This is a genomic window from Allobosea caraganae (assembly GCF_003351345.1).
In the GTDB taxonomy this organism is placed as follows: Bacteria; Pseudomonadota; Alphaproteobacteria; order Rhizobiales; family Beijerinckiaceae; genus Allobosea; species Allobosea caraganae.
Window position 1 is genome coordinate 54,673 of the sequence record NZ_QQTO01000010.1, and the last position, 45,114, is coordinate 99,786.

Genomic DNA, 45,114 nt, shown 5'->3' on the forward strand with positions numbered 1-45,114 from the left:
CGAGAAATCGCCGGATGTCCGGGCCTGGGAGGAGGTGAATCGGCGCTTCCACCGCCTGATTCTCACGCCCTGCGCCATGCCGCGCCTGCTCGCCTCGATCGACGATCTGCACGCCGCCAGCGCCCGCTTCCTGTTCTCGGCTTGGCGGGCGGAATGGGAGGCGCCGACCGAGCATGACCACCACGCGATTCTGGCCGCCCTGCGCGGAGGCCAGACCGAGGCGGCCGTGACGATCCTCGCGCGCCATGTCCAGTGGATCGGCCGTCGCCCGGTGACGACCGCTTCCGGCGCCACGCGCGAGGCCTTCGCCATCGTCGGCTGAGACGCCAGCCGCGACAAGCGGCTTGCAATCTCCCGCATTCTGTGGACTCGATCATAGATCGCAGATGAAAATTATCTATAATTTATGACGGAGATCGACATGAACGATATCAGCTACGCCCCGGTGCGCCCGGGCTTCAGCCCGCTCGCCCTCGCCAACCGCTCTTTGCCGATGCAGGTGGCGGCCGTGCTGCTCGGAACGCTTGTCCTGGCTCTGGCATCGCGGCTCAGCGTGCCGATGGTGCCGGTGCCGATGACCATGCAGACGCTGGCGGTGACGCTCATCGGCGCCTTCTATGGCTGGCGGCTGGGCGTTCTCACCATCGTCGCCTGGCTGCTCGAAGGTGCGGCCGGATTGCCGGTGCTGTCGAACGGGGCGTCGGGACTGGCCTATATGATGGGGCCGACCGGCGGCTATCTCGTCGCCTTCCCGTTCGCCGCTGCGCTGGTCGGCTGGCTGGCCGAGCGCGGCTGGAACGGCAGCAGCTTGCCGCGCGCCTTTGCCGCGATGCTGCTCGGCAACCTCGTCTGCCTCGCATTCGGTGCGGCGTGGCTGGCAACGCTCATCGGTGTCGAGCGGGCGCTGCTTGCCGGCGTCGTGCCCTTCATCCTGGGAGCCATCGTGAAATCGGCGCTCGGCGCGGCGGTCCTCAGGGCCTTCAGCCGGCCGCTTCCCGGCGCCGATCGGGCGTGACGTCGATCCCGGTCTCGGGCTGTCCGTCGCACGTCGCCTGGCATCGGCGCAGCGACCGCGATGCGGCGGTCCGGCATGTCGCGCGACTGATCGAGGCAATGTTGGGAGGGCCGGCCGAGCTCGGTTAGCCGCGCCGGGAGATTACTTGTCGACGTCGAGCGGCGCTGTCCCCGTCGGCCTGCCGTCGGCACTGAGGGTGATCTTCTCGATGCGCGCCTCGGCCTGCTTCAGCAGGGCGTCGCAACGCGCCTTCAGCGCCTCGCCGCGGGTGTAGATGTCGATCGATTCCTCGAGCGGCACGTCGCCGCGCTCGAGCCGGGCGACGATCGCCTCAAGCTGCTTCAGCGCCTCCTCGAAGGGCAGGGCAACGATGTCGGAATTGGTCTTGGCGTCGGTCAAGGTCGGCGATTCCCGTTGGGCTATCCTTATCGGCTCTGACCCGGTTCGCCGCAACCCCGCATCACACCGGCAGCGCCGAGGTCTTCTTGATCGTGCGCAGGGTCAGCGTCGACTGCACGCGCGTCACGCCGGGCAGCTGCGTGATGATGTCGGTGTGGATGCGCTCGAAATCGGCGCTGTCGCGATAAATCACCCGCATCAGGTAGTCATGCGCGCCGGCGAGCAGGTGGCATTCGAGGATCTCGGGCAGGTTCTGCACCGCCTGCTCGAAGCTTTCCAGCGAGGCGCGGCCCTGCTGGTCGAGCGTGACGAAGACGAAGGCCGTGCCGGGGAAGCCGGCGATCTTGTCGTCGAGCATCATCGCGTAGCCGCGGATCAGCCCGCTCTCCTCCAGCTGCCTGACGCGGCGCAGGCAGGCGGAGGGCGAGAGGTGCACCTTCTCGGCCAGGTCGGAATTGGTGATGCGGCCATCGTTCTGCAGGATGCGCAGGATGGTGCGGTCGCGGGAATCGAGTTCGATGGTCATGGCAGTTCGTGCCCAGCGGAAGTTGGCGATGGATCGTCGCAAATTCCGCCAAGTGCAAGCAATATTCTGCACCGATTATGCGCGGATGCGCTGATATACACGTCAACAACCGAGCATGATGCCGAAAAGTGCGAAGCGGTTTTCGGACGACGTCATGCTCTAACTCTCTGCTGGGAGACGGATTCAGACTTCGGGTGGGACCGTAAGGCGGACCCATCCGAAGTCATCCGGCTCTTGTGAGGCTGCACAAAACTACCGCTCGGCCGCACCCATGGCGCGGCCGCCGACGCGCAGGCCCGGCGCCGGCCGTTCGGCGATGACCTCGCGGCGATAGCGGAACAGCGCGGCGGGGCGTCCGGCGGTGCGGGTCATGGTTCCGGTCGGCTCGACCAGCGCGGCGCTCTCGACCAGCCGCCGGAAATTCTGCTTGTGCACGTGCCGGCCCGAGATCGCCTCGACCGTGTTCTGCAGGGCGGTGAGGGTGAAGGCGTCCGGCATCAGCTCGAACACGACCGGGCGGTATTTCAGCTTGGCGCGGAGCCGGCCGATCGCGGTGGCGAGGATGCGGCGATGGTCGAAGCGCATCGGCTGGCCCAGCGTCGGCGCATGGTCGAGCGCGTCGGGACGCCGGTCGCGCAGCGCCTCATAGGCGAGCCCGGCATCGTAGAGCAGCTCGTAGCGCTCCAGCGTCTTCTCCTCGTCCCAGGGGGCGCCGCCGGCGCCGAAGCAGGTCGCCAGCCGCTGCTGGCGCGAGAGCGGGCGCCGGTCCTGCTCGGCCCGCTCGGCCTCGCTGTCATCCGCCCATTCCTGCAGCAGCGGCAGGATCGTCGTGTCGAGCACGGCGGGGCGCCCGGCGCGCCAGTCCTCCCAGGGGAAGAAGCCGTACCAGGGCCGGAAGGCCGCGTGCGCTGCGAGCGTCGGTGCCCGCGTCAGCGCGAGATAGCCGACCGAGACGACATGCGGCCCGGTATCGCGGATCTCGGCCTGCCGGCCGCGGTCGCCGAAGGTGTAGAGCTGCTCGACATAGCCGAGCGAGAGCGCCGTCTGCTCCGCCACCCAGTCGCGCAGGCCGATCTCGAAGGTGCGGTGCTTCAGCGGGTCGAACGGGCCGTAGGGCAGGCCGGGCGTGGCGTCGCCATCATCGGTCTCGGCCGTCAGGATATGCGGCTGCCCGCCGCTGAAGGCGACGATGGCGGCGGCGAGGCCGATTTCGATGGCAGGGGGAGTCAGATTGCGCGGCATGGCCGGCACGATGCCGCAAGCGCAGCCAGGTCTCAATCAGGATCGGCTCTCAATCAGGATCGGCTCTCAATCAGGATCGGCTCTCAATCAGGATTGGCTCTCAATCGAGATCGACCCGGAAGGGCGCGCCCTCGAACGCATCCGCGCCACGGCCGATGCCCTCGATCGCCCGGTTCATCCGCCCGCCGCGCCGCAGCATCTGGTCGGCCAGCGCCACGAGCCGCGCATTCGGCGTCGCCGAGGGCGAGGCGGCGCGCAGGGCCAGCGCGATGGCCTGCTCGTCGCGCTCCGGTCGCAGCGCGCAGGCGGCGATATAGGCTGCGGCCGTCGAGCGGCTGATCCCGGCCCAGCAATGGATCACGATCGGCGCAGCCCGGTCCCAGCCGCGCATGAAATGCAGGAAGCGCTCGACATGCTCCTCGCCGGGCAGGATGTGCCCGTCCATCGGCGCGGTGATGTCGGACATGCCGATGAACAGGTGCCGCTCGGCGCTGATGCCGGGCGGGCGCTCGACCACCGTGTTGACGTTGATCAGCGTCACGACATGGCTGGCGCCAACGGCGGCGACCGTCTCGTGCAGCTTCGACAGGGAGGAGACATGGAGCGTCGGCATGGCGAACCGCTTGGCAGATTCCGGCTCTGAGCGCGAGTCGGTGGTGATGATAGCGCCGAATGAAGCATGGCCAAGAAGTGGGGCATGGCCAAGGCCGTTGAAATGTTTACAACTAAACTGTCGCCCTTCAGGATGCCGCCATGAATCTCTGGTTCCGCCTCATCTGGCTCCTCGCGACCACGCCGTTCCGGCCGAAGCTGGTCCCGCCCTTCGGCTGCTCCGTGCTGCCGTTCCGGGTCTGGTTCCACGATCTCGACACCAGCCTGCACATGAACAATGGCCGCTACTGGACGCTGATGGATCTCGGCCGCACCGACCTGATGCTGCGCAGCGGCCTCTGGCGCGCCGTGCTGCGCGAGGGCTGGGTGCCGGTGGTCAATGCCGGGATGATCCGCTTCCGCCGCGAGCTCAGGCTGTTTCGCTCCTTCGAGATCGAGACCGCGATCATGTGCTGGACCGAGAACTGGCTGGTGATGCAGCACCGCGTCATCGCCCGCGGCCGTGACGGCTCCGAGATCGTCGCGGCGGTCGCGCTGGCGCGGGCTGCGCTCTACGACCGCAAGGCCAAGGGCTACGTGCCGGTCGCGCGCATCTGGGGCGAGATGGGCATCACGGCTGAAAGCCCGCCGCAGACGCCGGAGATCACAGCCTTCCTCGCCGCCGAGGACGCGATGCGGCAGGCGGGGGCGGCGGAGCGCTGAGAGCGGCTACTCCGCCGCCAGCCGCGTCGCGCGCCACTGTGCCAGCAGCGCCCGCAGCGCGCCGGGCTTCAGCGGCTTGTTCAGGATGTGGACGTCGAAGGCGCCAGCCGCCTCGCGCACCTGCGGCGAGCGGTCGGCGGTCAGCAGGATCGCGGGGAGCGGCAGGCGCGAGCGCTCGCGCAGCGCCGAGATCGCAGCCAGCCCGTCGCCGCGGTCGAGATGGTAGTCGGCGATCAGCACGTCCGGCTCGCCGCCCTTCTTCATCAGCGCCATCGCCTCGTCGAGGCCCGGCGCGGTTACGACGAGGCAGCCCCAGCCTTCGAGCAGCAGCCGCATGCCGTCGAGGATGGTGGGCTCGTTGTCGATCACCATCAGCTTGAGGCCGGCGAGCTGCCCGGCCGGCGCCTGGCGCGGCGAGGTGCTGGTCGCCATCGCCGGCAGCGGCGCGGCGCGCGGCACCATCACCGAGAAGCGCGTGCCGCGGCCGGGCGCCGAGTTGAGCACGAGCTTGTGGTCGAGCGTGCGCGCGATGCGCTCGACGATGGAGAGGCCGAGGCCCAGCCCCCGCGCCACCCGGGCGCCCTGGTCGAGCCGCTGGAACTCGCGGAACACGGTGCGCTGCTTGCTCTGGGGGATGCCGAGCCCGGTATCGAGCACCTCGACGGCGATCTGCCCGCCGCGCCGGCGGCAGCCGACCAGCACCTTGCCGTTCGGCGTGTACTTGATCGCGTTCGAGATCAGGTTCTGGAGCAGGCGCCTGAGCAGCCGCCGGTCCGAGCGCAGCGCGACGCCGGCCGGGACGAAGACGAGCTTCAGCCCCTTCTCCTGGGCGCTCGGCTCGAATTCGCGCTGGAGCTGGCGCATCAGCTCGTCCAGCCGGAAGCTGGTCAGCTCGGGCTTCATCGCGCCGCCATCGAGCCGCGAGATCTCGAGCAGCGCGGTCAGGATCTCCTCGACCGCATCGAGCGAGGCGTCGATGTTCTCGGCGAGCTCGGGGATGGCGGCCTGCCGGTCGCGCTCGACCAGCGCGGTGGCGTAGAGGCGGGCGGCGTTGAGCGGCTGCAGGATGTCGTGGCTGGCGGCGGCGAGGAAGCGGGTCTTCGAGGCATTGGCCTCCTCCGCCTCGCCCTTGGCGCGCTGGAGCGCGGCATTGACGCGCAAGAGCTCCTCGGTGCGCTCGACGACGCGGCGCTCCAGGCTCTCATTGGTGCGCTCCAGCTCCTCATGCGCCTCGACCGATTCGGTGATGTCGGTATAGGTCGTCACCAGGCCGCCATCGGGCAGCGGGTTGGAGCGGATCTCGATCACCTTCTTCAGGGGGTAGAGCTTGAGCCTGACCGGCTCGCGGTCGTTGACGAAGCTCTCCAGCCGCGCCGCCATCAGCTCGTCCTGCTCGCCGTCGCCATAGGCGCCGCGCGCCGCGTTGTAGCGCACGATCTCGTCCAGGCCCGTGCCGAAGCGCACCAGCGATTGCGGCAGGTCGTAGAGCTCGATGAAGGCCTGGTTCCAGGCCAGCATCCTGAGGTCGCGGTCGAGCACGGTGATGCCCTGGCCGGCATGGTCGAGCCCGTGCTGGAGGATGTCGCGGTTGTATTGCAGCGCCGCCGAGGCGTCGTCGAGCAGCTTGAAGGCGGCCTCGGTCGAGAGGTTGCGCCGCTTCAGCAAGAGCGAGAGCACCAGCCGCGACGAGGCCGCGCCGATGGCGGAGGAGAGCAGGTGCTCGCCGAAGCGCAGCATGTGGATGTCGGCCTCGCGATTGCCGTTCGGCGCCTCGCCGCGCCCATTGGTGAAGCCGTCGAAGGCGCGCTGCGTCCGCTCCTGGCCGAGATAGCGGCCGATGGTCGATTGCAGCTCGGCCTCGGTGACGCTGGAGCGCCAGAGCGAGAAGGATTGCGCCATCGTCCCGCGGTCGGATTCGACGAAGGAATTGGCCTGCAGCCGCTCCATCGCGCTGGCCGGGCGCAGCAAGGAAAAGCCGACATAGCAGAGGACGTTCAGCCCCAGGCTCCAGAGCACGCCGTGGGGCAGGGCCGGCAGGTCGAGCCCGAACAGCGCCTCCGGCCTGAGCGCCAAGATGCCGAGCGGCCCCTTCTCGACCACGTCGTTCCAGATGCTGTCGGGATGGGCAAGGCTCGGGATCAGCAGCGTGTAGGTCCAGGTCACCGTCCCGATGATCAGCCCGGCGGCGGCGCCGAGCGCGGTGCCGCGCCGCCAGAGCAGCCCGCCGAAGAAGGCGGGCGCGATCTGCGCCGTCGCCGCAAACGAGAGCAGGCCGATCGAGACCAAGGCCGCCTCGCCGGCCGCGCGGTAGTAGGCGTAGCCGAGCAGGATCACGAGCAGGATGGCGAGGCGCCGGATGATCACGACCTGCGAGCCGAGGTCGCCGCCGGTCGTGCCGTTGCTGCGCTGCTTCAGCGTCGCCAGCGCCCGGTCGGGATCGGTGAGGAGGCCGCGCAGGCGCAGCATCAGCGGCATGACGAGGTGGTTCGAGATCATGATCGCCAGCGCGACCGAGGCGACGATCACCATCGCGGTCGCGGCCGAAAGCCCGCCGATGAAGACGATCAGCGCGAGCAGCCCGGCGCCGTGCTCCAGCGGCAGCAGCAGCACGGTCATGTCGCGGTCGACGCCCGGCCCCGGCATCAGCAACTCGCCCGCCATGGCGAGCGGCAGCACGAACAGGTTGATCAGCACGAGGTAGAGCGGGAACATCCAGGCGGCGCGGCGCACGTCGCGCGCGTCGCGGTTCTCGACGATCGTCATGTGGAACTGTCGCGCCAGCAGCAGCGAGGCGCAGGCCGAGAGCAGGGTCAGCGTCAGGAAGGTCGGCCAGTTGGAGGTCCGGTCCCAGATCGGCAGCGCCCCGTCGGGCGGCTTCGAGGCCTTCGCGATCAGGTCGCCGGCGCCGTCGAACAGGCCATAGGCGACGAAGATGCCGAGCACGAGGAAGGCGATCAGCTTCACCACCGATTCGGCCGCGATCGCCAGCACGAGCCCGTCCTGGTGCTCGGTCGCGTCGATATGCCTGGTGCCGAAGGCGCAGGCGAATCCGGCCAGCACCATGGCGACGAGGAAGGCGAGGTCGCTCAGCACGGGCACGTCGGTCGTCAGCGCCCTCCCGCCGGTCGCGGTCAGGAAGACCGAGAGCGAATTGGCCACCGCCTTCAATTGCAGCGCGATATAGGGCAGGGCGCCGATGACGGCGACGAGGCAGACCAGCGCCGCGACGCGCTCGCTCTTGCCGTAGCGCGCGCCGACGAAATCGGCGATCGAGGTGATGTTCTGCGATTTCGCGATGTCGACGATGCGCGCGACGAAGCGGTGGCCGAAGCCGATCACGAGGATCGGCCCGACATAGATGCCGAGGAAGTCGAAGCCGGCGCTATTGGCGAAGCCGACCGAGCCGTAGAAGGTCCAGGAGGTGCAGTAGACGCCGAGCGCCAGCGCGTAGATCGTCGTGCGCGCCCGCCCGGCCATCAGCCGCCGGCCCGAGGTGTCGGCGGCATGCGCGATCGCAAACAGCGCGCAGAGATAGCCGAGCGCGACCAGAATGACGGACCAGGCCGGGATCATCTCGTCTCCATGGCGCAAAGCTTAGCGCATCGGCAGGCCGAGCGCGATGCGGCTTTCGGCCGGTATCTGTGGCTAACTGCCTTGGATCGCTGGCTGATTTCAGCATGGCTCCGGCCGTCGCCACGAGCTCGGGGCCGCTTCGTCTCGCATAGCGGGAACCAATTCGCCGGCCGCGGTCTTCTAACCCGCGCCACTCTCCACTAGCCTGCTTCAGCGCCTTGCCGCTTGGGCAGGCGCCTTGCGACCGTCTCGAGAAGAAGGGGCCGAGAATGCTGAAGGAATTCAAAGAATTCGCCATGAAGGGCAACGTCATGGACCTCGCCATCGGCGTGGTCATCGGCGCGGCCTTCGGCAGGATCGTCGACTCGCTGGTCGGCGACCTGATCATGCCGATCTTCGGTGCGATTGGCGGTCTCGATTTCTCCAACTACTTCGTCGGCCTGAACAGCGCCGTCACCAGCCCGGTCCTGGCCGACGCCAAGAAGCAGGGCGCCGTCTTCGCCTATGGCAGCTTCATCACCGTCGCGATCAACTTCATCATCATCGCCGTTGCGCTCTTCCTGGTGGTCAAGCTGATCAACCGGGTGAGGCGCGCCGAGAAGGCAGCCGAGCCGTCGAAGCCCGCGGCCAAGCCCGACGACGTCGTGCTGCTCGGCGAGATCCGCGACCTGCTGAAGCAGCGGCCGGTCTGATCGCACCGAACTGCGTTTGACTTTGCGGAAGTGAGATACAATGTATCTCACCTCAAAAGGAGGCGCCCATGGCAGCGACGACGATGGTCCATGTCCGGGTGGACGAGGAGGTCAAGGACCAGGCGACGGATGCGCTCGCCGCGATGGGGCTGACCCTGTCTGCCGCCGTGAAGATATTCCTGATGCGGGTCGCCACCGAGAAGGCGCTGCCGTTCGAGCTGCGCGTGCCCAACGCGGAGACGGTGGCCGCGATGCAGGAGGCCGAGGCGCTGGTGCGCAATCGTAGCCGCAGACTGACCTCCGCGCAGGACATGCTCGATGAGCTCGAAGAAGACGGCAAGCGCTAAGCGCGCGCCGTTCCCGAGGGCCTGCGATTACACCAAGCAGTTCCGCAAGGATTGGGAGGCGTTGTCGCGCTCCGGTCGCTTCGACATGAACCGCCTCAAGGAGGCGGTGCTGCTTCTCATCGCCGGTGATGCGCCGTTGCCGCCCGAATGGCTCGATCACCCGCTGACGGGACAATGGATCAATCATCGCGAGTGCCATATCGGCGGCGACTTCCTGCTGATCTACCGGCTCGACGGCAAGAACGCAGACGACCTGATCATCTTCGTGCGGACGGGAACGCACGCGCAATTGTTCGAATGAGCGGGTAGCCTATGAGGCGCCGGCTCGCCTGATTCATCACCGCGACAGATCGACCTGATCTCGGGATTTCATGCCTCCCACCCGCGGCTTCGGCTAAAGGGAAGCGTGGATCACATGAGGTTGAAGCCTATGACGACCGATACGCTGCCGGGCGCCGGCCTGATCGCCGAATTGCGGCCCGAGGCCCGCAATGCGCCCGAGAGCGGCATCGTCGAGGTGATGAACCATGGCAGGCTGCGGCCCGGCCTGATTCCGCTCTGGGTCGGCGAGGGTGACCTGCCGACGCCGGAGTTCATCATGCGCGCCGCGATGAAGTCGCTGGCTGATGGCGAGACCTTCTACACCTGGCAGCGCGGCATCCCGGAACTGCGCGAGGCGCTGGCGCGCTATCACACCAGGCTCTACGGCCAGCCCTTCTCGGCCGAGCGCTTCTTCGTCACCGGCTCGGGCATGCAGTCGGTCCAGATCGCCGTGCGCATGATCGCCGGCCCCGGCGACGAGCTGATCATCCCGACCCCGGCCTGGCCGAATTTCGTCGCAGCGATCGAGGTCGGCGGCGCCAAGGCGGTCTGCGTCCCGATGGACCTCGACCAGGGCCGCTTCACGCTCGACCTCGACAAGCTCGCCGCCGCGATCACGTCCCGGACCCGCGCGCTGATCGTCAACTCGCCCGCCAACCCGACCGGCTGGACCGCGACCAGGGACGAGATGGCGGCGCTGCTGGCGCTGGCCCGCAAGCACGGCATCTGGATCATCGCCGACGAGATCTATGGCCGCTTCGTCTATAACGGCGAGGCGCGCGCCGCCTCCTTCCACGACGTCATGGACGAGGACGACCGCGTCCTCTTCCTCCAGACCTTCTCGAAGAACTGGGCCATGACCGGCTGGCGCATGGGCTGGATCGAGGCGCCGCCCGTCTTCGGCCAGATCATCGAGAACCTGATCCAGTATTCGACCTCGGGCTCGCCGGTCTTCATCCAGCGCGCCGGCGTCGCGGCGCTGGACGAGGGCGAGGCCTTCGTCGCCGAGCAGATCGCCCGCGCAGCCGAGGGCCGCAGGATCGTCTTCGAGGGGCTCAAGGCGACCAACCGCGTCTCGCTCTCGGCGCCGGACGGGGCCTTCTACCAGTTCTTCAGCGTCGATGGCCGCACCGAGTCGCGCAAGCTCGCCGTCGAGCTCTGCGACACGGCCAATGTCGGCCTTGCGCCGGGGACCGCCTTCGGCCCGGGCGGCGAGACCGGCCTGCGCCTCTGCTTCGCCCGCAAGGCCTCGGACCTGACCGAGGCGGTGGCGCGGCTGCAGCGGGCGCTCGCGGCCTGAGCCCGGCCGCGTGAACCTTACGCAATGCCGCCCTGCGTAGCCGGGGCGCCATTGCGTTTGACCGGGGCGGGACGGGCGTTCATTGATCGCATGTCCGCTTTCAACGCTGCGCCGCTCCGGCGCGCGCCCCGCACGACATGGCCATTCCGAGTTTCATCCCCTACCGGCTGAGAACGCTTTCCGGCGAGGCCTTCGTCATCGGCTGCGCCGCCGTGGGCGGGGCGCTGTTTGCCCTGCTCGACGTGCCCGCCGCCTGGCTCTCCGGCTCGATGCTGCTGGTCTCGGTCCTCGGCGTCACCATGCGCCTGCCGGACCTGCGCAAGCCCTGGTTCGATTCGACCATGATCATGTCGGGCACGCTGATCGGCTCCTCGGCGACGCCCGAGGCGCTGGCCGCGACCGCACGTTATCCCGGCTCGCTGCTCGTGCTGCTCGTCGGCATGATAGCCATCATGCTCGCGACCGGCGCCTATCTCCGCTACGTCGCGCGCTGGTCCTGGATCGATGCGCTGCTCGCCGCCGCGCCCGGAGCGCTCTCGACGGTGATCGCCGTCGCGCAGGCGAAAGGCGCCAATATCGGCCGGATCGCGGTGATCCAGCTCTTCCGCATCCTCGTCCTCGTCGCCATCCTGCCCAGCATCATGAAGCTGACCGGGGACATGGCCGTCGTGCCGCAGGCGGCCGTGCCCATCGCGAGCATTGGCGACGCCGCGCTGGTGCTGGGCGCAGGGCTCGTCACCGGGCTGATCTTCGAGCGTATCGGCATCACCGCGCCCTTCATCCTCGGCGCCACCTTGTCGAGCTCGATCCTGCATGGCACCGGCACGGTGCATGGCACGCTGCCGCCCGAGATCGCCACGGTCATCATGGTCATGCTCGGCGCTGCCATGGGCGGACGCGTCTCGAACCTGAAGCGGGGCGAGATCGCCGGGCTGTTCCCGCTCGCCATTGGCGGCTTCGTCGTCTCGCTGGTCGTCGCCTTCGCCTTTGCCTGGCCGGCCGCCTGGCTCGCCGGCGTGCCCTATGCCAATGCGATGGCGGCCTTCGCGCCGGGCGGGCTGGAGGCGATGGCGATGCTCGCCTTCGCCATGGGGCTCGACCCGCTTTATGTCGGCGCCCACCACCTGACGCGCTTCATGATCCTCGGCCTCGCCATGCCCTTCCTGGTGGTGCGCTTCAAGAACGAGCCGCCGAAGGACTGAAGTAGATCACCGTCATCCCGGACAAGCCGCGCAGCGGCGTAGCTCCGGGATCCATCGTAGGGCTCCGGCGCTCTACGATGGATCCCGGCGCTCCGCTTCGCTACGGCCGGGATGACGCGAGGGGGGACGGCCGCGAGGATCAGTCCACGCCGAGCGTGGTCAGGTCCTGGAACCAGTGCTGGGCCAGCGTGAACTTCTTCACCTTCGGCGAAAGCGCGTGCGGGTTGGTGTCGTGCACGACCCAGACCAGGACTGCGTCGTCGACGATCTGCGCATGCGCCTTGGCGAGCAGCTCGTCCTGCTTGGCGACGTCGAAGGTCTTCATCGCCTCGTTCAGGTAGCCGTCGACGACGGGGCTCGCATAAAAGCCCCAGTTCACGCCGACCGGCGCAGCCTGGTTCGAGTGGAAGAAGCGGATGATCGCGTAGAGCGGGTCGGAGGTGACATAGGCGATGTTGTTCGAGGTGATGCCGGCATTCATCTCGTCCTTCGCGCCCTTGCGCCAATGCGTGTAGAGCACCTCAAGCTCGACGACCTTGAACTCGATCTCGATGCCGACATCCTTGAGGTTCTGCTGGATGAACTCGTTCATCGGCAGCGACAGCATCTGGCCGGTGCCGCCCTGCGCGATGACGAAGGTCGCCTTCAGCGGCTTGGCTGGCGAGTAGCCGGCCTCAGCGACGAGCTTCTTCGCCGCCTCTGGATCGTACTTGATCTGGAAGCCCGGCTTGCCGAACCACGGGCTGGCAGGATCGACCTGGCCGACAGCCGGCTTGGCGAGACCGTTCATCAGCGCGACGATGCCGTCGCGGTCGACGGCGAGGTTCATCGCCTTGCGCAGGCGCACATCTGTCCAGGGCGAGCCCGGCACGACGCTGAGATGGTAGTTCCAGACATGCGGGGTGACGTTCTCGACGATCTTCATGCCGGCCGACTTGAGCTGCGGCACGGTGTCGGGAGCCGGCGTCTCGATCAGGTCGACCTGGCCCGAGATCAGCGCGTTGGTGCGCGACAGCACCTCCGGCATCGGCACCAGCACGAGCTTGTCGACCTTGGCGAGGCGGTTCTTGTTCCAGTAATCCGGGTTCTTGCTGAGTTCGGCCAGTTCGCGCGGCACCAGCTTGGTCAGCTTGAACGGGCCTGTGCCGGAGGGCTGCTGGGCGAACTTGTCCCAGTCGCGCCCGAGCTTCTCGTATTGCGCCGGGCTTGAGACCAGGAACCAGAGCATCTGGTAGGGGAAGAAGGAATCGACCGCCTTGGTGGTGATCTCGACCGTCTTCGCATCGACCTTGCGGTAGCTCGCGACCGAGGGCAGGCGCGGCCTGACCTGGGCCGCCTGACGCCGGTCGTAATGCGGCGCCTGCTCGTTCAACACCTTCTCCAGGTTCCAGACCACGGCATCGGCGTCAAAGGCGCTGCCATCGTGGAACGTCACGCCCTCGCGCAGCGTGAACAGCCACTTCTTCTGGTCGGCGGGATCGACCTTCCATTCGGTGGCGAGGCCCGGCACGAGCTTGCCCGGCCGGTCGGCGACGTCCATTTCCCAGGCGACCAACGGGTCGTAGAGCGTATAGCCGGTGAACTTGTAGGCGCCGGCGCCGCGGTCGGGCTGGCCCGAGGTCAGCGGGATGTCGGCCAGCGAGATGCCGTAGCGGACGACCGACTCCGCCCTGGCCCAACTGGTCAAGGATAAGGCGACGAACGCCGATACTGCCAAGCGTTTGAACATGGGAGCCCCTGCATGTGGAAGGTGCTCCTGCGTCAGCAAGTGGTATGCCAGTCCGCGGGCTCAGCCGCGCGGCCAGGTTGCGCCATTGGTATGGGTCATGACGGCGTAGAGCGAGGTCGTGCCGCAGATGAAGAGGCGGTTCAGCTTCGGCCCGCCCCAGGCGACATTGGCGACGGTCTCGGGGATCAGCACCTTGCCGACCAGCGTGCCGTCCGGGTCGTAGACATGGACGCCGTCATTGGCGCTGGTCCAGAGCCGGCCGGTCGCGTCGAAGCGGAAGCCGTCGAACAGGCCGGCCGTGCAGGTCGCGAAGACCTCGGAGCGGCCGAGCGCCGTGCCCTCTTTCGTCAGCTCGAACTTGCGGATATGGCGCGGCCCGTCCGGATCATGGCTCGCGCCCGTGTCGGCGATATAGAGCGCGCTCTCGTCGGGCGCGAAGGCGAGCCCGTTCGGCTTGGCGAAATCGTCGGCGACGATGGCGAGCGCACCGCTCTGCGGGTCGATGCGGTAGACATGGCAGCGGCCGATTTCGGCCTCGCCCTTGTTGCCCTCGTAGTCGCTGCCGATGCCGTAATCGGGATCGGTGAACCAGATCGAGCCGTCCGACTTGACCACGGCGTCGTTGGGCGAGTTCAGCCGCTTGCCCTGCCAATGGCTGGCGAGCACGGTGACGGAGCCGTCATGCTCGGTGCGCGTCACCTGCCGCCCGCCATGCTCGCAGGTCACGAGCCGGCCCTGGAGATCGACGGTGTTGCCGTTGGAGTTCCGTGCCGGCTGGCGGAAGGTGCCGACATGGCCGGTCGCCTCGTCGTAGCGCAGCATCCGGTCGTTCGGGATGTCGGACCAGACCAGCGTGCGATGCGCCGGGAACCAGGCCGGCCCCTCGGCCCAGCGCGAGCCGCTCCAGAGCCGCTCGATCCGCGCCGAGCCCGGCACGATGCGGTGGAAACGCGGGTCGTAGACCTCGACCCCGGTGCCTTCGATCACGCCGAACATGGAATTGTCTCCCTGAAGCGGGCGGGACAATCGGCGATTGTTGGGCCGGCGGCAAGATGGTCAAGCGCGGGGAACCCTCTCCTGTAAGGAGAGGGCAGGGTGAGGTGTAGGCCAGAACACCAGTGAAGTGGAACGAGAGCCGCAACTCCGCCAACGGCATCAAGATTGGACGGTGCCCTCTCCGTCGTTGCGAGGAGCGTAGCGACGAAGCAACCCAGGGGGACTGCGCGAGACCCCCTGGGTTGCTTCGCTGCGCTCGCAATGACGGCAGCGGTTAGCTCACGGCAACAGCATCCAGCGGCCGACACCTCACCCAACCCTCTCCTTACAGGAGAGGGTTCCCGCGCCTGCATCTCAAAGGTCGAGCCCCGCATCCCAATACGGCGTCGCGCCATAGAGCTCAGCCAGGTAATCGACGAACACCCGCACTTTCTGCTCCATGTGCCGCCGGCTCGGATAGACCGCGTAGACCGCGACGCGCTTGCCGCCCGAATACTCCGGCAGCACGTGCACGAGCTGGCCCGATTTCAGCTCCGGCCCGACATCCCAGGTCGAGCGCAGCGCGATGCCGACGCCGCCGAGCAGCGCCTCGCGCACGACCTCGCTCGAATTCGTCCGGAGTCGGCTGGTGACGGGCACGGTGACTGCGCCCGAAGGCCCGTCGAGCCGCCACTGGTCGGCATTGTGGGCGATCAGCGCATGCTTCGAAAGCTCGTCGATGCTGCCGGGCAGGCCGTGCTCCGCGACATAGCTAGGCGTCGCGCAGAGGATGCGGTGGTTCGGCGCCAGCCGCTTCGCCACGAGGCTCGAATCCTGCAAGTCGGCGATGCGCACCGCGAGGTCGAAACCCTCGCCGATGATGTCGACGAAGGAATCGGTCAGGATCAGGTCGACCGTCACCATCGGGTTGGAATCGAGGAAGGGTTTGAGATGCGGCGCGATGTGCAGCCGCCCGAATGAGGTCGGCGCCGACACGCGCAAGGTGCCGCGCGCCTGGCCTGAGCCGCTCGCCACCCAGGCCTCGGCATCCTCGATCGAGGCCAGGATCGAGACGACGCGCTCATAGAAGCCCTGGCCCGCCTCGGTCAGCGAGAGTTGCCGCGTCGTGCGTTGGAGCAGGCGCACGCCGAGCCGCTCCTCCAGCCGCCGGATGCGCTTCGAGATCACCGCCGGCGAGAGCTTCAACTCGCGCCCGGCCGCCGACATGCTCTTGGCCGTGACCACATGCGCGAAGACGTCGAGATCGCCGAATCGGTCCATGCTTCCTCACCTTTTCTTTTTCAGAAATAATCATGGCCTTTCGCCGCGCTGCAAGCGAGTTCGAATTGCTCTAACCTGTCCGCAGCGAGCAGGGTATGAGCAACAAGACCCCGCCGCGCCTCGAGGAGTGTCACCCATGAGCGCCATCGCGTTCCCCATTCCGCGCGCCGATATCCTGGCGCGGCGCGACGAGATCATCGCGGGCCTGGCCCCGCTGGTGGCAGCGGACGCGCTGATCACCTCCGACGACGAGCGCCGCCCCTACGAGACCGACGCGCTGACCGCCTATCGCCGCATGCCGCTTGCCGTGGTGCTGCCCTCGACCACGCAGGAGGTTGCGGCCGTCCTGTCCTATTGCAGCGCGCAGGGCGTTCCTGTCGTGCCGCGGGGCGCGGGCACTTCGCTCGCCGGCGGCGCAATCCCGCAGGAGGACGCCATCGTCATCGGCGTCTCCAAGATGAATCGCATCCTCGAGATCGACTACGCTAACAGGGTCGCAAAGGTGCAGGCCGGCGTCACCAACCTCGCCGTCACCGGCGCCGTCTCGGCCGAAGGCTTCTTCTACGCGCCCGACCCGTCCTCGCAGCTCGCCTGCTCGATCGGCGGCAATATCGGCATGAATTCCGGCGGCGCCCATTGCCTGAAATACGGCGTCACCACCAATAACGTGCTCGGCGTCACGCTGGTCATGCTCGACGGCTCGATCGTCGAGATCGGCGGCGCCCATCTCGATGCGCCCGGGCTCGACGTGCTCGGCCTGATCGTCGGCTCCGAGGGGCAGCTCGGCATCGTCACCGAGGCGACGGTGCGCATCCTGCGCTCGGCCGAGGGCGCGCGCCCGGTCCTGTTCGGCTTCCCGACCAGTGAGGAGGCCGGCGCGGCCGTCGCGGCGATCATCGGCGCCGGCATCATCCCCGTCGCGATGGAGTTCATGGACAAGCCCGCCATCGAGATCTGCGAGGCCTTTGCCCATGCCGGCTATCCGATGGATGTCGAGGCGCTGCTGATCATCGAGGTCGAGGGCTCCGACGAGGAGATGGACGCCCAGCTCGCCCGCATCGTCGCCATCGCCCGACAGCACGGCGTCAAGACGGTCAAGGAAAGCAAGTCGGCGATGGAGACCGCCGCGATCTGGAAGGGCCGCAAATCCGCCTTCGGCGCCACCGGCCGCATCGCCGACTATATCTGCATGGACGGCACCATTCCGACCGGGCAATTGCCCTTCGTGCTCCGGCGCATGGACGAGATCATCAAGGGCTACGGCCTGCGCGTCGCCAACGTCTTCCATGCCGGCGACGGCAACCTGCACCCACTGATCCTCTACAACTGCAACGACCCGGTCGAGGCGCAGAAGGCCGAGGATGCCGGCAACGACATCTTGAAGCTCTGCGTCGAGGTCGGCGGCTGCCTCACCGGCGAGCATGGCGTCGGCATCGAGAAGCGCGACCTGATGAATGTCCAGTTCAACCCGGAAGACCTGCAGCAGCAGATGCGCGTGCGCGCCGTCTTCGACGGCCAATGGCTGATGAACCCCGCAAAAGTCTTCCCGCTCGAAGGCAGGGTCGCGGCGTGACCATCCATACCCCCACAACCGAAGCCCAGGCCTGCGCCGTCGTCGCCTCCGTCGTCGCGACGGGGATCCCGCTCAGCATCCGCGGCGGCGGCACGCGCTCCGGCCTCGGCCGCCCGATCCAGGTCGTCAGCACGCTCTCCAGCGCCGGCCTGACCGGCATCACGCTCTACGAGCCGGCCGAGATGGTGATCGGCGCCCGCGCCGGCACGCCGCTTGCGCTGGTGCAGGAGACACTGGCCGAACGCGGCCAGATGCTGCCCTTCGAGCCGATGGACCACCGCCCGCTGCTCGGCACCTCCGGTGAGCCGACCATCGGCGCCGTCGCTGCCGGCAACGTCTCCGGCCCGCGCCGCATCAATGCCGGCGCGGCGCGCGACTCGCTGATCGGCATCAGGCTGATCAATGGCCGCGGCGAGGCGATCAAGTCCGGCGGGCGGGTGATGAAGAACGTCACCGGGCTCGACCTCGTGAAGCTCGTCGCCGGCAGCCACGGCACGCTCGGCTTCCTCACCGAGGTCACCTTTCGCGTCCTGCCGAAGCCTGAGCGCATCGTCACGCTGGCCTGGAACGGCCTTGCCGACGAGGCCGCGGTCGCGCTGCTTTCGACGGCACTCGGCTCGCCCTTCGAGCCGATGGCGGCGGCGCATCTTCCGGCCGGCATCGGCACCGACCATGCCCGCACCCTGCTGCGGCTGGAGAATTTTTCCGCCTCGATCGACTATCGCGGAAAAGCCCTGGCCGAGCTGTTCAGCCGGCATGGCCAGCCGGAGCTGATCGAAGGCGAGGCCTCCGCCACGCTCTGGAGCGATATCCGCGACGCCGGCTTCTTCGCTGGCACGCAGGAGGCCGTCTGGCGGCTCTCGCTCGCGCCGGGCAACGGCCCGCGCGCCACGGCTGCGATCGCCAAGGCCCTGCCGCAGGCGCGCTGGTTCTACGATTGGGGCGGCGGGCTGGTCTGGCTAGCGGTATCAGCTGATGGCGATGCCGGCGCCGCCGCGATCCGCGCTGCGATCAGGCCGCTCGGCGGCCATGCCACGCTGGTGCGCGCCCCCGACGCAGTCCGCGCCGCGGTGCCGGTCTTCGAGCCCTTGGCCGAGCCGCTGCTGCGGGTCACGGCCGGCATCAAGCAGAGTTTCGATCCGGCCGGCATCTTCGAGCCCGGCCGGATGTATGCGGGGATTTGAGATGAGACGCGATGGCAAGACGGGCCGCCACCTAACCCCTCCCCCTGGTGGGGAGGGGCAGGGGTGGGGGGCGAGCGACGGGGTGAGGCACTCACCCCGTCGTTCGCCCCCCCTCTCCAGCTCTCCCCCACAAGGGGGGAGAGAGGAGCTCCGTCCGGCTGCGGCTCGTCATGCTCGTCCCGGTGTCGCGTCGCGTTTCCGAGCCTGATCATGCAGACCAATTTCACGCCCGAACTCCTCGCCTCCGATCCGCGCCTGCCGGCCTCGGAGAAGATTCTGCGCACTTGCGTGCATTGCGGCTTCTGCACGGCGACCTGCCCGACCTATCTCCTGCTCGGCGACGAGCTCGATTCCCCGCGCGGGCGCATCTACCTGATCAAGGACATGCTGGAGAACGGCAAGCCGGCGACCGAGCAGGTGGTCAAGCACGTCGACCGCTGCCTCTCCTGCCTGTCCTGCATGTCGACCTGCCCCTCGGGCGTGAACTACATGCACCTCGTCGACCATGCCCGGGCCCATATCGAGGAGACCTATGAGCGCTCCTGGCATGACAAGCTGCTGCGCCGCGTGCTGGCGGCGGTGCTGCCCTATCCCAACCGCTTCCGCACCGCGATGCTGGCGGCGGCGCTCGGCAAGCCCTTCGCGAGCGTCTTCGGTGCGTTGCCGGTCGTTGGCGGGCGGCTGAAGGCGATGCTCTCGCTGGCGCCGGCGCGTTTACCGGGCCGCTCCGCCTGGGAGGGGCCGCAGAGCTTCCCGGCCGCCGGCCCGGCCCGCGCCAAGCGCGTCGCGCTGCTCTCCGGCTGCGCCCAGCCTGTGCTCGACCCCGCCATCAACGAGGCGACGATCCGCCTGCTGACGCGCCATGGCGTCGAGGTCGTACTGCCGAAAAACGAGGGCTGCTGCGGCGCGCTTGTCCACCACATGGGCCAGGAGCATGACGCGCTTGCCTTCGCCCGCCGCAATATCGACGCCTGGATGGCCGAGATCGACGGCGAGGGGCTCGACGCCATCCTGATCACCGCCTCGGGCTGCGGCACCACGATCAAGGATTACGGCTTCATGTTCCGCAACGAGCCGGCCTATGCCGCCAAGGCGGAGAAGGTCGCCGCGCTCGCCAAGGACATCACCGAATTCGCCGAGACGCTGGAGCTCAACCACGTCCGCGATCCCGGCTTCCAGATCGCCTATCACTCCGCCTGCTCGATGCAGCACGGCCAGCAGCTCAAGGACGGGCCGAAGCGGCTGCTGAGCGCCGCCGGCTTCAAGGTCAGGGAGGTGCCCGAGGGCCATATCTGCTGCGGCTCGGCTGGTGTCTACAACATCCTCCAGCCCGAGCTCGCCGGCCAGCTGCGCGAGCGCAAAATCGGCAACATCGAGCGCACCAGGCCGCTTCTGGTCGCCACCGGTAATATCGGTTGCATGACCCAGCTCGCGAAGGGCTTTGCCGACAAGGGCGCGGTTACGCCTGTAGTTCACACCGCCGAGCTGCTCGACTGGACGACCGGCGGCCCGCTGCCGGAGAAGCTGGCGCGGGCGGGGATCGAGGATGTGCCGGTGACCGGCCCGCGGCCGCGAAAGGACATGCTCTTCGCGGCGGAATAGGCGCGTGGCGCGCGCCTAACTTGTTTTATCGCCCCAGCATCACGCTCTGCATCTTCTGCTGCGCGGCGATCAGCGCCTGCTGCTTGCCGGCCATCGCGTTCAGCGTCGCCTGCACCTGGTTGCGCAGCTGCGGGTTGGGGATCTCCATTTGCGAGCCGCTGAGCTTGATGCCGGCGCGGTTCTTGTCGATCAGGTCGGCGAAAGCGAGCACTGAGCCGAAGGCGTCGTCGAGCACCGGGAAGATGTCGCGGAAGGTCGTCGCGGGCGCCGTCACCAGCTTGGCATAGGCGGTGGCATAGAGCGGCGCGACGTCCTCGGGCTGCTTCAGCGCCGCGCGCTCCTTGTCGGCGGTGGCGACGGCGGTGTCGAGCGCCTCGCGCAGCTTGCCGAAGCCGGCGCGCACCGCGGCGATGTCGGCCTTGCGGTTGACTGCGTCCTCGATCGAGCGCGGCAGCGCATTGGCCAGGACCTGCTGCATCGGCTTGGCGACGGAGGCGTCCATGCTCTCATGGAAGCGGGTGATGATGGCGTATTGCGCGGCATAGTCGCCGAAGGGCTTCTGCTGCTCGGCATTCGGCCGCGATAGTTGCACGCCCGGCTTCGCCAGCACGTCGTTCTGCAGGAAGGTGATGAAGGCCTTGCGCTGCTCGGAATCGTCGGGGCTGCAGGCGGTCAGCACGAGCCCGACGAACAGGCCGGCAAAGAGGCGTTTGAACCAGACGGACATTGCGTCTCCGTTTTGTTGTTTGCCGCCGCACAGGTTTTTCGTGCGGCGATTCGCGGTGGCGCGACAAGCCCGATGACGGGCCGCGCTTGCCCCTCGCGCGCTGGCGGGCTAACCCACCGACGCTGTCACGCGCCACATACGCCCTGCCGGGAAGTGAATGTCCATGTCGAAAACCGACAAATTGAAGGCCCGCCAGCCGCGTGGCTTCGTCGATCGCGGCCCGGCCGACGTCGCCGCGACCGAGCGCATGCTCTCCGTCATCCGCGAGAGCTTTTCGCTCTACGGCTTCGAGCCGGTCGAGACGCCCTTCGTCGAGTACACCGACGCGCTCGGCAAATTCCTGCCGGATCAGGACCGGCCGAACGAGGGCGTCTTCTCCTTCCAGGACGATGACGAGCAATGGCTCTCGCTGCGCTACGACCTGACCGCGCCGCTCGCCCGCTACGTCGCCGAGAATTTTGACGCGCTGCCGAAGCCCTATCGCAGCTATCGCGCCGGCTACGTTTTCCGCAACGAGAAGCCGGGCCCGGGCCGCTTCCGCCAGTTCATGCAGTTCGATGCCGATATCGTCGGAGCGGGGAGCGTCGCGGCCGATGCCGAGATCTGCATGCTCGCGGCCGACACGATGGAGAAGCTCGGCATCAAGCGCGGCGACTATGTCGTCAAGGTCAACAACCGCAAGGTGCTCGATGGCGTGATGGAGGCGATCGGGCTCGGCGGCGAGGAGAATGCCGGGCGGCGGCTGACTGTGCTGCGGGCGATCGACAAGCTCGACAAGTTCGGGCCGGAGGGCGTGCGGCTGCTGCTTGGCGACGGCCGCAAGGATGAGAGCGGAGATTTCACGAAGGGAGCGGGGCTCAACGACGAGCAGGCGGATATGGTCCTGTCGCTTGCGATCTTGCAAAGCGGCGATGTTACCGAGCTCGAGAATATCGGTGATAATAGATACCGAGAGAGCAACAAAGGCGTTCTCGACGGAATGCGCGTCCACTTCGGCAACAACGAAACGGCCGCAACCGGCATTGCTGAATTAGAGCAGATCGCGGCGCTGGTGGAAGCGGCCGGGTACGATAGGAGTCGTATTCGCATTGACACCTCCGTCGTCCGCGGCCTCGAATATTACACCGGCCCGGTCTACGAGGTCGAACTCACCTTCCCGGTCACCAACGACGACGGTCAGGTCGTGCGCTTCGGCTCTGTTGCCGGCGGCGGGCGCTATGACGGGCTCGTCGGGCGCTTCCGCCCCGAGCCAGTGCCGGCGGCCGGCTTCTCGATCGGCGTCTCCCGGCTCTATTCGGCGCTGAAGGCGGTGAAGTCGCCGATCGTCGATGCGCGGAACGAGCTGCCGCTCGTCGTCGTCACCGCCATGGACAACAAGTCGCCCGAGCACATGCCGGCTTATCAGGCGATGGTCTCGGCCTTGCGTCAGGCCACGGGCGAGGATGGCAAGCCGCTGCTGCGCGCCGACCTCTATCTCGGCTCCTCCGGCTTCAACGCCCAGATGAAATATGCCGACAAGCGCGGCGCGATCTGCGCGGTGATCCAGGGCTCGTCCGAGCGCGAGGCCGGCACGGTGATCGTCAAGGACCTGATCCTCGGCGCCGAGCTCGCCGCCGCGAGCCGCGAGCTGAAGGATTCCGCCGAGCACAAGGCGCGGCAGGCTGAGGCGCAGTTTGCTGTGCCGGCGGCCGGGCTGGTCGAGGGCGTGAAGCGGGTGCTGAAGCGGCACGCGTGACCCCTTCTCCCCTCGGGGGAGAAGGTGGCGGCGCGAAGCGCTGACGGATGAGGGAAGTCTTGTCTTCCCGAAACAAGAAAAGGGCCGCGTCCGCGCCCCTTCCCTCATCCGCCTCACTGCGTTCGGCACCTTCTCCCCCGAGGGGAGAAGGGGACCCGCTAACCCAATTCCCGAAAAACAATCGAAAATTTGCCGCGCCACTGCTAGGACGGCGCCGCAACAGGACGAATGCCGTGACCGCGACCAGCGCCAGCATCGAAACCGTGATCGCGCTTCTGGCGCGCGAGGGCTACGCGCGCGCCGAGCCGGCGATCCTGCAGCCGGCCGACGTCTTCCTCGATCTCTCCGGCGAGGATATCCGCCGCCGCATCTTCATGACGCAGGACGCCGACGGCCGCGATTGGTGCCTGCGGCCCGAATACACCATCCCGGTCGCGCTCGATCACATCGCCGCGGGCGTCAGCGAGCCGGCCGCCTATGCCTATGCCGGCCCGGTCTTCCGCATGCGCCTGGGCGAGCCGGGCGAGTTCGCCCAGGCCGGCCTCGAATCCTTCGGCCGCGAGGATTTCGCCGCGGCTGATGCCGAGATCATGGCGCTGACGATCGAGACGACCGTCGCGCTCGGGCTTGCCAATCCGCGCATCCTGATGGGCGATGTCGCCCTGCTGGGCGCGCTGCTCGACGGGCTGGCCGTGCCACGCACCGCGCGCCGCCGGCTGATCCGCGCCGTCGTGCAGGGCAAGGGTGCGGAAGCGGTCGATGCGCTCGATCCGCCCGCCAATGGCGGCGAGACCGCCCATGCCGGCCTGCTCAAGGCGCTGGAAGGGCAGGACCCCAAGGCGGCAAAAGCCTTCGTCGAGGACGTGCTCTCGATCGCCGGCATCTCGACGGTCGGCGGCCGTTCGGCCGGCGACATCGCCGAGCGCTTCCTGGCGCACGCCGCCGAGCGCGAGAACCCGGTCAATGCCGACGTCAAGGCCGTGCTCGGCCAGGCGCTGGCCATCTCCGGCGATCCCGACACGGCCTCCGCCGCACTGCGTGCGCTTGCCGATCAGGCCTCGTTCGATATCGGCCGCCAGCTCGACGCCTTCGACGAGCGCACCGGTTTCCTCGCCGTGCGCGGCGTCGATGTCGGCGCCATCGCCTTCTCGACCGGCTTCGCCCGCAATCTCGACTACTACACCGGCTTCATCTTCGAGCTTCACGACGAGAGCCGCAGCGATGGCCGCCCGGTCGCCGGCGGCGGCCGCTACGACAACGTTCTGGAGCGGCTGGGTTCTGTCAGGCCGATCGCGGCCGTCGGCGCCTCGCTCTGGCTCGACCGCCTGACTGGAGAACCGGCATGAGCGACGCCCCGCTGGTTCTCGCCGTGCCCTCCAAGGGCCGGCTGCAGGAGAACGCCACCGCCTTCTTCGGCCGCGCCGGGTTGAAATTCGTGCAGTCGCGCGGCTCGCGCGACTATCGCGGCACGATCGCCGGCCTCGACGGCGCCGAAGTCGCCTTCCTCTCGGCCTCCGAGATCGTCGCGCAGCTCGCCTCCGGCGCCGCCCATCTCGGCATCACCGGCGAGGATCTCGTGCGCGAGCAGGTCGCCGACGCCGATGCGGCGGTGGAGCTGCTGACGCCGCTCGGCTTCGGCAACGCCAATGTCGTCGTCGCCGTGCCGCAGGCCTGGATCGACGTCCGCACCATGGCCGATCTCGACGACGTCGCCAGCCACATGCGCGCCCGCCAGGGCCGCAAGCTGCGCGTCGCCACCAAATACGTGAACCTGACCCGCCGCTTCTTCGCCGAGCACGGCCTCGCCGATTACCGCATCGTCGAGAGCCTGGGCGCGACCGAAGGCGCGCCGGCCGCCGGCTCCGCCGAGATCATCGTCGACATCACCACGACCGGCGCGACGCTCTCGGCCAACGCGCTAAAAATCCTCGACGATGGCGTGATGCTGTCCTCCGAGGCCAATCTCGTCGCCTCCGTGCGCGCGCCCTGGGGCGAGCGGGCCAAGGCCGCGGCCAGCGCCATCCTCTCGCGCATCGCGGCGGAGGAGGAGGCACGCTCGATCCGCGAGATCAGGGCGCGGCCGGCCGGCCTGGCTCCCGCCGCCATCGACGAGCTCGTGGCGGGCTTCGGCGCGCGCCTGCCCTTCGGCGGTGCCGGAGAGGGCGATGTCCTCACCATCCATTGCCCGGACAAGGCGGTCTTCGCGCTGGTCGAGCAGCTCTCACGCTCGGGCGCAGACGAGATCACGGTCGGCGCTCCGGCCTACGTCTTCCGCAAGGCCAACCCGCTGATCGAGCGGCTGCTCAAGCGCATCTGAGCGCGACCGCGCCATCCTCGCGACCCATTTCGCCTGATATTCAGCGGCGCTTCAGGGTGTTGTCGCGCATCATCCCTGTTGATCTGCGCAAGATTGGGCTCTACGCGCTTTCTTGAGACCGGATCGTGAATTAGGCTCCCGGGTTCGGGATGGGTAAAAAATGATGAATCGACGCCTCGGCTACGCCTCTGCCCTCGCTCTGACCATTGCGCCCCTGCTTGCCCTTTCGGCGACGACCGCCGAAGCGCAGCGCCGGGGCGGCAATCCTGCGCGCGAGCAGCCGCAGCAGGAGGTTCCGCCGCCTCCGCAGCAGGACAAGACCTTTCCGATGGGCGCCTCCTGGGCCGCCGTGTCGCTGAACGGCAAGCCCATCGGCACCATGCGCGCGACGCTCCAGGTCGATGCGAACCTGCGCGGCACCGGCTTCGGCGGCTGCAACACCTTCTCGGCCTCGGCCTATCCGCTGCGCCAGCAGGGCTTCGCCGTCGGGCCGATCGCGCTGACCAAGCGCTCCTGCGACAAGGGCGTCTCCGATTTCGAGCGCAGCTTCCTCGTCGCGCTGCGCGCCGCCCGCAACTGGGACCTGGTGCAGGGCCGCCTCGTGCTCAAGGGCGGCGGCGGCGAGCTGATCTTCGACCGGGCGCTCTGAGAGCGCCCGGCCAGAACTCGCTCAGGCCGGCTCCGCCGCCATCGCCGTCGGGCTGTAGGTGCCGTCGGCATTCGGCTGCATCATGACGATCTCGTCATGCATCTCGCGCAGCGTCGAGCGATGGCCGATCGAGACGATCTTCGTCTCCGGCAACGTCCGGTCGATCACGTCGTAGATCTCGCCCTCCAGCTTCTCGTCGAGCGAGGCCGTGGCCTCGTCGAGGAAGAGCCAGTCGGGCTTGGCCAGGAGCGCGCGCGCCACGGCGAGCCGCTGCTGTTCGCCGCCTGACAGGCGCTGGCCCCAGAGGTCGACCTCGTCGAGCCGGTCGGTCAGATGCGACAGCTTCACCTTGGCCATCGCCTCCTTCACTGCGGAATCCGGATAGGCATCCTCGGTGGCGGGATAGGCGATCGCGGCCCGGAGCGTGCCCTGCGGCAGGTAGGGTCGCTGCGGCAGCAGCATGATATGCGCGCCTTCCGGAATCCCGACCTTGCCCTCGCCGAAGGGCCAGATGCCGGCGATGGCGCGGAACAGGGTCGATTTGCCCGAGCCGGACGGGCCGATCACCAGCGTCGAGTGGGCATCGCCGAGGTTGAGGTTGTCGACGCGCACGATGGCGCGGCCATCGGGCAGCGTCAGCGTCGCGCCCGTGACGCCCAGCTCGCCGCCGGGAACCCGCGTGTGATGGATGGCCCGGTTGCCGGCGGGCGCGGCTTGCGCCTGCGCGATCGCAGCCTCGAACGTGGTGAGGCGGTTGATCGAGGCCAGGTAGGACGCGATCGACTGGTAGCTGTTGATGAAGAAGGACATCGCGGTCTGCACCCGGTCGAAGGCCGAGGCGACCTGCGTCATGATGCCGAGCGTGATAAGGCCGGTGAAGTAATGCGGCGCGAGCAGCACATAGGGCACCACGACATTCGCCTGGTTATACGATGAGGTGAAGGTGCTCAGCTTGATCCGGCGCCAGACCAGCCGGTAGAAATTCGTGACGATGTCGCCGAAGCGCTCGCTCAGGTGCTTCTGCTCCGAGCCTTCGCCGCGCATCAGCGCGATCTGCTCCGAGTATTCGCGCAGGCGGGCCAGCGAGAAGCGGAAATTCGCCTCGCGCCGCTCCTGCTCGAACTCCAGCCCGATCAGCGGCTTGCCGATCAGGTGCGTGATCCAGGTCGCGGCGATCGAGTAGATCAGCGCCATCCAGAGCAGGAAGCCGGGGATTATGATGTCGGTGCCGGGGATCGTGATCGGGATCTTGATCGACCACAGGATGATCGAGAACGAGACCAGCGTGGAGATCTGCGACAGCAGCGGCAGGGCGAAGCCGTAGGTCTGGTTGACGAAGGCACGGGTGTCTTCGGCGATGCGCTGGTCGGGGTTGTCAGCCGTTCCGGCCAGCGAGACGCGGTAATGCGTGGCGTTGCTCAGCCAGTCGTGGCTGTACTTCTCGGCCATCCAGCGCCGCCAGCGGATCAGCAGCGTATAATTGGCGAAGATCTCGATCAGGCTCGACACGACCCAGATCGCGGCCCAGAGGCTGAAGACGTAGATCAGCTGGTACCAGAAGCTCGGCGCGTCCTTCTCCTGGATGGCGTTGTAGAAGTCGCGGTTGAAGAAGCTCAGGCGCAGGCTAATGCCGACCTGGGCCTGGTTGAGGACCACCAGGAAGACCAGGAGCAGCACAGCGAGGCGTCCGAGCCGGATCTGGAACGGGCCGAAGGGCCACAGGCGCGAGGTCGTGACTTCGGTCGCCTCATAATAGGGCGATGCGATGCGCGCGATGCGCTGGATCACCGGGATGAAGGAGATCGCGTAGATCAGGACGCCGAAGATGGCGACGGTGGTGGCGAGGCTCGCCGGCGGCGCCAGGGCCTGCCAGCCCGCTGGCCAGACGCCCAGTTGCGCGAGCACAGCTCCTGCGCCGAACACGACGTATTCCGTGCCGAAGATGCCGGAGAAGATCTTCAGGAAGAAGGCGATCTCCGTCGAACGATAGATCGCCAGCGCGAGCAGAAGGCCGACGCCGCCGAGCCCGAGCAAGCCGCCGCTGCCACTCTGTTGGCCCGCGATGAGGGCGATCACGGCAAGAGCGGCGACGGCGAAGCTCAAGGGGCGCATGGGCTGATTTCCCAACGGAAATGATCGTTACGGCGGGGCGGCTCTACGATTCGGACCATGTCCCAGAGGATGAGGCCATTCAATGGCGATGCGCCTAGATGAGCAAATTGTCATCCCCCGCTCATGAAAAAGGCCCGGCTTGCGCCGGGCCTTCGTAACGCATTGCTGCGTGGTAGGCTTGGATCAGAAGTCCATGCCGCGGCCTAGTATCACTGGGGCGGCATCATCCTTTGGAAGCTTGGCCATCATCGTCTCGATGGTAGGTGGGATTCATCGAATTTAGCTATGTTTCGATTTTTTTCCTAAGAATATCAACGTAACTAACGTTTATCGTTCTATTATCCCAAGTCGCTCTTATGTGCTGTTCAAGATTTGGTATATCAATTTCGAGCGTGCTCTTCCATAAAGCCGGATCATATTCGTAGACACGCATCATATTATCAACATCGAAAAGCCGTCCCGTGTCTTTCGATTTTATCAGCGCAGTTGGTCTTTTATTGTCGCCAACTCGAAGACCTAACTCAAACATAACATTGGGATTGTGATCAGTTAGATCTGCGATAATGAGATCGGCGTCGAATATCTTGTTTATAATCGTTGATTGAATAAGGTCTGAGCCAAATTGATTGGCCCACTCTATATCAAATCCAGCGGCTTGACCCGCCGGCGATATCAGAGAGTGAAACACTTCTTTGAAAAAACCAGACGATCTGGCTGGATTTTTCTCGACAAATGGCATGATGATAAATGCAACACTTCGACCCGAGCGGATAACGGATGCTTCAGTGCTCTTTATGCCGGAGTGGCGAATGCCGCTGGATTCATTAAATTGGTCTGGCGTAAATTCTTTCGTTTAAGTCTCTATGTTTAAAAATCTCAGATTTCCCTGAAATAATTTTGCAAATTCATCAGCATGATCCGGCGATAGTTTGAATTTATCGATAAGCGTATTCTTAAAATATTTCGGCTCCGGGAGTTGTGATCCGGAGTAGTGATCGTAAACTTGTTTAAATAGTGGTATATTATTGAAGCTTTCAAATAAAGCTCTTCTTTCGTCTATTTCATTTGCTGGATAGCAAACGCGCTTGCCAAGGTCTGTTATTCTGATTTCAGGGGCCCGAAATCTCCCTTCTGTCAGCCCAAAATCTGCCGCGGCCGCTATTATGTATTGAAAATCGGAGGATCGTTGCTTTTTGCCGAGGGCGTCGGCAATTTGATGTGGAGGCCAAGGCTTTCCGGCGTTGTTATCTCTTATTGCAGTGATCACCTTGACCGCTTCGCTCAGGACTTTTCGCGGAAAAGGTCTAAGCTCGCGTGCGACCTTCTTGGTATCATTGTTGTCGCCAGCTGATTGGATTTCTGCCTGCTCAGCTTCTTCATCGCTAGTTGTCATTGTGCCCCCCCCCCGAATAGTCTTTTATATTATAGGTTGTATCTTCCCTTCCATGCAATCGCCATAGAGAACTTTTGGGCATGATGAAAAAAGGCCCGGCTTGCGCCGGGCCTTCCTAGACTTCGCAGAGACCGAAGGACTTCTAAATCAGAAGTCCATGCCGCCCATGCCGCCGCCGCCCGGCATCGACGGGCCCGAATCCTTCTTCGGCAGCTCGGCGATCATGGCTTCGGTGGTGATCAGCAGGCCGGCGATCGAGGCCGCGTCCTGGATGGCGGTGCGCACGACCTTGGTCGGGTCGATGATGCCGGCCTTGACCAGATCGCCGTACTCGCCGGTCTGGGCGTTGTAGCCGTAGGCGTAGTCCTTCGACTCCAGCAGCTTGCCGACCACGACGGCGCCGTCATCGCCGGCGTTGTCGACGATCTGCTTGGCCGGGGCCATGATCGCCTTGCGGACGATCTCGACGCCGGTCTTCTGGTCGTCGTTCTGGGTCTTGATCGACTTGACGGTCTGGAGGGCGCGCAGCAGGGCGACGCCGCCGCCCGGCAGGATGCCTTCTTCCACCGCAGCGCGGGTGGCGTTCAGGGCATCGTCGACGCGGTCCTTCTTCTCCTTGACCTCGACCTCGGTCGCGCCGCCGACGCGGATGACCGCGACGCCGCCGGCGAGCTTGGCCAGGCGCTCCTGGAGCTTCTCACGGTCGTAGTCCGAGGAGGTCTCCTCGATCTGCGCCTTGATCTGCGAGACGCGGCCCTCGATGTCCTTCTTCTTGCCGGCGCCGTCGATGATCGTGGTGTTCTCCTTCTCGATGCGCACCTTCTTGGCGCGGCCGAGCTGGGCGAGCGTCACGGTCTCGAGCTTGATGCCGAGGTCTTCCGAGATCATCTGGCCGGCGGTCAGGATCGAGATGTCCTCGAGCATGGCCTTGCGGCGATCACCGAAGCCCGGAGCCTTGACGGCCGCGACCTTCAGGCCGCCACGGAGCTTGTTGACGACGAGCGTGGCCAGAGCCTCGCCCTCGACGTCCTCGGCGATGATGAGCAGCGGCTTGCCGGTCTGCACGACGGCCTCGAGGATCGGCAGCATCGCCTGGAGCGACGACAGCTTCTTCTCGAAGACGAGGATGTAGGGGTCCTCGAGCTCGGCGACCATCTTCTCGGCGTTGGTGATGAAGTACGGCGAGAGGTAGCCACGGTCGAACTGCATGCCCTCGACGACGTCGAGCTCGGTCTCGGCGGTCTTGGCTTCCTCGACGGTGATGACACCCTCGTTGCCGACCTTCTGCATGGCGGTCGAGATCATCTTGCCGACCGACTCGTCGCCGTTGGCCGAGATGGTGCCGACCTGCGCGACTTCCGCGTTCGAGGTGACCTTCTTGGAGTTCTTCTTCAGGTCCGCGACGATGGCCTCGACGGCGAGGTCGATGCCGCGCTTCAGGTCCATCGGGTTCATGCCGGCGGCAACCGACTTCAGGCCTTCGCGCATGATCGCGGCGGCGAGGACGGTGGCGGTGGTGGTGCCGTCACCGGCGGCGTCGTTCTGCTTCGAGGCCACTTCGCGCACCATCTGGGCGCCCATGTTCTCGAACTTGTCGGCGAGCTCGATCTCCTTGGCGACGGTGACGCCGTCCTTGGTGATGCGCGGGGCGCCGAACGACTTCTCGATCACGACGTTGCGGCCCTTGGGACCGAGCGTGACCTTGACGGCGTTGTTCAGGATTTCGACGCCGCGCAGCATCCGGTCGCGCGCGTCGGTGGAGAACTTGACGTCTTTAGCAGCCATGTGAGCTACTCCTTGAACTGAAAACGGGGAGAGGCGGGCTGGCGCGCTTTCCGGTCGGCCGAGACTGGCCGAGCGACGGGAACTCGCACCACGTCAGGCGTTCAGCCGATGACGCCCATGATGTCGGATTCCTTCATGATCAGGAGATCCTGGCCATCGATCTTGACCTCGGTGCCGGACCACTTGCCGAACAGCACGCGGTCGCCGGCCTTGACGTCGAGCTTGATCAGCTTGCCGTCTTCGTCGCGGTTGCCGGGGCCGACCGAAACGACTTCGCCCTCTTGGGGCTTTTCCTTGGCGGTATCGGGGATGATGATGCCACCCTTGGTCTTCTCTTCGCCATCAAGGCGGCGGACCACAACGCGGTCATGCAGCGGACGGAACTTCATGGTTCTGTCTTCCTCTCGGTCTAATTGAAGCTGGCGGTCAGCGCGAAAACCGGCGACCGGCATCTGTTAGCAGTCTCATAATCCGAGTGCTAACGGATGCGGCGGAGATAGGCGCGTACCCTTGGTGAGTCAAGGAATCATCGCAGCGGAAAGCTGAATCATCGCGCCGGAAAGTGAATCGCTGTCGCACCCCGCAGGAGATTGCTGCGGCGTGGCGTGCGAGGCGCTATCCTCAGCGCATGACAGCGCCCGCGCACGATCCAAGGCTCGACGATATCGCCCGTTCCTGCGTGGCCCTGCACGTGCGGATGACGGCGCGGGCCGTTACCCGCGCCTATGACGAGGCGATGCGCCCGAGCGGGCTCAAGATCACGCAATTCGTGCTGCTCTCGGCGCTGAGCACCGGCGTGTTCAAATCGGTCACTGAGCTGGCCGACCGCTTCGCGCTGGAGCGGACCTCGCTGACCCGCAACCTGCAACTGCTCGCGGCCGAGGCCCTGATAGAGCCGGTCGACCGCAAGGGCAGGGCGGCGGTCTACGCGGTCACCGACAAGGGCCGCGCCGCGATCGAGGCCGCGATCCCCTATTGGCAGGTGGCGCAGGCGCGTATCGAGGGCGGGCTTGGCCGCGAGCGCTGGAGCGAGACCCGCGACGGCCTGCGCACGCTGCGCCGTGTGGCGCGCGGGGCGAGCTGAGCGGGCTTCACCGAAACCATACCCTCGTCGTCATGGTCGCCCTTGTGGCGACCATCCACGTCTTCGCCCGTCGCGGGCGCCGTTCAAGACGTGGATGCTCGGGACAAGCCCGAGCATGACGGCAGAGCCATGAGTCTCGCTGGTACGGCGCGCTTGACGGGCGCAGCCTCAAATTCATATCGTGTATCTACACAATAAGGGAGCTGCCGGATGCCGCGCACTATCGGGGTCGTGTCACGCGACGTGCTCCTGGCCGAGGATGGCCTCTCCTTCCTGCGCGGCATCATCGAGGGCCGCCATCCCGGCCCGCCCTTCGCCGACGCGATGGATTTCGACATCGCCGAGGCCGAGGCGGGGCGCGTCGTCTTCGTCGGCAAGCCCTCGGCGCGCTTCTTCAACCCGCTCGGGACGATCCATGGCGGCTGGACCGCGACCATCCTCGATTCAGCCATGGCCTGCGCCGCCCACAGCACGTTGAAGGCCGGCGAGGGCTACACCACGCTGGAGATGAAGCTGAACTATGTCCGCCCGGTCATGCCCGAGAGCGAGATCGTGCGCTGCGAGGGCCGGCTGATCCATCGCGGCGGCAGCATCATCACCAGCGAGGGCAAGCTGGTCGATGCGCGCGGCAAGCTGCTGGCCCACGGCACCGAGACCTGCCTGGTGCTGCGGGCCTGAGAGCCTGTCTTGCCAATCCCTGAGCCCTCATCCTGAGGAGCGCGAAGCGCGTCTCGAAGGATGCTCCAGGAGGTTCGGAAGCCCACGGGTTCACCCTTCGAGACGCGCTTCGCGCTCCTCAGGGTGAGGGCTCGAATATCCGTTCAGGCTCCAAGGTTACAGGTCCAGGGCCAGCCTGGCGGCGATGCTCCACATGGTGGCGGCGATCGCCCCTTCCAGGATGCGCCAGGCGGAGGGCCTGGCGAAGAGCGGGCGCAGCCAGGCCGCGCCATAGCCGAGCCCGAAGAAGAACAGGAACGACGCGGTGACCGCACCAGCCGCGAAGGCGCGCTCCAGCCCGGGAAACTGCGTCGAGACCGTGCCGATCAGCACGACCGTGTCGAGATAGACATGCGGGTTGAGCCAGGTCAGCGCCAGGCAGGTGGCGAGGGCCTGCCGGAGGCTCACCGCCGCCGTTCCGCCGATGACGAGCGCGTCGCCCGACCGGAAGGCAGAGCGGAGGCTTTTCGCCCCGTACCAGGCCAGGAAGGCCGCGCCGGCATAGCGCATGGCCGGGTCGATCCAGGGCGAGAGCGCCGAAATCTGCCGGAAGCTGCCGACGCCGAGCGCGATCAGCAGCGCATCCGACACTGCGCAGGTCAGGCAGACGGCGAAGACATGTTCGTTGCGCAGGCCTTGGCGCAGCACGAAGGCGTTCTGCGCGCCGATCGCGACGATGAGGCTCAGGCCCACGGAGAGGCCCGTCAGATAGACCGTGATGTTCATGCTGCGGCGCTGCTCCGGGGCGCTGGGATGTCGCCTGGGCTACTTGCCGGAATGGGATTAGGCTAATTAATGCTGATAAGGCAGATTAAGGAGCGCTAATCTCATGCTCGACTATCCGGCTTTGCGGGCCGTCGCCGCCGTGGCCCAGACCGGCAGCTTCGAGAAGGCGGCGCATGCCCTTCACGTCACGCCCTCGGCCGTGTCGCAGCGCGTCAAGCAGCTTGAGGAGCGCCTCGGCCTCGTGCTCATCGCGCGTGGCAATCCCTGCACCGCGACCGAGAAGGGGGAGTGGCTGTGCCGGCACATGGAGCATGTCGGGATGCTCGAAGGCGAGTTGCTCAAGCATTTGCCCGCAGCCGCGGCGACTGGCACGGCCCGCCACCGGGTCACGCTGCGCATCGCGACCAATGCCGACAGCCTCGGGACTTGGTTCCTCAAGGCCGTCGCGAACTTCACCCGGCGCTCGGAGCACCTGCTCAACGTCGCCGTGGACGATCAGGACCATACGGCGGAGTGGCTGCAGCGCGGGCAGGTCGTCGCGGCGGTGACCAGCCTGGGCAAGCCGGTGCAGGGCTGCCGCCGCTTCGCGCTGGGCGCGCTGCGCTATCGCGCGACGGCCAGCCCGGACTTCATGGCGCGCTATTTTCCGAAGGGCGTCACGCCGGAGGCACTGGCCGAGGCGCCATCGCTCGTCTTCAACCAGAAGGATCGCTTGCAGGACCAATGGGTTCAGCACGTCGTCGGGCGCAGGATCGTCCGTCCCAGCCATTGGCTGCCATCGACGCAGAGTTTCGTCGACGGTGCCGTGGCGGGGATCGGCTGGGGCGTGAACCCGATCCAGCTCGTCGGCGAGCATTTGCGCTCGGGCCGCCTGATCGAGCTGATCCCCGACACGCCCGTCGACATCCCGCTGTTCTGGCAGGTCAACCGCCTCTCCGCCGAGCATCTCGCCGAGCTGACCCGCGAGATCGTCGCTGTCGCCAAAAGCGAACTCGTCGCGCCGGCGGAGTAAGGAGCGGGGAATTGCCGGCTCAATGCACCGCCGGCAGATCGAGCGCGCGCCAGTCGCTGTGCGGGACGGGATCGCCGACCGAGAATTCGAAGCCTGCGATCGTCTTGCGGTCGGGCGAGAGCTCGCATTTGAACTTGAGCCGATACCAGTTCTGCCTGCTGCGGAAGACTGCGCCATCCGCCTGCATTGCCGTTCGCGACAGCTTGGTGCCCGCCATCGCATAGGCGACGACGCGGTCCGGCAGGAACTCGGCCTTCCAGGCATGGACCTGGCCCATCGCCTCGAGATTGCACAATTGCTCGATGCGTTCGCCATCATCCAGCTGGTTCAGCGCCTCCCGCGCTCCCCGGCTCTGCGGGTTGGCCAGGACGTTGCCCGAGAGCACGCGCCGCGCCCTGACCATCACGGGCGCCGCCGGAACGAGCGGGGGAAGGGGCGGGGCTGGCTGAGCGGGGGGCTGCGGCTGGGCCGGTGCGGCCTGCGGTTGCGCGATGGCGGGAGCGGGAGGCGCAGGCCGCGCCGCCTGGGGCTGCGGCTGGGGCTCGATCTGCTCAGGCGTGACCAGCTCGACCTCGACGCCCTCTTCAGGAGCAGGCTGCAACCGCTCGATGTTCGGCAGCAGGGCCAGCGTGCCGAGAAGGACTGCGTGGAGGCCGAGCGAGACGATGGCGGCGCGCGAGAGCGCGTTCCGCACCAGGGAGGCGGACGGCATCGGTCGAAGCGCTCCGATGCTCGGCTCTGGTCTCACCGGTTGTCTCCGCCCCTCCGACGGGTCCCTAAACGCCGATCAACCGGGCGAATTTGCGGCCGGCGCTATTTTCGGCTGACCACGAAGGCGCCGGCCACGATCAGCAGCGCCCCGGCATAGGTCGTCCAGAGCGGGATCTCGTCGAAGAAGGCGAAGCCGAGCAGGCTCGCCCAGACCAGCGCGGTGTACTCGATCGGCGCCAGCCGCGAGGCCGGCGCGCGGGCGAAGGCCGAGGTCAGCGTCATATGCCCGGCGACGCCGAGCGCGCCGGCGCCGAGATAGGTCAGCAGGTCGCGCGCCGTCATCGGCATCATCACGAACCAGGCCGGGATCGCGAGCAGCACGGCCGGCCCGCAATTCTGGAAGACGACGATCACGGCCGGGTGCTCCTTCAGCGCGATCCGCCTGAGCAGGATCAGGTTGAAGGCATAGGACACCGCGGAGAACAGGGCCGCGGCGACGCCGAGCTCGGCCCCGGTGACGCCGCCCCGCAGCCGCGGCCAGACCATGATCAGCATGCCGACGAGCCCAAAGCCGAGCGCCTCGAAGATGCGCCGGTCGAGCCGCTCCTTCAGGATCAGCGACCCGAGCAGCGCCACGAAGACCGGCGCCAGGAAGGACAGCGTCAGCGCCTCCGCCAGCGGCAATTGCGAGATCGAGTAGAAGAAGCTGCCGGCGGTGAGCACGACCAGCGGCACGCGGATCAGGTTGCCGATGACGCTGTCGCGCGTCGGCCGCTTCGGCCTGACGAGCGCCAGCACGATGAGCGCGCACAGGCCGCCGGCGGCGAAGCGCATGAACAGCGCCAGCAGGAACGGGTGGCTCTGCATCTGCGCCTTGATCACCGCATCCATGACGGTGAGCAGGGCGATGCCCAGGACGGCGCGCAGCGCGGTGCCGTGGCTCATGCCGGCTGGCCGGCGAGCCGCTTGCGGAAATGGTATTCCCAGGTGAAGGAGACGTCGCCGAGATAGCGCTCGCCTGGCCAGCGCGCGAAGCCCAGCTTCTCGTAGAAGCGGTGGCCGCGGGCGAAGCGCGTGTCCGACCACAGCATCATCTCGCTGTAGCCGCCAACCTGGGCGAAGCCGAGCACATTGGCGAACAGCGCCTGCGCCAGCCCGGCGCCGCGCCAGCCAGGCGCGACATAGACCTTGGTCAGCTCGACCGCGTTCTGCTCCGGCACCGGCGCGACGGCGATGGACCCGGCGACGCTGCCATCGGGCGCGTCCGCGATCCAGAGCCGGCCGCCTTTGGCGGCGTAGTGCGTCGCCGGCCGGCGCAGCTCGGGAAACTCGTCCCAGATGAAATGGCAGTTGGGATATTCGGCGAAGCTCGCGGCGACCAGCGCGGCAAGCGGCTCGGAATCGCTGTCGCGCGCGTCGCGCAGCGGAGGCAGGGAGGTGCTCATGAGGAAGCGCTTAAGGCCAATCCCCGCGAGCGCAAAGGGCTGCGGCCATCGCTGCGCGCATGCCCTCTAGCGCAGCAATGCGAGCGCCGCATCGACAGTCAGCTTCAGCGCCGCCAGGCTGAGCAGGACGTAGCACCAGAAGAACAGCACCTTCTGCTCCAGCTTCTCGTGCACGATCTTGCCGAGCCAGATGCCGAGCGGGGCGGCGGGTGCCAACGCCAGCGCCGACCAGAGCGCCTCCGGCCGGGTCAGCCCGAGCGAGAAGTAAGGCGGCAGCTTCAGCCAGTTGCCGAGCGTGAAGAAGGCCACGGTGGTGCCGACGAACAGCGTCTTGGGCACGCCGCGACCCAGCAGGTACATCGAGACCGGCGGCCCGCCGGCATGGGCGACGAAGGTGGTGAAGCCCGAGGCCGTGCCGGCGATCAGCGCCAGCACCGGCGAGACCGGGCGTGAGCCGGCCGGCGCGAGGCGCCCCCTGGCGAACCAGTGCAAGGTGAAGGCGAGCGTGGTCAGGCCGATGATCAGCGTCACGATGCGCGGGTCGACCTTGAGGAAGACGATGTAGCCAATGCCGATGCCGGCCACGAGCCCGGGCAGGAGCCAGACCAGGTCGGGCTTCGACCAGGTCGACATGCCGAAGCTCTGCAGGGCGAAGAGGTCCATCACCGAGACCAGCATGGCGATGATGATCGCCGCCGAGAGCGGGTCGGTGACCAGCGCCAGCAAGGGTATGCCGAGGATGGCGAGCCCGCCGCCGAAGGCGCCCTTGCCGATGGCGATGACGAGCGTGGTAGCCCAGCCAACGAGGTAGAACAGCGGATCGGTCGGCATCAGCGGCGTCCGCTGCTCGCATGGCCTCGCCAAGCTTCCGCTTGGAAAAGCGAGGGGCTGCCGTTAGGCCAGTTGTACTCCGAAACTCCGGCAATTGCCTGAGTCGCCCGGTCCTCTCGATCGCGTTCCAATCGGACGATTCCATCCGATTGGGAAAAACGTGATCGAGGATGAAGAGTTAGAGCATGGCTTGCGCGAAAAACCGGTTCCCACTTTTCCGCGCCATGCTCTAGCGATGGCGCCATGACCGTTCTCTTGCCCTTCGTCATCAATGCCGGGCTGAACTTCGTTCTCGGACTGCTCATCGCCTATTGCCTCGGCCCGGCCGCCTTCGGCCTCTACGCCATTGGCGCGGCCATCGTCGTGCTGGTCAATACCGCGCTGCTCGATTGGCTCCGGCTCTCGGCGATCCGCTTCTATTCGCTCACGGCGCGCGAGAAGCAGCCCGAAATCCGCGCGACGCTCGACCTGCTGGCCGCCGGCATCAGCATCGCGCTCTCCGGCCTGCTGGTCGCGGCGATCGTGGCCGGCATCGACTTCAGGCTGCCGGCGATGCTGCTGGCCGCTGCCGTGCTCGGCGGCATGGGGGCCGGGCTGTTCGACTATCACGGCGCCATCGCCCGCGCCCGCTTCCTCGATGCCGCCTATGCCAAGCTGATCATCGTCAAGAACCTGCTCGCGCTGATCCTGATGGTCGGCGGCGCCTGGATCACGCGCGATCCGACGACCGTCCTGCTCGGCGGGTTGCTCAGCGTCGCGGTGGCGCTGCTGCTGGTGCGGCGCGCGCTGGCCGATGCGCCGCTCTCGGTCTCGGCCGCGCGCAAGGACGTCGCCTGGACCTTCCTGCTCTATTCGCTGCCGCTGATCGGCAGCAACGCGATCTACTCGCTGATCCCGCTGATCAACCGCTCGCTGCTTGCCGGCGCCCACGGCTTCGCCGAGGCCGGCTATTTCTCGCTCGCCTCCGACATGGGGCTGAAGCTCTTCGGCACGCTTGCCTCGACCCTGGAGATCGTGCTGCTGCGCGAGGTCATCCGCCTCGACGAGCATCGCGGCCGGCCGGCTGCCTTGCGCCGCATCGCCGAGAATATCGTCGTCGTGTTGATGGTGACGCTGCCGATCGCGGTCGGGCTCTGGCTCGTGCTGCCGGCCTTCGAGCGCCTGCTGGTGCCGGAAAGCTTCCGGGGCCATTTCGCCAGTTACATGGCGATCCTGCTGCCGGGCTTCGCGGCGCTGACGATCTCGCAAGCCGCCTTCATCCCGGTCTTCCTGCTCGGCAAGCGCACCGGCATCGCGCCGTTGGCGACGGGGCTCGGCTTCGCCTGCAACCTGCTGATCGCGTTCGGCGGGCTGGTGAGCGGGCCGCCGCGCTATGCCTATGCCCAGGCCAGCGCCTTCGTCGTCGCGTTCGTGGTCACGGCGGCTGCCGCGCTGCGCGCGATGCCGGTCTGGCCGTCGCTGCGCGATCTGCTCTGCGTCCTGTTCGCGCTCCTGCTGATGGCGCTCGTGGTCTGGCCGCTATCGGGACGTTTCACCGCCCCGGTCGAACTTGTGCTGCAGGTCGCGCTCGGCAGCGCCGTCTATGCCGGCGTTGTGCTCGGGCTCAACACCATGCGCTTGCGCAGCAAGCTGATGCTGTGGCGCGCCATGCGCGGGAAGGGTCGCCCCTCTCAGCCCTCATCCTGAGCGTCACAACGGTGCCGTCATCCCGGAGCTCCGCTTCGCTCCGTCCGGGATGACGGTGCGTTGGAACCAAAGGAGAGATCTTTGAAATCGCGCAAGATATGTCGGGCCAGCCTCTCAAGGTGAGGACTCTGTGCCCCTCTGGCGGAGACGGCCTCCGAAAACGCTTCGTTCAGCATGACCTTACGTAATCTGATAAGGTTAATTCGCTGAATGTTCCGCCTCGGCCGCCGCTGAACGTTTTCGGAACAAGCAGTTCACCATTCATTTGAGGGCCATTCGGCAGGCTCGCGCTTACATTGCGTTGAGAGTGCCCTGCCATGCGTCCCGTTCTGTTCGTTCCGCTTGCGATCCTGTGCGGCCTGCTGGCGCCAGGCGGCGCCTCCGCTCAATATTACGATCCGCTTCCGCCGCCTCCGCCCCCGCCGGGCCAATATGGCGGCGGCTTCGTCGAGATGCTGATGACCGGCCGCGACCCGACGCCCTATGGCCGGGGCGGGGCGGTCTACAACCAGCCGCGCGGCTATTCGGCCTATGGCCAGCGCGTCCAGCCGCAGCCCGGCTATGAGAACGACCCCTACGACCAGGACGCCGCGCCGCGCCGCGCCGGCCGCCGCATGGCCGCGCTGGGCGAGCCGGTCGAGGCGACCCGGCCGATCGAGCGCGTCATCGATCCGCGCTTCCAGAAGCAGGAGGTCGCCTATGACGGCCCGCAAGCTCCGGGCACGATCATCATCGACACGCCGCAGCGCTTCCTCTTCCTGGTCCAGCCGGGCGGGCGGGCGCTGCGCTATGGCATCGGCGTCGGCCGCCCCGGATTCTCCTGGGCCGGCATGAAGAGCGTCACCCGCAAGGCCGAATGGCCGAGCTGGACGCCACCGGCCGAGATGCTGAAGCGCCGGCCCGACCTGCCGCGTTTCATGACGGGCGGGCCGGAGAACCCGCTCGGCGCCCGGGCCATGTATCTCGGCTCCTCGCTCTACCGCATCCACGGCACCAACGAGCCGAACACGATCGGCCAGGCCGTCTCCTCCGGCTGCATTCGCATGACCAATGACGACGTCATCGACCTCTATGGCCGCGTGAGGGTCGGCGCCAAGGTGCTGGTGATCTGACCGGCAGACGATTTCGAGCGCGCTAAAGAAAAACCCGCCCGTTTCCGGGCGGGTTCGTTTTTTGCGCTACCGGCAGGGGTCAGGTCCAGTCGCCGTCGTCGCCGCCCGTGCCGTCATCGTAGTTCGGATCGTAGGGCTCGTCGTTATTGGCCTGGTCGTAGGAGGCTTGGTCCGAGGCGCCCTGGTCGTAGGCCGCCTGCTGGTTGTCGCCGCTATCGCCCTTGCTGCTGTCGTCCTTGGCCGAGCTGTCATCCTTGGCCTGGGTGTTCTCGGGCGTCGCCGCCTTGGCCTCGCCGCCCTTGTTGCCGCCGAAGGCGTTGCTCAGCACGTTGCCGAGCATCAGGCCGCCGGCGACGCCGGCCGCCGTGGTCAGGGCCGAGGCCATGAAGCCACCGCCGCCGCCTTGCTGCGGAGCCGCCTGGTTGGCCCAGGGACCGGGCTGCTGCTGCGGCGCTGCGCCCATCATGCCGGGCCCCGGCTGCTGCTGGTTGGTCCAGGCATTCGACGGCGCCTGCCCCGCGCGCTGCGGGAAGGAGGGCACCGAACCCGGCCGCGCCGGAGCTTGCGCGCCGCCGCCGAAGATACCGGAGAGGAAGCCGCCGGACTGGGCCGGAGCAGGCTGCGCGGCGCGCTCCTGCAGCTCGCGGACCTGCGCCTGCAGCTCCTCGACCTGCGCGTGGAGGTTGGTCACGGCCTGTTCCTGGACATAGACTGCCTGCGCCATCGCATAGGGCGCATAGGGCTGCTCGCGCAGGCGATCCGCGATAAAGCGTTCAGCCTCGGGGTCGCGGGGCTGGTTGGCCGCCTGCTTCAGGCGGTCGAAAATCCCGGCGATCACGTCGCGTTCTTGCGGCGTCATCGTCATCTCCTCTCGTTTGGGCGGCGCGGTTGCGTCGCCGTCCGAAAGGTGGTGACGGGCTGTGACGCTATCAAGGCGATGTCCGCGGGACGGCGCCTTGTTTCATCTCGCGGAGAGGTTGCGGACAGGAAGAATCCTGCCCGTCACGCGTTCCCGACATTGCTGTACTGGAAACCGCGCCGGCGCATGTCCTCGGAGCGGTAGATGTTTCTGAGATCGACGACGACGGGCTCGCGCAGGCCGGCCTTGACGCGGGCGAGGTCGAGCGCGCGGAACGCGTCCCACTCGGTCACGATCACCAGCGCGTCGGCGCCCTCCAGGCAGGAATAGGGATCCGCAGCGTAGCTGATCCCCGGCATCAGCGCCTGGGCCGGGCCCATGCTCTCGGGATCGTAGGCGACGATCTCGGCCCCGGCATCCTGCAGGGCGGTGATGATCGAGAGCGAGGGCGCCTCGCGCATGTCGTCGGTGTTCGGCTTGAAGGCGAGGCCGAGGATGGCGATGCGCTTGCCCCGCACCGAGCCGCCGCAGGCCGTGATCACCTTGCGCGCCATCGCCCGCTTGCGCTGGTCGTTGACGGCGACGACGGTCTCGACGATGCGCAGCGGCGCGGTCAGGTCCTGCGCCGTCTTCATCAGGGCGAGCGTGTCCTTCGGAAAGCAGGAGCCGCCATAGCCGGGGCCGGCATGCAGGAACTTCGAGCCGATGCGGTTGTCGAGGCCGATGCCGCGCGCGACCTCCTGCACGTTGGCGCCGACCGCCTCGCAGAGATCGGCCATCTCGTTGATGAAGGTGATCTTGGTCGCGAGATAGGCGTTGGCGGCGTATTTGATCAGCTCTGACGTCCGCCGCGAGGTGAAGAGCAGCGGCGAGGCGTTGAGGTAGAGCGGCCGGTAGAGCTCCTCCATCACGGCGCGCGCGCGGGCATCCTCGGTGCCGATGACGATGCGGTCGGGCCGCTTGAAGTCGGCGATCGCGGCGCCCTCGCGCAGGAACTCGGGGTTCGAGACCACGGCGAACTCGGCCTGCGGCCTGGCCTCGCGCATGATCCGCTCGACCTCGTCGCCGGTGCCGACCGGCACGGTCGACTTGGTGACGACGACGGTGAAGCCGTCGAGCTTGGCGACGACGTCGCGCGCCGCCTGGTAGACATAGGACAGGTCGGCATGGCCGTCGCCGCGCCTTGCCGGCGTACCGACTGCGATGAAGACCGTATCCGCGTTGGCGACTGCGTCGTCCAGCTCGGTGGTGAAGTAGAGCCGGCCCTCGCGGGCGTTCTTGGCGACGAGGTCGTCGAGCCCCGGCTCGAAGATCGGGATCTCGCCGCGGTTCAGCGCCTCTATCTTGGCCGCGTCGGTGTCGACGCAGGTCACGACATGGCCGAAATCGGCGAAGCAGGCACCGGAGACCAGGCCGACATAGCCCGAACCGATCATCGTCACGCGCATGGGGCGCTCTTTCTCTGTCTCGGACCCGAAGCGGAGGTGGGCCGGGCCATTCCGCCGCACCGCCTATCGCAATTCGCGGCTCCGGCAAAACGCGACGCGCACCACCGCGCTGGCTGGCGTGGTGATGCGCGTCGATGTCGCGAAGATGACGGCGGCCGTCTCAGGCCGCCGGAGCGGCGTCTCAGAAGGTTTCCGGATCGTCGGCGCCGAACTCGTCGGCGGCCTCGGCCGGGTCGAGCTTCAGCAGCGGGTCGCGGTTGAGCACGAGCACCGGGGTGCCGGTCGGGACGCGGCTGTGCAGGTCGATGATGTCCTGGTTGAACATCCGGATGCAGCCGCTGGAGACGGCCTTGCCGATCGACCACGGCTCGGAGGTGCCGTGGATGCGGTACATCGTGTCGCGGTTGCCCTGGTAGAGGTAGAGCGCGCGCGCCCCGAGCGGGTTGTCGAGGCCGCCGCCCATGCCGCCGGCCCAGGGGCCGTTCTTCTTCGGGTCGCGGGCCACCATCGCGGCGGTCGGCGTCCAGCGCGGCCAGGAGGCCTTGCGGCCGACCGTGGCGCGGCCGCGCCAGGACATGCCCTGCTTGCCGACGCCGATGCCGTAGCGGATCGCCTTTCCGCCTTCGCGGACGAGGTAGAGGTAGCGGTTATTGGTGTCGACCACGATCGTGCCGGGCTGCTCGCGGGTCGGGTAGGCGACCTCCTGGCGGAGGAAGCGCGGGTTGACCTCGGAGATGTCGGTCGCCGGCAGCGGATACTGCTCCTCCGGCATCTCGTCATACATCGCCATGGCCGCGGCGTTCTGGTGGAAGCGGGCCGAGGCGACCTCGAAGGGCTGCGGCGGGGCGCTCACGCAGGCTGCGAGCAGCAGCGGCATGAACATGACGGCCAAACGGGTCAGCAGGCGGCGGAAGGGCAACAGGGCGGGGGACATCAGTTTGGCTCGCACGTCATTCGAGGTCTTGCGGGGCACTCAACGATCGGAAAGGGGCGGAGTTCCGGTCGCGGCGTCGTCATTCGGTTCAAGGCGGATCACGTGGCCGCGAGGTGAATTCGATGTGGCGAAAATGTGGCGCGAAAATCTGTGCCCTATCGGCAACAGCTTATGCCATGGCGGGCTTGCGCGGAGCTTCTTTTCGCCGGGAAGGTGAGGCGATGCGGAAAATTCCACCAGAATGCAGCCGAAATGCACATTTCAGAGCCATGCGGAGAGGAATTTAAGTAAAATTTTAATCGGCTCAGGAGGGAATGACCTAACGTCAGGGGCCGAGCTTGGAATTTATCTCTCATTCGCACGCCTCAGCATCGTGTCTGGGTCTCGCTGGCTGCATGGCGCAGCGGCGCGATCTGCCGGCCCGTTCCCGACGTCCAGACCGCCAAGCCGTTCGGCACGCGGTCGCGCCTATGCCTGTCCATGATTCCAACGGCTGGCAGCTGGCGCGCCTTGATGGCGCCGGTTCCCCGCGATGTGAGCCCGGGGGGGCACCTCGATGACGTCCATTCGCATGAAGATCCTGGCCATGCTGGCCATCATCGCCATCGGCGCGATCCTTTCGGCCGGCCTGAGCCTCTACGCGCTGTCGAAGGCCAACGACCTGAACGGCCGCTCCAGCACCCAGGGCGACATCGCCCTGTTCACCGAGCGGCTCAACTCGCACGTCACCGGCGTCGTGATGGAATCGCGCGGCATCTACATGGCGGCGAAGCCGCAGGAGCTCGACCAGTACGCCAAGGGTGCGGAAGCGCGCTTCCCGCTGATGCGCAAGCTCGTCGGCGACCTGAAGCGGCTGGTGCCGCCCGGCGAGCGCGAGCGCTTGGGCCAGATCGAGAAGCTGGTCGAGGAGTTCATCGCCTTCCGCAGCGAGACCATCCGGCTCGGCCGCGAGATCTCGAGCGCCGCGGCCAATGCCCAGGGCAATAACGACCTCAACCGCGCCAATCGCAAGAGCCTGAACGATGTGCTCGTCGCCTTCGTCAAGCGCAACGAGGATGCCGGCAACGCGCTCGGCGACGAGGCGGCCGCCTTCACCAAGCAGATCGAGTGGATCCTGCCGAGCGTGCTTCTGGCGGCGCTGCTGGCCTCGCTCGCCACCGCGCTGCTCTTCGCGCAGCGCTCGATCGCCAGGCCGCTGGTCGATCTCGGTGGCGTCATGGAGCGCCTGACGGCGGGCGATACCAAGGTCGATGTTCCCTACGTGGCGCGCAAGGACGAGATCGGCGCGATGGCGCGCGCCGTCGCCGTGCTGCGCCAGAGCACCGAGCAGGTCGCGATTCTGCAGGCGGAGGAGCGCGACAATGCGGCGCGGCAGATTCGTCAGGCCGAATCGATGGCTTTGGTCGTGACGGATGTGGGCGAGGTGGTTGCGGCTGCTGCGGCGGGCGACTTCTCGGCGCGGCTGCAGATCGAGGACGCCGACGCGCAGATGCAGCAGCTCATCGCCGGCATCAACGAGATCAACGCCGTGGTCGATTCGGCCACGACCGAGTTCG

43 protein-coding genes (1 of these 43 only partly in view) are annotated in these 45,114 nt (G+C 67.0%); 21 read left to right on the plus strand and 22 right to left on the minus strand.

The features are described 5' to 3' along the window. On the plus strand, positions 1-322 hold the 3' portion of the coding sequence (locus tag DWF00_RS04710) for a GntR family transcriptional regulator (protein WP_114831924.1). Its footprint begins 347 nt before the window's first position; the window shows 322 of its 669 coding nt (coding positions 348-669); its start codon lies off the left edge, out of view; its stop codon occupies positions 320-322. A gap of 99 nt (positions 323-421) precedes the next feature. After that, positions 422-1,015: a biotin transporter BioY gene (locus DWF00_RS04715; protein ID WP_114831967.1), complete on the plus strand. Its 594-nt coding sequence runs from the start codon at positions 422-424 to the stop codon at positions 1,013-1,015. A gap of 141 nt (positions 1,016-1,156) precedes the next feature. Here the strand turns inward: DWF00_RS04715 and DWF00_RS04720 are convergent, their stop codons facing one another. The 4 genes from DWF00_RS04720 to DWF00_RS04735 form a co-directional block, all read right to left on the minus strand. Next, on the minus strand, positions 1,157-1,414 hold the full coding sequence (locus tag DWF00_RS04720; protein ID WP_114831925.1) for an exodeoxyribonuclease VII small subunit: 258 nt from the start codon (positions 1,412-1,414) through the stop codon (positions 1,157-1,159). 61 nt (positions 1,415-1,475) lie between these two features. Continuing rightward, positions 1,476-1,940, minus strand: coding sequence for an Lrp/AsnC family transcriptional regulator (locus DWF00_RS04725; RefSeq protein ID WP_114831926.1), 465 nt, complete (start codon positions 1,938-1,940; stop codon positions 1,476-1,478). Between the two features lie 252 nt (positions 1,941-2,192). Continuing rightward, positions 2,193-3,182 (minus strand): NUDIX hydrolase, encoded by a 990-nt coding sequence (locus DWF00_RS04730; protein WP_114831927.1) that lies wholly within the window; start codon positions 3,180-3,182, stop codon positions 2,193-2,195. Between the two features lie 100 nt (positions 3,183-3,282). Beyond that, entirely contained in the window at positions 3,283-3,795 is a 513-nt protein-coding gene (locus tag DWF00_RS04735; RefSeq protein WP_114831928.1) for a tyrosine phosphatase family protein, read from the minus strand. Positions 3,796-3,935: 140 nt separating this feature from the next. Between DWF00_RS04735 and DWF00_RS04740 the strand changes: the two genes are divergently transcribed. Then, positions 3,936-4,496, plus strand: coding sequence for an acyl-CoA thioesterase (locus DWF00_RS04740; RefSeq protein WP_114831929.1), 561 nt, complete (start codon positions 3,936-3,938; stop codon positions 4,494-4,496). 6 nt (positions 4,497-4,502) lie between these two features. Here DWF00_RS04740 and DWF00_RS04745 read toward each other — a convergent pair whose 3' ends face one another. Continuing rightward, entirely contained in the window at positions 4,503-8,069 is a 3,567-nt protein-coding gene (locus DWF00_RS04745) for a PAS domain-containing hybrid sensor histidine kinase/response regulator (protein ID WP_114831930.1), read from the minus strand. A gap of 269 nt (positions 8,070-8,338) precedes the next feature. Between DWF00_RS04745 and mscL the strand changes: the two genes are divergently transcribed. The 5 genes from mscL to DWF00_RS04770 all read left to right on the plus strand — a co-directional run bounded on the left by mscL (position 8,339) and on the right by DWF00_RS04770 (position 11,931). Continuing rightward, positions 8,339-8,761, plus strand: a complete 423-nt coding sequence (gene mscL, locus DWF00_RS04750; RefSeq protein WP_114831931.1) for a large conductance mechanosensitive channel protein MscL — start codon at positions 8,339-8,341, stop codon at positions 8,759-8,761. 68 nt (positions 8,762-8,829) lie between these two features. Further along, positions 8,830-9,108, plus strand: a complete 279-nt coding sequence (locus DWF00_RS04755; RefSeq protein WP_114831932.1) for a type II toxin-antitoxin system RelB/DinJ family antitoxin — start codon at positions 8,830-8,832, stop codon at positions 9,106-9,108. Further along, positions 9,080-9,409 (plus strand): type II toxin-antitoxin system YafQ family toxin, encoded by a 330-nt coding sequence (locus DWF00_RS04760; protein ID WP_114831933.1) that lies wholly within the window; start codon positions 9,080-9,082, stop codon positions 9,407-9,409. The genes DWF00_RS04755 and DWF00_RS04760 overlap by 29 nt, the downstream gene beginning before the upstream one ends. A gap of 129 nt (positions 9,410-9,538) precedes the next feature. Then, positions 9,539-10,729 (plus strand): pyridoxal phosphate-dependent aminotransferase, encoded by a 1,191-nt coding sequence (locus DWF00_RS04765; RefSeq protein ID WP_114831934.1) that lies wholly within the window; start codon positions 9,539-9,541, stop codon positions 10,727-10,729. 137 nt (positions 10,730-10,866) lie between these two features. Further along, positions 10,867-11,931 (plus strand): AbrB family transcriptional regulator, encoded by a 1,065-nt coding sequence (locus DWF00_RS04770; protein WP_114831935.1) that lies wholly within the window; start codon positions 10,867-10,869, stop codon positions 11,929-11,931. 139 nt (positions 11,932-12,070) lie between these two features. On the opposite strand, the gene DWF00_RS04775 is transcribed toward DWF00_RS04770, so the two are convergent. From DWF00_RS04775 to DWF00_RS04785, 3 genes are all read right to left on the minus strand, one after another. Continuing rightward, positions 12,071-13,660: an ABC transporter substrate-binding protein gene (locus DWF00_RS04775; protein WP_114831936.1), complete on the minus strand. Its 1,590-nt coding sequence runs from the start codon at positions 13,658-13,660 to the stop codon at positions 12,071-12,073. Positions 13,661-13,720: 60 nt separating this feature from the next. Beyond that, complete coding sequence (locus tag DWF00_RS04780; RefSeq protein ID WP_114831937.1) at positions 13,721-14,656, minus strand: SMP-30/gluconolactonase/LRE family protein; 936 nt, start codon at positions 14,654-14,656, stop codon at positions 13,721-13,723. A gap of 354 nt (positions 14,657-15,010) precedes the next feature. After that, positions 15,011-15,916 (minus strand): LysR family transcriptional regulator, encoded by a 906-nt coding sequence (locus DWF00_RS04785; RefSeq protein ID WP_114831938.1) that lies wholly within the window; start codon positions 15,914-15,916, stop codon positions 15,011-15,013. Positions 15,917-16,052: 136 nt separating this feature from the next. On the opposite strand from DWF00_RS04785, the gene DWF00_RS04790 reads away from it, so the two are divergent. The 3 genes from DWF00_RS04790 to glcF all read left to right on the plus strand — a co-directional run bounded on the left by DWF00_RS04790 (position 16,053) and on the right by glcF (position 20,275). Continuing rightward, the gene (locus tag DWF00_RS04790) at positions 16,053-17,489 is read left to right on the plus strand and encodes an FAD-linked oxidase C-terminal domain-containing protein (RefSeq protein WP_114831939.1); all 1,437 of its coding nucleotides are present in this window, start codon (positions 16,053-16,055) and stop codon (positions 17,487-17,489) included. Next, positions 17,486-18,673: an FAD-binding protein gene (locus DWF00_RS04795; RefSeq protein ID WP_114831940.1), complete on the plus strand. Its 1,188-nt coding sequence runs from the start codon at positions 17,486-17,488 to the stop codon at positions 18,671-18,673. The genes DWF00_RS04790 and DWF00_RS04795 overlap by 4 nt, the downstream gene beginning before the upstream one ends. A gap of 210 nt (positions 18,674-18,883) precedes the next feature. Beyond that, a complete protein-coding gene (gene glcF, locus DWF00_RS04800) occupies positions 18,884-20,275 on the plus strand; it encodes a glycolate oxidase subunit GlcF (RefSeq protein WP_114831941.1) in 1,392 nt (463 codons plus the stop codon). 25 nt (positions 20,276-20,300) lie between these two features. Here the strand turns inward: glcF and DWF00_RS04805 are convergent, their stop codons facing one another. Continuing rightward, complete coding sequence (locus tag DWF00_RS04805) at positions 20,301-21,002, minus strand: DUF3053 family protein (RefSeq protein WP_114831942.1); 702 nt, start codon at positions 21,000-21,002, stop codon at positions 20,301-20,303. A 163-nt stretch (positions 21,003-21,165) separates the two neighbouring features. Here DWF00_RS04805 and hisS point away from each other — a divergent pair, with 163 nt between their 5' ends. From hisS to DWF00_RS04825, 4 genes are all read left to right on the plus strand, one after another. Next, on the plus strand, positions 21,166-22,737 hold the full coding sequence (hisS, locus tag DWF00_RS04810; protein WP_114831943.1) for a histidine--tRNA ligase: 1,572 nt from the start codon (positions 21,166-21,168) through the stop codon (positions 22,735-22,737). 233 nt (positions 22,738-22,970) lie between these two features. Further along, positions 22,971-24,083, plus strand: a complete 1,113-nt coding sequence (locus DWF00_RS04815; protein WP_245973750.1) for an ATP phosphoribosyltransferase regulatory subunit — start codon at positions 22,971-22,973, stop codon at positions 24,081-24,083. Further along, a complete protein-coding gene (gene hisG / locus DWF00_RS04820; protein ID WP_114831945.1) occupies positions 24,080-25,054 on the plus strand; it encodes an ATP phosphoribosyltransferase in 975 nt (324 codons plus the stop codon). Before DWF00_RS04815 ends, hisG begins: the two co-directional genes overlap by 4 nt. Before the next feature lie 160 nt (positions 25,055-25,214). Continuing rightward, complete coding sequence (locus DWF00_RS04825) at positions 25,215-25,703, plus strand: META domain-containing protein (protein ID WP_245973751.1); 489 nt, start codon at positions 25,215-25,217, stop codon at positions 25,701-25,703. A gap of 21 nt (positions 25,704-25,724) precedes the next feature. Here DWF00_RS04825 and DWF00_RS04830 read toward each other — a convergent pair whose 3' ends face one another. The 5 genes from DWF00_RS04830 to groES form a co-directional block, all read right to left on the minus strand. Further along, positions 25,725-27,815, minus strand: coding sequence for an ABC transporter ATP-binding protein/permease (locus DWF00_RS04830; RefSeq protein ID WP_114831946.1), 2,091 nt, complete (start codon positions 27,813-27,815; stop codon positions 25,725-25,727). A gap of 283 nt (positions 27,816-28,098) precedes the next feature. Next, entirely contained in the window at positions 28,099-28,554 is a 456-nt protein-coding gene (locus tag DWF00_RS04835) for a hypothetical protein (RefSeq protein ID WP_114831947.1), read from the minus strand. 114 nt (positions 28,555-28,668) lie between these two features. Beyond that, positions 28,669-29,208 (minus strand): hypothetical protein, encoded by a 540-nt coding sequence (locus tag DWF00_RS28985; RefSeq protein WP_147283803.1) that lies wholly within the window; start codon positions 29,206-29,208, stop codon positions 28,669-28,671. A 147-nt stretch (positions 29,209-29,355) separates the two neighbouring features. Beyond that, positions 29,356-30,993, minus strand: coding sequence for a chaperonin GroEL (gene groL, locus DWF00_RS04840; RefSeq protein ID WP_114831948.1), 1,638 nt, complete (start codon positions 30,991-30,993; stop codon positions 29,356-29,358). 101 nt (positions 30,994-31,094) lie between these two features. Further along, positions 31,095-31,382 carry a co-chaperone GroES gene (gene groES, locus DWF00_RS04845; protein WP_114831949.1) on the minus strand — a complete coding sequence of 96 codons (288 nt, stop codon included), beginning with the start codon at positions 31,380-31,382 and terminating at the stop codon, positions 31,095-31,097. Between the two features lie 239 nt (positions 31,383-31,621). On the opposite strand from groES, the gene DWF00_RS04850 reads away from it, so the two are divergent. Further along, positions 31,622-32,077 carry a MarR family winged helix-turn-helix transcriptional regulator gene (locus DWF00_RS04850; protein ID WP_181832840.1) on the plus strand — a complete coding sequence of 152 codons (456 nt, stop codon included), beginning with the start codon at positions 31,622-31,624 and terminating at the stop codon, positions 32,075-32,077. Positions 32,078-32,287: 210 nt separating this feature from the next. Then, positions 32,288-32,755 carry a PaaI family thioesterase gene (locus tag DWF00_RS04855; protein WP_114831950.1) on the plus strand — a complete coding sequence of 156 codons (468 nt, stop codon included), beginning with the start codon at positions 32,288-32,290 and terminating at the stop codon, positions 32,753-32,755. 156 nt (positions 32,756-32,911) lie between these two features. Here DWF00_RS04855 and DWF00_RS04860 read toward each other — a convergent pair whose 3' ends face one another. Beyond that, positions 32,912-33,520 (minus strand): LysE/ArgO family amino acid transporter, encoded by a 609-nt coding sequence (locus DWF00_RS04860; protein WP_114831951.1) that lies wholly within the window; start codon positions 33,518-33,520, stop codon positions 32,912-32,914. A 103-nt stretch (positions 33,521-33,623) separates the two neighbouring features. On the opposite strand from DWF00_RS04860, the gene DWF00_RS04865 reads away from it, so the two are divergent. Beyond that, positions 33,624-34,532 (plus strand): LysR family transcriptional regulator ArgP, encoded by a 909-nt coding sequence (locus tag DWF00_RS04865; protein WP_114831952.1) that lies wholly within the window; start codon positions 33,624-33,626, stop codon positions 34,530-34,532. Positions 34,533-34,551: 19 nt separating this feature from the next. On the opposite strand, the gene DWF00_RS29775 is transcribed toward DWF00_RS04865, so the two are convergent. From DWF00_RS29775 to DWF00_RS04885, 4 genes are all read right to left on the minus strand, one after another. Next, a complete protein-coding gene (locus DWF00_RS29775; RefSeq protein WP_245973752.1) occupies positions 34,552-35,244 on the minus strand; it encodes a DUF930 domain-containing protein in 693 nt (230 codons plus the stop codon). Between the two features lie 101 nt (positions 35,245-35,345). Continuing rightward, a complete protein-coding gene (locus DWF00_RS04875) occupies positions 35,346-36,188 on the minus strand; it encodes a DMT family transporter (RefSeq protein WP_114831953.1) in 843 nt (280 codons plus the stop codon). Beyond that, a complete protein-coding gene (locus DWF00_RS04880) occupies positions 36,185-36,688 on the minus strand; it encodes a GNAT family N-acetyltransferase (RefSeq protein ID WP_114831954.1) in 504 nt (167 codons plus the stop codon). Before DWF00_RS04880 ends, DWF00_RS04875 begins: the two co-directional genes overlap by 4 nt. Before the next feature lie 66 nt (positions 36,689-36,754). After that, a complete protein-coding gene (locus tag DWF00_RS04885) occupies positions 36,755-37,519 on the minus strand; it encodes a sulfite exporter TauE/SafE family protein (protein WP_114831955.1) in 765 nt (254 codons plus the stop codon). A 243-nt stretch (positions 37,520-37,762) separates the two neighbouring features. On the opposite strand from DWF00_RS04885, the gene DWF00_RS04890 reads away from it, so the two are divergent. Continuing rightward, a complete protein-coding gene (locus DWF00_RS04890) occupies positions 37,763-39,205 on the plus strand; it encodes a lipopolysaccharide biosynthesis protein (protein ID WP_114831956.1) in 1,443 nt (480 codons plus the stop codon). A 317-nt stretch (positions 39,206-39,522) separates the two neighbouring features. After that, positions 39,523-40,317, plus strand: coding sequence for a L,D-transpeptidase (locus tag DWF00_RS04895; RefSeq protein WP_114831957.1), 795 nt, complete (start codon positions 39,523-39,525; stop codon positions 40,315-40,317). A 79-nt stretch (positions 40,318-40,396) separates the two neighbouring features. Here DWF00_RS04895 and DWF00_RS04900 read toward each other — a convergent pair whose 3' ends face one another. From DWF00_RS04900 to DWF00_RS04910, 3 genes are all read right to left on the minus strand, one after another. Further along, positions 40,397-41,176 (minus strand): DUF2076 domain-containing protein, encoded by a 780-nt coding sequence (locus DWF00_RS04900; RefSeq protein ID WP_114831970.1) that lies wholly within the window; start codon positions 41,174-41,176, stop codon positions 40,397-40,399. Between the two features lie 143 nt (positions 41,177-41,319). Beyond that, positions 41,320-42,624 (minus strand): UDP-glucose dehydrogenase family protein, encoded by a 1,305-nt coding sequence (locus DWF00_RS04905; RefSeq protein WP_114831958.1) that lies wholly within the window; start codon positions 42,622-42,624, stop codon positions 41,320-41,322. A 181-nt stretch (positions 42,625-42,805) separates the two neighbouring features. Further along, positions 42,806-43,558, minus strand: coding sequence for a L,D-transpeptidase (locus tag DWF00_RS04910; RefSeq protein ID WP_114831959.1), 753 nt, complete (start codon positions 43,556-43,558; stop codon positions 42,806-42,808). A gap of 556 nt (positions 43,559-44,114) precedes the next feature. Between DWF00_RS04910 and DWF00_RS04915 the strand changes: the two genes are divergently transcribed. Next, a partial coding sequence (locus DWF00_RS04915; RefSeq protein WP_147283804.1) for a HAMP domain-containing protein occupies positions 44,115-45,114 on the plus strand: 1,000 nt, incomplete at its 3' end.

Bases quoted from the DNA above. Each gene is read 5' to 3' on its own strand.
- DWF00_RS04715 (WP_114831967.1), top strand. From the start codon at position 422: ATGAACGATATCAGCTACGCCCCGGTGCGCCCGGGCTTCAGCCCGCTC.
- DWF00_RS04725 (WP_114831926.1), bottom strand. From the start codon at position 1,940: ATGACCATCGAACTCGATTCCCGCGACCGCACCATCCTGCGCATCCTG.
- DWF00_RS04730 (WP_114831927.1), bottom strand. From the start codon at position 3,182: ATGCCGCGCAATCTGACTCCCCCTGCCATCGAAATCGGCCTCGCCGCC.
- DWF00_RS04735 (WP_114831928.1), bottom strand. From the start codon at position 3,795: ATGCCGACGCTCCATGTCTCCTCCCTGTCGAAGCTGCACGAGACGGTC.
- DWF00_RS04740 (WP_114831929.1), top strand. From the start codon at position 3,936: ATGAATCTCTGGTTCCGCCTCATCTGGCTCCTCGCGACCACGCCGTTC.
- DWF00_RS04745 (WP_114831930.1), bottom strand. From the start codon at position 8,069: ATGATCCCGGCCTGGTCCGTCATTCTGGTCGCGCTCGGCTATCTCTGC.
- mscL (WP_114831931.1), top strand. From the start codon at position 8,339: ATGCTGAAGGAATTCAAAGAATTCGCCATGAAGGGCAACGTCATGGAC.
- DWF00_RS04755 (WP_114831932.1), top strand. From the start codon at position 8,830: ATGGCAGCGACGACGATGGTCCATGTCCGGGTGGACGAGGAGGTCAAG.
- DWF00_RS04760 (WP_114831933.1), top strand. From the start codon at position 9,080: ATGAGCTCGAAGAAGACGGCAAGCGCTAAGCGCGCGCCGTTCCCGAGG.
- DWF00_RS04765 (WP_114831934.1), top strand. From the start codon at position 9,539: ATGACGACCGATACGCTGCCGGGCGCCGGCCTGATCGCCGAATTGCGG.
- DWF00_RS04770 (WP_114831935.1), top strand. From the start codon at position 10,867: ATGGCCATTCCGAGTTTCATCCCCTACCGGCTGAGAACGCTTTCCGGC.
- DWF00_RS04775 (WP_114831936.1), bottom strand. From the start codon at position 13,660: ATGTTCAAACGCTTGGCAGTATCGGCGTTCGTCGCCTTATCCTTGACC.
- DWF00_RS04780 (WP_114831937.1), bottom strand. From the start codon at position 14,656: ATGTTCGGCGTGATCGAAGGCACCGGGGTCGAGGTCTACGACCCGCGT.
- DWF00_RS04785 (WP_114831938.1), bottom strand. From the start codon at position 15,916: ATGGACCGATTCGGCGATCTCGACGTCTTCGCGCATGTGGTCACGGCC.
- DWF00_RS04790 (WP_114831939.1), top strand. From the start codon at position 16,053: ATGAGCGCCATCGCGTTCCCCATTCCGCGCGCCGATATCCTGGCGCGG.
- glcF (WP_114831941.1), top strand. From the start codon at position 18,884: ATGCAGACCAATTTCACGCCCGAACTCCTCGCCTCCGATCCGCGCCTG.
- DWF00_RS04805 (WP_114831942.1), bottom strand. From the start codon at position 21,002: ATGTCCGTCTGGTTCAAACGCCTCTTTGCCGGCCTGTTCGTCGGGCTC.
- hisS (WP_114831943.1), top strand. From the start codon at position 21,166: ATGTCGAAAACCGACAAATTGAAGGCCCGCCAGCCGCGTGGCTTCGTC.
- hisG (WP_114831945.1), top strand. From the start codon at position 24,080: ATGAGCGACGCCCCGCTGGTTCTCGCCGTGCCCTCCAAGGGCCGGCTG.
- DWF00_RS04825 (WP_245973751.1), top strand. From the start codon at position 25,215: ATGATGAATCGACGCCTCGGCTACGCCTCTGCCCTCGCTCTGACCATT.
- DWF00_RS04830 (WP_114831946.1), bottom strand. From the start codon at position 27,815: ATGCGCCCCTTGAGCTTCGCCGTCGCCGCTCTTGCCGTGATCGCCCTC.
- DWF00_RS04835 (WP_114831947.1), bottom strand. From the start codon at position 28,554: ATGCCATTTGTCGAGAAAAATCCAGCCAGATCGTCTGGTTTTTTCAAA.
- DWF00_RS28985 (WP_147283803.1), bottom strand. From the start codon at position 29,208: ATGACAACTAGCGATGAAGAAGCTGAGCAGGCAGAAATCCAATCAGCT.
- groL (WP_114831948.1), bottom strand. From the start codon at position 30,993: ATGGCTGCTAAAGACGTCAAGTTCTCCACCGACGCGCGCGACCGGATG.
- groES (WP_114831949.1), bottom strand. From the start codon at position 31,382: ATGAAGTTCCGTCCGCTGCATGACCGCGTTGTGGTCCGCCGCCTTGAT.
- DWF00_RS04850 (WP_181832840.1), top strand. From the start codon at position 31,622: ATGACAGCGCCCGCGCACGATCCAAGGCTCGACGATATCGCCCGTTCC.
- DWF00_RS04855 (WP_114831950.1), top strand. From the start codon at position 32,288: ATGCCGCGCACTATCGGGGTCGTGTCACGCGACGTGCTCCTGGCCGAG.
- DWF00_RS04860 (WP_114831951.1), bottom strand. From the start codon at position 33,520: ATGAACATCACGGTCTATCTGACGGGCCTCTCCGTGGGCCTGAGCCTC.
- DWF00_RS04865 (WP_114831952.1), top strand. From the start codon at position 33,624: ATGCTCGACTATCCGGCTTTGCGGGCCGTCGCCGCCGTGGCCCAGACC.
- DWF00_RS29775 (WP_245973752.1), bottom strand. From the start codon at position 35,244: ATGCCGTCCGCCTCCCTGGTGCGGAACGCGCTCTCGCGCGCCGCCATC.
- DWF00_RS04875 (WP_114831953.1), bottom strand. From the start codon at position 36,188: ATGAGCCACGGCACCGCGCTGCGCGCCGTCCTGGGCATCGCCCTGCTC.
- DWF00_RS04880 (WP_114831954.1), bottom strand. From the start codon at position 36,688: ATGAGCACCTCCCTGCCTCCGCTGCGCGACGCGCGCGACAGCGATTCC.
- DWF00_RS04885 (WP_114831955.1), bottom strand. From the start codon at position 37,519: ATGCCGACCGATCCGCTGTTCTACCTCGTTGGCTGGGCTACCACGCTC.
- DWF00_RS04890 (WP_114831956.1), top strand. From the start codon at position 37,763: ATGACCGTTCTCTTGCCCTTCGTCATCAATGCCGGGCTGAACTTCGTT.
- DWF00_RS04895 (WP_114831957.1), top strand. From the start codon at position 39,523: ATGCGTCCCGTTCTGTTCGTTCCGCTTGCGATCCTGTGCGGCCTGCTG.
- DWF00_RS04900 (WP_114831970.1), bottom strand. From the start codon at position 41,176: ATGACGCCGCAAGAACGCGACGTGATCGCCGGGATTTTCGACCGCCTG.
- DWF00_RS04905 (WP_114831958.1), bottom strand. From the start codon at position 42,624: ATGCGCGTGACGATGATCGGTTCGGGCTATGTCGGCCTGGTCTCCGGT.
- DWF00_RS04910 (WP_114831959.1), bottom strand. From the start codon at position 43,558: ATGTCCCCCGCCCTGTTGCCCTTCCGCCGCCTGCTGACCCGTTTGGCC.